A 57,671-nucleotide genomic window follows, 5' to 3' on the forward strand; every position below is an offset into this window, starting at 1 on the left:
CGCGGTGCATGAGCAGTTCATGACCGAGACGGCCCAGATGGCCGACATCGTGCTGCCGGCAACGATGTTCATGGAGCACGACGACCTCTACTATGGCGGCGGCCATCAGCACATCTCGGTCGGCGCGAAGCTGATCGATCCGCCCGGCGAGTGCCGCTCGAACCACGAGGTGCTGCAGGGGCTCGGCCGCAGGCTCAATGCCGTGCATCCTGGCTTCGATATGACGCCGCGCCAACTGATCGATGCGACGCTGAAGAAGAGCGGGCACGGCGATATCGACACGCTTGAGGCCGAGCTGTGGCGCGACCTGCAGCCCGATTTCCGCGCCTCGCACTATCTCGACGGCTTCGCCCATGCCGACAAGAAGTTCCACTTCAAGGTCGATTGGGGCAAGGTCCCGGTCGGCGCGGGCGGGCTGATGGGCGCGTGGGACAAGATGCCCTCACTGCCCGACCACTGGACCATCATCGAGGAGGCGGACGCGCAGCATCCGTTCCGGCTTGCGACGTCGCCGTCGCGCAGCTTCCTCAACACCAGCTTCAACGAAACGCCGTCGTCGCAGGCCCGCGAGGGCGCGCCGACCGTGATGATCCACCCTGATGATGCGGCCGCGCTGTCGATCGCCGACGGGGAGGCCGTGACGCTCGGCAACATGCGTGGCGAGACCACGCTGACCGCAAAACTGTTCGATGGCGTTCGCCGTGGCGTGCTGATCGCCGAGTCGATCCATCCGAACAAGTCTCACATCGGCGGGCGCGGCATCAACATGCTGACCGGGGCGGAGGCCGTCGCACCGCTTGGCGGCGCCGCGTTCCACGACAACAAGGTCTGGATCAGGAAGGCGTCCGCCGCCGCTTAAATCCTGCTTGCAGTCGGCGCCGATCCTGCCGCAAATGTGCGCTGACACCAGCGTACAGGCAAGAAAACAGGCAGGAAACATGACCGACAACAGCGTTCTTCTCGAGAAGCGCGGGCAGGCGTTCTGGATCACCATCAACCGCGCGGACAAGCGCAACGCGCTCAATGCCGGTGTGATCGCGGGCATCGCCAAGGGCTACCGCGAGGCGCATGACGACAAGGACGTGCGCGTCATCGTGCTGACGGGCGCGGGCGACAAGGCGTTCTGCGCCGGCGCCGATCTGCAGAATAGCGGCGCGGCATTCTCGATGGATTTCTCGCGCCCGAATGTCGACTACGCCGATTTGTTGCGGCTGTCGCAGAACGCGACCAAGCCCGCGATCGCGCGGGTCGGCGGCGTCTGCATGGCGGGCGGCATGGGGCTGCTGTGCATGACCGACATGGCGGTCGCCGGCGATCAGGTGATCTTCGGCCTGCCGGAGGTGAAGGTCGGCGTGTTTCCGATGCAGGTGCTGAGCCTGCTGCAATCGATCGCCCCCGCACGCCTCATCAACGAATGGGCGCTGACCGGCGAGCCGTTCGATGCCAAGACCGCGCAGGCCGCTGGTCTTCTCAACTACGTCGTGCCGGCAGCTGAGCTCGACGCCAAGGTCGATTGGCTGATCGGCCGCATCGTCGACAAGTCGCCGACGGCGATCCGTCGCGGCAAATACGCGATGCGGGCGATCGCATCGATGTCGTTCGACGAAAGCATCGCCTACACCGAAAGCCAGATCGCGCTGCTTGCGATGACCGAAGATGCCAAGGAAGGCCTCAAGGCGTTCGGCGAGAAGCGCAAGCCGACCTGGACCGGACGTTGATCGCAGGCTTCACCTCGCCCCGCGTGCGGGGAGAGGTCGGAGCGCATCGTTAGATGCGTTCCGGGTGAGGGGGAGTCTCCGCGAGCGCAGCTGGCACCATATCAGCGGAGGCAGCCCCTCACCCCAACCCTCTCCCCGTAAGAACGGGGCGAGGGAGCGCAGTCCCGTCGCGTTCGCTATTCGACTTGAATTGACTGCACATCAACCCGCGTTGGCCTTCAGGCCGGCGGCTTCGATGCCGGCCACGGCGCAGATCTCGTCATTGTCTGACGTGTCGCCGCTGACGCCGACGGCGCCGAGCAGGATGGCTCCGTCCATGATCAGCACGCCGCCGGGGACCGGCACCAGCCGGCCCTGCGCCAGCGTGTTCACGCTGTCGATGAAATAGGCCTGCTCCTGCGCGCGCTGATACAGCGCCCGCGATCCCATCCCGAGCGCCAGCGCACCATAGGCCTTGCCGTGGGCGATCTCGGCCCGCATCAGGCTGGTGCCGTCCTGCGCCGCCGTGACCTTCACCGCGCCGCGCGCGTCGAGGATGGTGACGACCAGCGGCTTGAACTTCTTCTCGACGCCCTTGGCGAGCGCGGCGTCCAGAATCTTGCGGGCAATGTCGAGAGTGAGCTCAGCCATGGGCCTTTTCCTTTGTCGGTAACAATCTGTCGGAATTCGATTTCGCACACTTCAGGCTCATCGCCAATACGCTGGCGACATGCAGCGGCGTGCGCCCGCTGCCGTCCTTGATCTGATGCCGGCAGGAGGTGCCGTCGGCCACGATCAGCGTGTCCTGATCGGTGCTGCGAACCGCCGGGAGCAGCGACAGCTCGGCCATCTCGATCGAGGCCTGATAGGTCTCCGCGCCATAGCCGAACGCGCCGGCCATGCCGCAGCAGCTCGACTCGATGGTCTTGACCTCAAGGCCCGGCACCAGGCTCAGCACTTTCTCCACCGGCTTGAACGCGCCGAAGGATTTTTGGTGGCAATGACCGTGCACGACGGCCTTGCCGGCGACGGCGCCGAGCGGCAGGGCGAGGCGTCCGGCCTCGGCCTCGCGCACCAAAAATTCCTCGAACAGCAGGGCGTGGGCGCTGACCGACTTCGCGGCTTCATCCGAACGCAACGACAGCAGCTCGTCGCGCAGGGTCAGAAGGCAGCTCGGCTCCAGGCCAATGATCGGCACGCCGCGCGCCGCGAACGGCGCGTAGGTCGCAACCAGCCGGTCGAGCTCGGCACGGGCCTGCTCCACCAGACCTGCCGACAGGAACGTGCGCCCGCAGCACGGCGGGCGGGCGCCATCCGACGGTTTGGGCAGATGCACGCGATAGCCGCCGGCGACCAGCACCTCGATTGCGGCGTCGAGATTTTCGCGTTCATAGCCGCGGTTGAACGTGTCGGCGAACAGCACCACCTCGCGTCCGTCGGACGGACCCAGCACCTCGGCGTCGGGCTGGAAGGTGTCGCGGCGAAACGCCGGCAGCGCTCGCTTCGCGCTGATGCCGGCGAGTGTCTCGAACAGCGCGCGCAACAGCGGGCTGCGATTGCGCCAGTTCGCGATCGGAGCAAAGCGCGAGGCGAGATCGACATAGCGCGGCAGGTAGCCGACCAGCCGGTCGCGCAGCGACAGGCCGTGCGTCACAGCGCGCGCCGCCAGCACCTCGATCTTCATCTTGGCCATGTCGACGCCGGTCGGGCATTCATGGCGGCACGCCTTGCAGGAGACGCAGAGCTTCAGCGTGTCCATCATCTCGTCGGAGGCGAGCGCGTCCGCGCCCAACTGGCCCGAGATCGCGAGCCGCAACGTATTGGCGCGGCCGCGGGTGACGTCCTTCTCGTTGCGCGTCGCCCGATAGGAGGGGCACATCACGCCGCCTTCGAGCTTGCGGCAGGCGCCGTTGTTGTTGCACATCTCGACGGCGCCCTGGAAACCGCCACCGGCGCCGGGATAGGCCGACCAGTCGAGCACCGTCTTCAATTCGCCGACGCGATAGTCCGGCGAGAAGCGAAACAGCGAGCGATCGTCCATCCTGGGCGGATCGACGATCTTGCCCGGGTTGAGCGTGTTGGTGGGATCGAAGCGCTGCTTGACCTCGCGGAAATCGGCCACGATGCGCGCGCCGAACATCGTCTCGTGGAATTCCGAGCGCACCAGGCCGTCGCCGTGTTCGCCGGAATGCGAGCCCTTGTATTCGCGCACCATCGCGAAGGCTTCCTCGGCAATGGCGCGCATTGCCTTGACGTCCTTCTCGAGCTTGAGATTGAGCACCGGGCGCACATGCAGACAGCCTTCGGAGGCATGCGCATACATCGTGCCGCGCGTGCCGTGCCTGGCAAACACAGCGTTGAGTCGCTCGGTGTAGTCGGCAAGATGCGGCAGCGGCACCGCGCAATCCTCGACGAACGAGACCGGCTTGCCCTCCTGCTTCATCGACATCATGACGTTGAGGCCGGCGGCGCGGAAATCGGCGATGCCGGATTGCAGCGCCGGCTCGACGATCTCGACCACGCCGCCCCATTTGCGCTGCGGCTTGTCCCAGCCGAAGCCGAGGTCGCCCATCAGCTCGCCGAGCTGCCTGAGGCGGACGAGGTTGTCGGCCTGATCTTCCTCGGCGAACTCGACCACCAGGATCGCGTCCGGGTCGCCGCGCACTGCCGCGGAAATGATCGGCTGGAACATTGCGATCTCGCGGCCGAGCGCGATCATGGTGCGATCGACCAGCTCGACTGCGATCGGCCGCAGCTTGACCAAGTGCTGGGCCGCGTCCATCGCCTCGTAGAAGCTGCCGAAATGGCAGACGCCGAGCGCCTTGTTGCGGATGACCGGCCACAGTTTCAGCTCGACCTGCGTCGTGAAGGCCAGCGTGCCTTCCGAGCCGACCAAAAGATGCGCCATGTTGTTCGGCGCGTTGCGCGGGACCAGCGCGTCGAGGTTATAGCCGCCGACGCGGCGCTGCACCTTGGGGAATTTGTCCGCGATCTCGGCCGCCTCGCGCTCGCCGAGATCGAGCATGTCGCGGAACAGCTTCGATCCGCTGTCGGCAGCATTGATCCGCGTCAGGTCGCGCGGCACCTCGCCGAAATGCAGCAGCGTACCGTCGGCGAGCGCCGCATCCATCGACAGCGTATTGTCGCGCATGGTGCCGTAGCGCAACGAGCGGCCGCCGCAGGAATTGTTGCCGGCCATGCCGCCGATCGTCGCGCGCGACGCGGTCGAGACGTCGACCGGAAACCACAGCCCATGCTTCTTTAGCTGACGGTTGAGATCGTCGAGCACGATGCCGGGCTCGACCACGCAAGTGCGGTTCTCGACGTCGAGCGAAATGATCCGGTTCAGGTGTTTGGACAGGTCGACCACGATGCCGTCATTGACGGTCTGGCCGCATTGCGAGGTGCCGCCGCCGCGCGGGGTCACGATCCGCCCGTCGTCTCGGACGATCGCCAGCGTCCGCAGCGCCTCGTCGACGGTGCGCGGCACCACCACGCCGGCCGGCATGATCTGGTAGAACGAGGCGTCGGTCGCGTAGCGGCCGCGGTTGAAGGCATCGAAAAACACGTCGCCGGTCAGATCGGACCGCAGGCGCTGTTCGAGCGATGAGGCGTTCTTCATCCCAGATCCGATGTGATCCGCGGCGCAACCCATATTGCCCGGGAATTATTCATTCGATTGAGCCGAGAATTACATTATGAATTCAAAATGAGCAACTAGCTGCCTTGAGGTGGCGCCTCTTGGGCGCTGTCCGGTCCCTCAGCGAGGTGCTCGATGGCGGCGCTCCGCTTGTTGCGCAGATGGGCGAACAGGATATCGCTGAGTTCGCTTCCGGCGCGGCGGCGCAGCGCATCGAGGATCGCCTCGTGCTCGCGCATTGCCTCGGCCCAGCGTTGCCGCTTGCGGGCGAAATTGGCGGAGTAGCGCACGCGGCGGATCCGGCCCGCGAAGTTGGCGTAGGTCGTCGTCAGCGTCTCGTTGCGCGCGGCCGCGACGATGCTCTCGTGGATCTGCTGGTTGGTCTGGAAATAGCCGTGCATGTCGCGGTGCAGATAGTGGCCGTACATTTCGTAGTGCAGCCGCTCGATCGCAGCAATTTCCTCATCCGTGATGGCCTCGCATGCCAGCCGTCCGGCCAGGCTCTCAAGCCCGGCCATGACGTCGAACAGTTCCGCGAGGTCGCGCTGGCTGAGCTGGCGCACCCGCGCGCCGCGGTTGGGCAAGAGTTCGATCAGACCTTCGGCGGCCAGCACCTTGAGCGCCTCGCGCAGCGGCGTCCTGGAGATCCCCAGCATCTCGCACAGCTGGCGTTCGGGAACGCGGGCGCCCTCGGGAATGTTGCCTTCCACCACATAGTCGCGCAGCCGCAGCAGGACCTCGCCGTGAAGCGAGATCTCCTGGCGGTCGCTGCCGTTGCCTGCGGCTGGCTGGGTGATCGGAACCCCGGTCTCGGGAATCGCAGATTTCATATTCTCAACAATAATTTGCCGGCGCGGTCGCGTCGATCTCCACAATCGAATACCAAATTTGGATTGAAAATACAAAAAATGAATGCAAAATAGCCAGCCAAGGAGCCGAAATCCGGCGATTGGGAGGTTCTCATGCATCAAGGACGCCATTTTCTGCAGATTCCGGGGCCGAGCCCCGTTCCGGATCGCATTCTGCGCGCGATGGACATGCCGGTCATCGACCACCGGAGCGCGGAGTTCGCCGAGCTTGGCCGCACCGTGCTCGAGGGAAGCGGCAAGATCTTCCAGACCGCGGGCCCTGTGGTGATCTTCCCGTCGTCGGGCACCGGCGCCTGGGAAGCCGCGATCGTCAACACGTTGTCGCCCGGCGACAAGGTCCTGATGATCGAGACCGGCCACTTCGCCACCCTGTGGCGGCAGCTCGCCGGCCGTTTCGGCATCGAGGTCGACTTCATTGCCGGCGATTGGCGGCGCGGCGCCGACCCCGCGTTGATCGAGGCAAGGCTTGCCGAGGACACTGCGCACGGCATCAAGGCGGTGATGGTCGTCCACAATGAGACCTCGACCGGGGCGACCAGCCGGATCGCCGACATCCGTGCCGCCATCGATCGCACCGCGCATCCGGCGCTCTTGATGGTCGACACCATTTCCTCCCTCGGCTCGGTCGATTACCGGCACGACGAGTGGAAGGTCGATGTCAGTGTCAGCTGCTCGCAGAAGGGTTTTATGCTGCCGCCCGGTCTCGGCTTCAACGGCATTTCGGAAAAGGCCCGCGCCGCGTCGCGCACCAACAAGATGCCGCGCTCCTATTTCGATTGGGAGGAAATGCTGAAGCCGAACGCCAAGGGCTTCTTCCCCTATACACCGGCGACGAACCTGCTTTACGGGCTGCGCGAGGCGATCGCGATGCTGCTGGAAGAGGGGCTCGACAACGTGTTCGCCCGCCATCGGCGGCTCGCTGCCGCCACACGTGCCGCCGTCAATCAATGGGGGCTCGAGAATCTCTGCCAGGAGCCTTCGGAATTCTCGCCGGTGCTGACCGCGGTGATGATGCCGCCCGGCCATGATGCCGATCAGTTCCGCAAGGCCGTGCTCGACAATTTCAACATGTCGCTCGGTGCCGGCCTGTCGAAGGTTGCCGGCAAGGTGTTCCGCATCGGTCATCTCGGCGAGTGCAACGAGCTGACCTTGCTGGGCGCGCTCACCGGCGTCGAGATGGGGCTGTCGGTTGCCGGCGTGCCGCATCGCTCGGGCGGCGTCGAGGCGGCGATGCGGCTGCTCGAGCAGCGCGATCAACGCAACGCGTCGTCGCATCTGAAGGTGATCAGCACATAAGTGCCGACCAACGGCATCCCGCACGCCAACGGCTCAGAAAAATCGCGGATCAGGGAAGGGGAGGGATATGAGGCTTCGGTTCAAGGCCACCCATGTCGTGTTGGCCATGCTCTGCGTGATGTATTTCATCACCTATGTCGACCGCGTCAACATCGGCACCGCGGCCAGCGAGATCCAGCAGGAGCTTGGTCTGTCCAACACCGAGCTCGGTCTGGTGTTCTCGGCCTTCGCCTATCCGTATCTGCTGTTCCAGGTGATCGGCGGCTGGGTCGGCGATCGCTTCGGGCCGCGCCAGACCTTGTTCTGGTGCGGCATGATCTGGGCTGCGGCCACCATCATGACCGGCTTTGTCCATGGTCTCGCAGCGCTGTTCATCGCGCGCTTCGCGCTGGGGTTCGGCGAAGGCGCGACGTTCCCGACCGCGACGCGCGCCATGCAGTACTGGACGCCCGCGAACCGCCGCGGTTTCGCGCAAGGCCTGACACACGCGTTTGCGCGGCTCGGCAACGCGGTGACCCCGCCGGTGGTCGCGCTTTTGATCCTCTGGCTGACATGGCGCGGTGCATTCGTGGTGCTCGGTGTCGTCAGTCTGATCTGGGGTATTGCGTGGGTCTGGTACTTCCGCAACGAGCCGGGCGACCATGGCTCCATCACCGCGGCCGAGCTTGCGACGTTGCCGCCGCGGCCGCAGGGCGAGCGGCCGAAGGTGCCCTGGGGACCGCTGTTGCAGCGGATGTGGCCGGTGACGCTGACATATTTCTGCTACGGTTGGTGCCTGTGGCTCTACCTCAACTGGCTGCCGCTGTTCTTCAAGAACAACTATAGCCTCGATCTGAAGAACTCGGCGCTGTTCGCATCCGGCGTGTTCTTTGCCGGCGTCGTTGGCGACAGCATCGGCGGCGTCATCTCCGATCGCATCCTCGAGCGCACAGGCAATGTGCGGCTGGCGCGGCTCAGCGTGACGATCGTGGGATTCGCCGGCGCGCTGCTCTCGCTGATGCCGATCCTGTTCGTTCACGACATCACGGTGGTCGCGCTCTGCCTGTCGGCCGGCTTCTTCTGCGCCGAGCTCGTGATCGGCCCGATGTGGTCGATCCCGATGGACATCGCGGCGAAATATTCCGGCACCGCCGCTGGGATCATGAACAGCGGTTCGGCGTTCGCGGCCATCGTCTCGCCGCTGGTTGCCGGTTTCGTCATCGACGCCACCGGAAACTGGTACCTGCCTTTCCTGATGTCGATGGGGCTGCTGCTGCTTGGTGGTTTCTCGGCGTTCCTGATGCACCCCGAGCGCCCCTTCGAGGAGGCGAGCGAACTGGCGGTGCAGGGGAAGGTGGTGGCCGCCGAATGAGAGGCTGCCGGCCTCGGGGAGCGCTGTCAGATATGCATGACGGCCCCCCGCCGGGCCTAGGACAAACCCGGCGAATAGTGATATGCGAGCGGCTTACCAAGACCGAGGCAAGACCGGGAAAGACGCTCATGACCGTGCACACTGGAAGGCATTTTCTGCAGATTCCGGGACCGACCAACGTGCCGGACCGGGTGCTGCGGGCGATGGACATGCCGACCATGGACCATCGCGGTGCCGAATTCGCCGAGATCGGCTTTGCCGTGCTTTCTGCGATGCAGCGTGTGTTCCGCACCAAGCAGCCCGTGATCATCTATCCGTCGTCGGGGACCGGCGCCTGGGAAGCCGCGATCGTCAACACGCTGCAGCCGGGCGACAAGGTCCTGATGTGCGAGACCGGCCAGTTCGCGGTGCTGTGGCACGGCATCGCCGACAAGTTCAAGCTCGACGTCGATTTCATTCCGGGCGACTGGCGCCACGGCGCCGACCTTGAACAGATCGAGGCCAGATTGTCTGCCGACAAGGCGCACAAGATCAAGGCCGTCTGCGTGGTCCATAACGAGACCTCGACCGCCTGCGTCACCTATCCGCGCGACGTCCGCAAGATCCTCGACACTTTGAAGCATCCGGCGCTCTTGATGGTCGACACCATCTCCGGCCTCGGCTCGCTGGAATATGAGCATGACGCCTGGGGCATCGACGTCTCGATCGCCGGCTCCCAGAAGGGGCTGATGCTGCCGCCCGGCCTCGGCTTCAACGCCGTGTCGGAGAAGGCGCTTGCCGTGGCCAAGGCCAATCCGGGGATGCGCTCCTATTGGGATTGGCAGGAGGTCATCAACATCAACAAGGCCGGCACCTGGCCGTATACGCCCGCGACCAACCTGCTGTTCGGCCTGCGGGAGGCCGTGAAGATGCTGGGGGAGGAGGGGCTGGACAACGTCTTCGCCCGCCACAAGCGCCACAGCGAAGCGACGCGCGCCGCCATCAAGGTCTGGGGGCTGGAGACGCAGTGCCAGGAGCAGGGCGCGCATTCGCCGGCGCTGACCGCGGTGCGCGTGCCTGACGGCCACGACGCCGATCACTTCCGCAAGGTCGTGCTCGAGAATTTCGACATGTCGCTCGGCACCGGCCTCAACAAGGTCAAGGGTAAGGTGTTCCGGATCGGGCATATCGGTCACTTCAACGACCTGATGCTGATGGGTACGCTGTCCGGCGTCGAGATGGGTCTTGATCTGGCCAAGGTGCCGCATCGCAGCGGCGGAGTGCTGGCGGCGATGGACGTTCTGAAGGGGCGTGACGCCTTGCAGGCATCGAAAGCCGTTGCTTGAGTAGGCCGGCCTGAAACCTTATCGCAAAGAACAGAAAGAGCGAGACATGAACGCGCCTGTCGCACCGACCGAAGACCTGATCTACTCCGTCGCGGACGGGATCGCGCGCATCACCTTCAACCGGCCGCAGGCCCGCAACGCGCTGACCTTTGCGATGTATGAGCAGATGGCCTCGATCTGCGAGAACATCAATCAGGACCACTCCATCAAGGCGCTGATCCTGACCGGTGCGGGCGAGAAGGCGTTCGCCTCGGGCACCGACATCTCGCAGTTCCGGGCGTTCAAGACCGCGCAGGATGCGCTGGATTATGAGGCGCGGATCGACCGCGTGCTGGGTACGCTCGAACAGTGCCGTGTGCCCGTCATCGCGGCGATTGCCGGCGCGTGCACCGGCGGCGGCGCCGGCATCGCCGCATGCTGCGATATCCGCATCGGCACCGAGGCGACCCGGATCGGCTTCCCGATCGCGCGCACGCTCGGCAACTGCCTCTCGATGTCCAACATCTCGCGGCTGGTCTCGTTGATCGGCCCGGCGCGGACCAAGGATCTGATCTTCAAGGCGCGCCTGGTCGAGGCGCCCGAAGCACTGGCGCTCGGGCTGTTGAACGAAGTCGTCCCCGACGTGGAAACCTTGCAGCGCCGCGCCACCGAGACCGCGCAGCTCGTCGCCGGCCATGCGCCGATCACGTTAGAGGTGACCAAGGAAGCGGTGCGCCGCATCCGCCGCACGCTGTCGCGCGACGAAGGCGAAGACCTGATCCTGCGCGCCTACATGAGCGAGGATTTCCGCGAGGGCATGGACGCCTTCCTCAATAAGCGGACGCCGAACTTCAAGGGCAAGTAAAGTGGCGATTGCGGCGACTTAGGACCGCAGGCTGGCTGAACCGAGTTCTCCGTCGTCATTCCGGGGCGTGCGAAGCACGAGCCCGGAATCCATTGGGCCGCATCACGTGTAGTCAAATGGATTCCGGGCTCTCGCTTCGCGAGCCCCGGAATGACGGAGGACTGAGCGGGCGCGCCCCCTACATCTGAGTTGCCCGACGGCGCAAGCCCCCTTTGCAAAAATATTTCGGTTTATCGTAACGGAAACTCAGTGTATGGTTGCCCTGTCTCACCCGACCGAGGGGCGGGTCGCGATCGTCACGAAACGCGGTGTGGGATGCGGTGGACGCTGATGGCGCAACTGACGAGTGCGCATGAGGCGGACGGCGAAGTCGTGTGGTCCTGACGCCCTAGCGGCAGGTGTCCTCTCGCAAGATGCAACGCGTGTTGCGAGGGCGGTGACAAGCAAGCCCAGTCTCACCGGGGAGAGCACGAAGTAAGCCGTAACCCATCGCGCAGGGAAAGCCGGAGTTCCCGGTTACACCTGTGGTCCTACCTCCCGTGCTTCCTGTTGCACGGGACCCATGGGTGCGATCGGCACCCGGCTTTCCCTGCGCCCTCTGTTCGAGAGAGGGCGGAACGAGAAGCAAGGCTCGGGCAAATCATGTCGCGAGAAGGCATATGCGCGACTCGCAGATCGCTCCACAAATTCGGTGTCGTCCCGGGCAAGCGAAGCGCGACCCGGGACCCATTACCACCGAACGTCATTGTTGCATAGCGCTGGAGCCACAACTCGCTTCAACAACGAACGCCTGTGGTTATGGGTCCCTGCTTTCGCAGGGACGACAGCGAACAAGCGGCGCGCCTTTGGCCCCTAACAGAAAATGATGCCGCTACCTCATTCCAAAGTCATAGGTCATGCGGCAGTTCGGCGGCTTGAACTCACCTGCATTCTCGGCACAATGACACGAACCCGCCACCTCGACGGTTTTGCGAAGCCGAACAAATAGATAAGGAAGAAACACGTGGGACTGATTGTGAAAACCACGGCGGCCATCGCGGCGCTGCTGCTGAGCGCGCCGGCGTTCGCCGGCTGGGAGCCGAGCAAGCCGGTCGAGATCGTGGTTGCGGCGGGCGCCGGCGGTGCCTCCGACCAGATGGCGCGCATGATGCAGGCGGCGATCCAGAAGAACAATCTGATGAAGCAGCCGGTGGTGGTGTCGCTGAAGGGCGGCGCGTCGGGTGCGGAAGCGCTGATGTACATGAAGTCCAGCGAGGGCGATCCCAACAAGGTGCTGATCGCCTATTCGCTGATCTACATGCTGCCGCTCTCGGCCAAGATTCCCTTCAACTGGCGCGACCTGACGCCGGTGTCGGTGATCGCGCTCGACCAGTTCGTGTTGTGGGACAATGCGTCGGGCCCCAAGACCGTCAAGGACTTCATTGCGGCCGCGAAGGCGGCGAGCGCGCCGTTCAAGATGGGCGGCACGGGCTCCAAGCGCGAAGATCACGTGCTGACCGTCTTCATGGAGCAGAAGACCGGCGCAAAATTCTCCTACCTGCCGTACAAGTCCGGCGGCGAGGCCGCGACCCAGCTGGTCGGCGGCCATACCGAATCCAACGTCAACAATCCGAGCGAGAACCTCGAGGTCTGGCGCGCCGGACAGGTTCGCGCGCTCTGCGTGTTCGACAAGGAGCGGATCTCCTACAAGACCAAGGTGACCGACACGCAATCCTGGAACGATATCCCGACCTGCAAGGAAGAGGGGCTGGACGTGCAGTATCTGATGCTGCGCGCGATGTTCCTGCCGGGCAAGGTCACGCAGGAGCAGCAGGCATTCTATGCCGACCTGTTCCAGAAGGTGACGCAGACGGCGGAATACAAGGACTATATGGAGAAGCAGGCCTTGAAGCCGATCTTCCTCACCGGCAAGGATATGGTCGAGTTCCTCGAGGATGACGACAAGCTCAATGCCTCGCTGATGAACGCGGCAGGCTTTGTCGCGAAATAGCGGTCGCGGTTTGCTTACCTTCGGGCCGGAATTGGCTTGCAAGCGGCAGCGGCGCAGTGATTATTGCGCCGCAGTATGGCCGAACGTCCGGCGAGCCCCATCGGGCTGGGTCACCCCTCCGTCGCCGTTGCGGGACCGTGAGGAGCGATCATGACCAAAGCCGTTCTCGGCATCATCGGCGGATCCGGCATCTACGATCTGCCGGGCCTGGAAAGCGTCCGCGAGGAAGCCATCGCGAGCCCGTGGGGCGAGCCGTCGGCGCCGCTGCGCCGCGGCGAGATGGCGGGATTGCCGATCGTGTTCCTGCCGCGACACGGCCAGGGACACGCGCTGTCGCCGTCCGACATCAACTATCGCGCCAATATCGATGTGCTGAAGCGGGCAGGGGTCACCGATCTGGTGGCGCTGTCGGCGTGCGGCTCCTTCAAGGAAGAGCTGCCGCCGGGCACCTTTGTGCTGGTCGACCAGTTCGTCGATCGCACCCACAAGCGCGAGAGCTCGTTCTTCGGCAAGGGCTGCGTCGCGCATGTCTCGATGGCGCATCCGGTGTCGCCGCTGCTGGTGAAGCATCTCGCCGCCGCTGCCGAGGCCGAGCGCATCGCGTTCGCGCGCGGCGGCACCTATCTCTGCATGGAGGGGCCGCAATTCTCCTCGCTCGCCGAAAGCCTGACCTACAAGGCGCAGGGCTATTCGGTGATCGGCATGACCAACATGCCGGAAGCCAAGCTCGCCCGCGAGGCCGAGATCTGCTACGCCAGCGTGGCGATGGTCACCGACTTCGACTGCTGGCATCCAGCCCATGATGCCGTGACGGTGCAGGATATCATCCGCGTGCTGAATTCGAACGCCGAGAAGGCCAAGGCGCTGGTCGCGCGTCTGGCGCGGGATTTTCCGCGCGAGCACGAGCCGTGTCCGATCCGTTCGGATCGCGCGCTGGACACCGCGCTGATCACCGCGCCCACCGCGCGTGATCCGCAGCTGCTTGCGAAGCTCGATGCCGTTGCTGGAAGGGTGCTACGCGCATGAAAGTCGACGGACGCCATTTTCGCAGCATTTGGCTCGAGCCTGACGGCTGGTCTGTCGGCGCGATCGATCAGCGTCGGCTGCCGCATGAGTTCATTGTTGCGAGGATCACGAGCGCGGATGACGCCGGCGAGGCCATCAGCTCGATGCTGGTGCGCGGCGCGCCGCTGATCGGCGCGACCGCCGCCTACGGCATGGCGCTTGCGATGCGCGCCGATTCCTCCGATGCGGCGCTCGACCGGGCCGGCAAGATGCTGGCTGCGACCCGGCCGACCGCGATCAATCTGAAGTGGGCGATCGACGAGATGCAACGCGCGCTCGCGCCGCTCGCCGCGTCGACCCGGGCGGAAGCTGCCTATGCGCGCGCCCGCGAGATCGCCGATGAGGACGTCGAGATCAACCGCGAGATCGGCCGCCACGGGCTCGGCCTGATCGAAAAAATCGCCGCGACCAAGAAGCCGGGCGAGCCGGTGAACGTGCTGACGCATTGCAATGCCGGCTGGCTTGCAACTGTCGATTGGGGAACGGCGACGTCACCGATCTACCAGGCGCATGATCGCGGCATTGCGATCCATGTCTGGGTCGACGAGACGCGTCCGCGCAATCAGGGCGCTTCGCTCACCGCGTGGGAACTCGGTCATCACGGTGTGCCGCACACCGTGATTCCCGACAACACCGGCGGCCATCTGATGCAGCACCGCATGGTCGACCTTGCGATCGTCGGGACCGACCGCGTCGCCGCCAATGGCGACGTCTGCAACAAGATCGGGACCTATCTGAAAGCGCTCGCCGCGCATGACAACGACGTGCCGTTCTACGTTGCGCTGCCGTCGCCGACCATCGACTTTAGTATCGACGATGGCGTCAGGCAGATTCCGATCGAGCAGCGCGCTGCCAGCGAGGTGACGCACCTCACCGGGCGCACGGCGGACGGACGGATCGAGACCGTGCGCGTGGTTCCGGACGGCTCTTCCGTCGCCAATTTCGGCTTCGACGTCACGCCGGCGCGGCTGGTGACGGGATTGATCACCGAGCGCGGTGTGCTCGGCGCTGACCGTGCTGCGCTTGCGAGCGCCTTTCCCGAACGTTCCGGTGTTAGCTGAAGGCTGCATTGACGGTGATTGGATCAGCACGCTATCCCAATCGTTGCCCTCGCAACCCAGACCGTCCAGTCCATGTCCAATACCGAACTTGAGATCGTCGTCGACGATCCGACCGCGCCTGAAGAGAATTCGCCCGCCGTCGTCAGCACCGGCGTCGTCGACGTCGTCGTCTCGCTGCTGCTGCTCGCGCTCGCATTGGTGCTCGGCTGGGACAATTGGCGCACCGGCGCATCGTGGGATTCGACCGGGCCGCAGCCCGGCTATTTTCCGTTCTATCTCTCGGTGATTCTCGGCGCCGTCAGCCTCTATGGTCTGGGCGCCGCCTTCGCCTCGCGCCGGGAAGCTGCCGAGACCTTTGTTACTCGCGCCCAGTTTCGCCGGGTGATGGCGGTGTTCGTGCCGACATTCCTGTTCTGCCTCGCCACCCAATATCTCGGCCTCTATGTTGCGAGCTTTCTCTTGATCGCGGGCTTCATGCGCCTCGTCGGCAAGATCGCGCTATGGAAGTCGCTGCTCACCGCCTTCGTCTTCACCGCCGCGATGTTCGTGACCTTCGACATCGCATTCGACGTCATCATGCCGAAGGGCCCGCTCGAAGCGGCTCTCGGCCGCTAGCTAGCCGACAGGATTTCGAACCATGGAAGCCTTCGGTCTCCTGCTGCACGGCTTCGCCGTCCTGCTGACGTGGAAGACGCTGCTGTTGATGATGGTCGGCCTCGTGCTCGGCATCTTCGTCGGCGTGCTGCCCGGGCTTGGCGGTCCGAACGGCGTCGCGATCCTGCTGCCGCTGACCTTCACGATGGATCCGACGTCCGCCATCGTGATGCTGTCCTGTATCTATTGGGGTGCACTGTTCGGCGGCGCCATCACCTCGATCCTGTTCAACATCCCCGGCGAAGCCTGGTCGGTCGCGACCACGTTCGACGGCTATCCGATGGCGCAGCAGGGCAGGGCGGCCGAAGCGCTGACCGCCGCGTTCACCTCGTCCTTCATCGGCTCGCTGGTCGCGGTGCTGCTGATCACCTTCCTGGCGCCGATGATCTCGTCGTTCGCGCTGAAGTTCGGCCCGCCGGAATTCTTCGCCGTCTATCTGCTGACGTTCTGCTCGTTCGTAGGCCTCGGCCGCGAAGCCAAGCACAAGACCGTGATCTCGATGTCGCTCGGGCTGCTGCTTGCCGGCGTCGGCATGGATACGGTGTCCGGGCAGCTGCGCATGACGTTTGGCTCCGCCGAGCTGCTGCGCGGCATCAACTTCCTCGTCGCTGTCATCGGCCTGTTCGGCATCAGCGAGATCCTGCTCACGATGGAGGAGCGCCTGGCGCTGCGTGGGCACGCCGCCAGTATCAGCCTGCGCGTCGTGCTCTCGGTGTGGAAGGACCTGCCGAAATACTGGGTGACGCTGTTGCGTTCGTCCGTGATCGGCTGCTGGCTCGGGATCACGCCGGGCGGTGCGATCGCGGCGTCCTTCATGGGCTACAATCTCGCCAAGCGTTTCGCCAAGGATCAGGAAAGCTTTGGCAAGGGCCGTATCGAGGGCGTGTTCGCGCCGGAGACCGCCGCCCACGCCTCGGGCACGGCGGCGTTGTTGCCGATGCTCGCGCTCGGCATTCCCGGTTCGGGTACCGCGGCGATCCTGCTTGGCGGCCTGATGGTGTGGGGCCTCAACCCCGGGCCGCTGCTGTTCGTCGAGCACAAGGATTTCGTCTGGGGCCTGATCGCCTCGATGTATCTTGGCAACGTCGTGGGCCTGGTGCTGGTGCTGACCACCGTGCCGATCTTCGCCTCGATCCTGCGGGTGCCGTTCGCGGCTGTCGCGCCGATGATCGTGGTGTCCTGCGTGATCGGCGCCTATGCGATCCAGAATGCGATGTTCGATATCTGGCTGATGCTGGGCTTCGGCGTCGTCGGCTACGTCTTCAAGAAGATCGGCATCCCGCTTGCGCCATTCACGCTCGCATTGGTGCTCGGCAGCCGCGCCGAGGACGCGTTCCGGCTCTCGATGATCGGCTCCGGCGGCGACATGAAGGTGTTCTGGTCGAACGGCCTGGTCGGCACCATCACGACATTGGCGATCGTGCTGCTGTTCTGGCCGGTGATCGATCGGGGCTTTGCCGGCGTCGCGCGTCTGGTGCGGCCGGCAAAGGCGTGAAGCGTCAGACGACCTTGCGCTGCCTGAGCTCGGCGATCTCGTCCTTGCCGAAGCCGAACTCGGCCAGCACTTCCTCGGTCTGCTCGCCGAACTCCGGCGGGCGCGCCGCCATCTTGCTCGGTGTCCGCGACAGCGTGACGGGCTGGCTGACCAGCTGGATCTGCCGGTTCTCGTCATTGGGGACGTGCTGGGCCATGCCGAGGTGCTTGACCTGGGCGTCCTCGAACATCTGGTCGATCGAGTAGATCGGCCCGCATGGCACGCCGGCGGCGTTCAGCTCCTGCACCCAGGTCTCGGTCGACTTCTTTTCTGTCAGCGCGTTGATTCGTGCATTCAGCGCGTCGCGGTTCTTCGAGCGCGCCGGTGCGGTCGCGTAGTCGGGGTCGGTGACCAGATCGGGCGCGCCGATCGCCTGGGCGCAGCGCTCCCAGATCCGCCCGCCTGTCGTGGCGATGTTGATGTAGCCGTCGGTGGTCTTGAACACACCGGTCGGGATCGAGGTCGGATGGTTGTTGCCGGCCTGCTTGGCGACTTCCTTTTCCATCAGCCAGCGCGCCGCCTGGAAATCCAGCATGAAGATCTGCGCCTGCAGCAGCGAGGTCTGCACCCATTGGCCTTCGCCGGACACGTCGCGTTCCAGCAGCGCGGTGAGGATGCCGATCGCGCAGAACAGCCCCGCGGTGAGGTCGGCCACGGGAATGCCGACCCGCATCGGGCCGGCGCCGGGCGCGCCGGTCACCGACATCAGGCCGCCCATGCCCTGCGCGATCTGATCGAAGCCCGGCCGCTTGTGATAGGGCCCGTCCTGGCCGAACCCGGAGATGCTGCCGTAGACGATCCGCGGATTGATCTTGCGCACGCTCTCGTAGTCGATGCCGAGCTTGGCCTTCACGTCCGGCCGGAAGTTCTCGACGATGACGTCGGCCTGCTCGGCGAGGCGCTTGAACACTTCGAGCCCCTTGGGGTCTTTCAGGTTCAGCGTCATGGCGCGCTTGTTGCGATGCAGGTTCTGGAAGTCCGACCCGCCGCGGGGGCCGCCCGGCTGCTCGCCGCCGCCGTCTTCCAGCAGCGCGTCGATCTTGATGACGTTGGCACCCCAATCGGCGAGCTGGCGCACGCAGGTCGGCCCCGACCGGACCCGGGTCAAATCCAGCACGGTGAACCGGGACAGGGCTTGGGATGCGCGGGGAAAGGGCATTGAGACACCTCTTGTTTGGCGGGCCGCTCTGGGGCTACTGCCTATCTGCCATAGACAATTTGGCTGACCTTTCCAACTGTTACCCGGACAACAAACCGGGCTGGAAGCAAACAGGCATGGTTCCGTGGAGATCGGCCTCCGCCTCGGCTGTCGTTCAGGTTTCCCCGCACCTGCTTACAGGCCCCGCCATCCGCCAACCCTCGACAATCACTGCGCCGGCTGCTAGCCCGTCGCCATCCGAGTGAGTTTTTGCCCTTATGGAAGAGGCACTTGAGGCGCATCGAGGCGATGGACCGAAAGCGGGCATGGCGGTGAAAAAGGGTCCATCCCATCTGCTCGGTAATTCGGCATGGAACGCGACGGCGTTCGCGGTCGCGGTTCTGCTCAACCTTGCGATTCTCCCGTTCGTGATCTTTCGCCTCGGCCTTGCCGCCTTCGGGGTTGCGGGTCTGGTGACTGCCTGCGTCGCGCCTGCGCTGATGTTCAGCAATGCGCTTGGCCTCTCGACGGCGCGCGAACTCGCGCAAAGGCTGGAACCGTCCGATCGCGACGAGGCACGGCGTTTCTTTGCGACCGCCCTTGCGCTCGCGATCGCCGTGGGCAGCCTGATCTCGGCATTGCTCATCCTTGCCGGACCGCCGCTCGCGCGATTGGGATTTCACCTGGGTGGTCCGGCGTCCGACGATCTCGGGCTTGCCTTTGCATTGGCTGGTGCCGGCTGGCTGTTGCAGTGCCTGTTTGCGGTCTTTCTCTCGCTGTTCACGGCGCGCCAGGATTATCGGCGGATCGCGTCGATCAGCATCACCGGCACGGTGGTGACGACGATGTCGATGCTGCTGCTGATCCCATATGCGCCGCGCGCCTCGACCTTCCTCGGCTGTCAGGCCCTGGGCTTTGCGACGAATCTCCTGATGGCGTCCGCCTGGTCGCGGCATGCGATCAGCGACTGGCTGGCACGGCCTGCGCTCGATCGCAGCGCGCTGCGTGCACTCGTGAAACTTGGCGGCTGGCAGGTTGCGGCGCAAAGCGGCGCGCTGTTTGCCGGTCAGGCGGACCGCTATCTGCTCGGTGCGCTGCTGCAGCCGCAATTCGTCGGCTTCTACAGCGTCGCGCAGCGGCTGGAGGAGGCGGTCTATATCGGCGTGCTGAAGATCGGCGAGATATTGTTCCCGTTCTTCAGCACGCTGCAGAAAGAGGATGACGATCGCAAGGTCGACCTCCTGCTTCGCTCCTCCTGGATCCTCAACGTGCTTGCCGCCAGCGCGCTTGGCGGCCTGATCCCGGTTGCCGGCGCGCTGCTGTATCGATGGACTGGCGCCGAGGTCGCCGCCGAGGCGCAACTGGTGCTGGTGGTGCTTGCGATCAGCGGGATATTGGGGTCGAGCGCCAACGTGTTTGCGTTCTATCTGCTGTCGCAGGGACGCTCCGGCTTCAACGCGTTGATCTCGCTCGTCACCGGCATCTTCACGCTGGCGACCAGCGCCATTGCGTTGCCGTATTTCGGCTGGCAGGCGGCGGGCTGGAGCTCCTGCGTCGGGATGGTTGCCCAGATGGTCGTCACGGTGCTGTTGCTGCGGCGAACCTTCAGGCTCTCAGCCATGTGGTCACGGATGGTGCATTTCGTCCTGATCCCGCTCGGCACGGGCATCGCCGTTGCGCTGGTGCTGCGCGCGCAGCTTGGCCATGTGTCGTTCGACCGCGCGCCGTCATGGTGGTATGTGGTGTCGCTCTACGGCGTGTCGGCGGCGGCGATCTTTGTCGCCGCCATCGCTGTGTCGCAGCTCGGTCCCTATCGCGCCGTCTGCTGGCGGGATCTCCGCGTCATCGTCGCACGTTTTTTGCCCTTCAAGGCCGCCTAGACATGTGTGGTATCGCAGGCATCGTCAATCTGCGCGGCGGCCCCGTGGAGCCGGCCGACATCTCGCGGCTCACCAGCCTGATCGCGCATCGCGGTCCGTTCGGTGAGGGCACCTGGTTCAACGCGAAGCGAAACGTCGCCTTCGGCCATCGCCGGCTTGCCATTATCGATCCCGGCGAGGGCGGCTATCAGCCGATGGCGTCAGGCGACGGTCGTTATGTGATCGTCTACAACGGCGAGATCTACAACTTCCTCGAATTGCGCCGCGAGCTCGAGGCGAAGGGCGTGGTCTTCCGCAGCCAGTCCGACACCGAAGTGATCCTTGCGGCCTGGCAGGCGTGGGGCGAGGACATGCTGCTGCGCTTTAACGGCATGTGGGCGCTGGCGATCTACGACAGCGTCACGGATGATCTGTTCCTCGCGCGCGATCGGTTCGGCATCAAGCCGATGCTGTACGCGCTGTCGGGCGAACGGTTCGTGTTCGCGTCCGAGCAGCGGGCGCTGGCGCGGAGCGGGCTGGTTGAGACGTCGCTCGATGTCGACGTGGCGCGGCGGCTGTTGCTTGACCCGTTCGGGATCGAAGGCAGCGAGCGCTCTCTGTTCGCCCAACTGCGTCGCCTGCAGGGCGGGCACTGCATGTGGTTGCGCCAGGGCCGCGTGCAGGTGCGCCGCTGGTGGCGGACCGTGGATCATCTGCCCGCGATCCCTGATACTGAATCCGAACGCGTAGCGCGCTTTCGCGATCTGTTTCAGGATTCCGTCGCCCTGCGGATGCGCAGCGACGTTCCGATCGGGACCTGCTTGTCCGGCGGCTTCGATTCGTCCGCGGTGATCTGCGCGATGGCGACCCATGAAAAGGCCGGGATGGGACCGCGCGACAGCACGGCCTGGCGGCACGCCTTTGTCGCGACCTTTCCCGGCGCCAGCAATGACGAGCGGCCGATGGCGGAGGAAGCGGCGGCGTGGGCCGATGTGGCGCCGAGCTTTCTCGAGATCGGGCGCTCCGATGCGCTCACCGACCTTGATCGGATCCTTGACGACAACGACGACGTCTATATCGGGCTGCCGAGCGCGCCGTGGCTGATCTATCGCGAACTCCGGCGCCAGAACGTCACCGTGTCGCTTGACGGCCACGGAGCGGACGAATTGATGGGCGCCTACCTGCAGGAGGGGCAGTCGACCGCATTCCGGATCCGGAACGCCGCCGCCGCGCTCACATCACGATCGCAGCTGGCGCAGCGCGGCATCGACTTCCTGCGGGCGCAGATGATCAGGCGCCAGGGGCACTATTTCCTGCGGGGAGGCCTGACGGCGATGCCTGCGGCGCTGCCGCTGGTCGCCGAGGATGACGAGTTGCCGAACGCGTGGGGCGCGCTGAACCGGCGTCTCTATCGCATGTTCCACTCGACCACGCTGCCCACCATTCTGCGCAATTTCGACCGGCTCTCGATGGCGCACGGGATCGAGGTGCGCATGCCGTTCATGGACTGGCGGCTGGTGACCTACACGATGGCGCTGCCGGAAACCAGCAAATCGGCCGACGGCATGACCAAGGTGGTCGCGCGTCAGGCGATGGCGAACCTGATGCCCGAAAGCATCCGCACCGCGCGCCGCAAGGTCGGCTTCAACTCGCCGATGCCGGAATGGCTGAACGGGCCATTGGCGGGCTGGACCAATGAGCTGCTCGATCGCAATGTCCCGGCGTTTGCCGAGTTCGTCGACGAAGCGCCGCTTCGAAAGACGGTCGGCCACTTGACGGCATCGCAGAGCTGGGATTGGGAATCCGTCGGCCGGATCTGGCCATACCTGAACATGAAATGGATGTTGGCAAGGTCCGTATAACCAATGCGTCTGTTCCAGAATAGCGGTCTCTATCCGTCTTATCTGCCGCGGCTGAACCAGCTTGCGGCAAAAGCGTCAAGCTTCGCGGCACGCCGCGACGCGTTCCTGCATGATCGCTTCGGCGCGGCGCATTTCCTCGAGCCCGTGCTCGATGGTGCGCCTGAAGCCTTCTTCACCAATGGCGACGACGAAGTGCTGCAGCGCCAGTGGGCGCGTGAGCAGGACATGAAGGGGACGCCGACGCTCGAAGCCATTCTGCTCGCGCAGATCGAGCATCACCGAACCGACGTGTTCTACAATCTCGATCCGGTGCGTTATCCGAGTGCGTTCATCGCCAAGCTTCCAGGCTGTGTGAAGAAGACATTGTGCTGGCGCGCGGCGCCCTCCGGCAATGCCGACCTGACCGCCTACGGCGCGGTGCTTGGAAACTTCCCCTCGATCCTCGAGGCCTGGCGTAGCAAAGGCTGCCGCGCGGAGCTGTTCTTTCCCGCGATCGATCCTGTCATGGAGCAGTACGGTCACGGCGAACGGCCGATCGACGTGGCGTTCGTCGGTGGATATTCGCGGCATCACAGTGCGCGGGGCAGGACGCTCGAACAGGTCGCGGCTCTGGCCGCTGACCGCAAGATCGTGTTCTGCCTCGATGCGTCGCGGCTGACGCGGCTTGCCGAAAGCGCGGTCGGTCGGTTGCTGCCGCTGCAAAAGCACCGCAGGCCCGACGTCATCGCGCGAATCGCGCGGCTGCCGCTGTTCGGCAGGGACCTCTACGAGCTGTTCGGATCCGCCAAGATCGTGCTCAACGGCGCAATCGACATGGCCGGCAATGACCGCGGCAACATGCGCTGCTTCGAGGCGATGGGCTGCGGGTCGCTGCTCGTGTCGGATTCCGGCAACTATCCGGAGGCGATGCAGGAGGGCGTGACGATGCGCACCTACGACGCTCCTGAACAGGCAGCCGAGGCGATCTCAAGCAGCCTGCAGGATTGGCCGCAATGGGCCGCGGTCGCCGCGTCCGGCCGAAGCCGCGTGCAGCAGACCTACAGCAAGGCCTCGCAATGGGCCCAGTTTACCGATCTCGTCGCGCGGATTGAGCCGTGCTAGTGCGTTTTCGGGCGAAATGGATGCCGGTTCGCGCAAGGAAATCGCGTCAAAACACCAGTCTGGAGCCCCGTTCCGATTCCATCGGAACGGAAAAGGCTCTAGACGGTGCACAGTGCCGGCCAGCGGGCGGGCGATCGGGCCGAGATGATGTTTGCAAGTGACTTGATCCATCAACTGAAATGGGTGGCCGACGGGCTTGCCGTGCCGCTGTTCAGGTTGCGGCCGCGGCCGTTCGGGCCGGGCTATCAGACGGTCAAGCGCGATACGATCACCGCAGCTATCGACGCGGGCCTGCTTCAGGCAGGTAAGGAGCTTCCACCGGGGTATGGCGTCGCCATGGACGAGCGCGTGGTGGAATATCCCTGGGTCTATGGCCGATTGAACAATGTCGGCAAGATGCTGGACGCTGGATCGACCTTCAACCACGACTTCCTGCTGCAGCGTCCGCCGCTGCGCGGCGCGGATCTCACCATCATGACGCTGGCACCCGAGCGGCGGTGCTATTGGCATGACGGCTACTCCTATGTGTTCGGCGATCTCCGGAAGACGATGTTCGGCGATCAGGTTTTCGACACCGTCGCCAGCATTTCGACGATCGAGCACATCGGCCTCGATAATCAGATGCTGTATACGGGCGATCCGCGCGACGCGGAGACCGATCGGGACGGCTTTGTTCCGGCGGTGCAGGAGTTCAAGCGCATCCTCAAGCCCGGCGGCACCTGCCTGATCTCCGTGCCGTTCGGCAAGCGCGAGAATCTCGGTTGGTATCAGGTGTTCGATCTTGCCATGATCGAGCGGATCATCGAGGCATTCGGCGCGGTGTCCCACCATGTCGACTATTTCGGCTACTCGCGACAAGGCTGGTCGCGCCAGAGCGCCGAGGCGCTCGCCGACGCCACCGTTTTCGACATCCACACCGGCAAGGGGCAGGGCAACGACCTTGCGGCGTCGTCGCGCGCCGTTGCGTGCCTGCAGTTGACTGCATGAATCTCGATTATCTGATCCAGCGTCTGCTCGGTCGCGCGACGTGCCGCTTGCAGGCGGACGCGGCGCTCGGCCGCTATGCCAGGATCAGAAACATCCGTGGCGATTCCGACAAGATCGTCGTCGGCCGCAACAGCCGCATCCTGGGCGAGCTCCTGACCTTCGCGCATGGTGGGGAGATCAAAATCGGCGAGTGGTGCTACGTCGGCGAGGGCACCCGGATCTGGTCGGCGGCCTCGATCGAGATCGGCAACCGCGTTCTGATCTCGCATTCGGCAAATGTTTTCGACAATCTCACGCATCCGTTGCGGGCGACGGAGCGGCACCGGCAGGTCCAGCAGATTTTCACGCGCGGACATCCGAACGATATCTCGCTTGACGAGAGCCCGGTGAAGATCTGCGATGATGCCTGGGTCGGCGCGGGCGCGATGGTCTTGCGCGGTGTGACGGTTGGGCAGGGCGCGATCGTCGCGGCCGGCGCGGTCGTGACCCGGGATGTCGCGCCGTTTTCGATCGTGGCGGGCAATCCGGCCGTGCTGGTAAGGGAGCTTGGCCCCGATGAACGGTGAGCGCAAGTTTACCACCTGGGAGGATGCGGTGGTCTGGCTGCGCAATCAGCCGGAGCAGCGCCAGCTTGTGCTCGACGCGTTCTACGACGATCCGCTGGTTGGCGCTGCCGAGCGCTATTTCCAGAGCTCCGAGTGGCAAGCGGTTGCCACGCTGCTCGCCGGCCGGTCAGGTACCGCGCTCGACGTTGGAGCCGGTCGCGGCATCGCGAGCTACGCGCTCGCCCGAACCGGCTTTGCTGTCACGGCGCTCGAACCGGACCCGAGCGCGATCGTGGGAGGGGCGGCGATCCGCGGTCTGGCGCAACAGACGCAATTGCCGATCCAGGTGGTCGAAGAGTTTTCCGAGCGGCTGCCGTTCGCCGAGGCGACGTTCGATCTCGTCTTCGCCCGCGCTGTGCTGCACCATACGCGCCATCTCGAGGGGGCGTGCCGGGAGATGTTTCGCGTACTGCGGCCCGGTGGTATGCTGATCGCGGCGCGCGAACATGTCATCAGCAAGGAGGCGGATCTTCCGCAGTTCCTTGCGCAGCATCCGCTGCATCATCTTTACGGCGGCGAACATGCCTTCCTGCTCGATCGCTACACCGGCGCGCTCACCACCGCCGGGTTTTCCGCGGTCGACACGCTGGCGCCGCTGCAAAGCCCGATCAACCTGTTTCCCTATACGTCGGAGACCCTGAAAGCCGCGATCGTGACCAAGTTGTCGCAAAAGATTCCGGTTGCTCCGCTATGGCGAACTGCGCTTGCCTCAAATTGGCTGTTCGGCTCGCTGCTGTCGATGGCCGAGCGTTTCGATCATCGACCGGGCCGGCTCTACTCCTTTGTCTGTCACAAGGCTTAAGCGATGATCGTCTGGGTTACAGGCGCGAACGGGTTCATCGGCCGCCATCTGGCGCATGCGTTGGCGGGGGCAGGCCATGCGGTGCATGGCGTCGGACACGGCGCGCTTGATGCAACGGAAGCCCGGCGGCTCGGCTTGCAGAGCTGGATCAACGGCGAGATCGATGCGGCGAATCTCAACGCGCTTGCGGCTGCGCACGGGCCGCCGACGCGTGTCTTTCATCTGGCCGGCGGATCGTCCGTCGGCGTCTCCATCGAACGGCCGTTCGAGGATTTTTCGCGCACTGTCGCGAGCACCGCGCGGCTGCTCGAATGGCTGCGCGGATCCGCGCCAGACTGCGCGGTGATCGCTGCGTCGAGTGCGGCCGTCTATGGCGCCGACCATTTCGGCCCGATCGCTGAAAGCGCGATCGTAACTCCGATGTCGCCGTATGGGCAGCACAAGCTGATGATGGAGCAATTGTGCGCGAGTTATGCGCGGTCGTTCGCCTTGCGTTGCACGGTCGTGCGGCTGTTCTCTGTCTATGGGCCCAACCTGCGCAAGCAATTGCTCTGGGACATCTGTTCGCGGCTCGACGCCAAGGAGCAGGTGCTCACGCTCGGTGGGACCGGCAACGAGATACGTGACTGGACCGACGTTCGCGATGTCGCGCGGCTGCTTGCAAGCGTCGCGGAAGCATCGTCGTCACCGGAGGCCTTCCGGGTCGTCAATGGCGGTTCGGGCCGGGGAACGAGCGTTGCCGACATCGCCGCCGGTCTCATCGGACAGTGGGGGAGCAAGACGGTCGTGCGGCACTCGGGCGTCAGCCGCCCCGGTGATCCCATGAACCTCTTGGCCGATGCTGCGATGCTGCGCCAGATCGGCTTCGACTGGCGCATTCCGCTCGATCAGGGCCTCGCCGATTACGTGGCCTGGTTCAAGGGGCAGGCTTCGTGACGTCCGCCGGCCCGGTGCGCTTTGCGTTCAACCACATTTCACGCCCGCTCTGGGCTGGCGGGTATAACTATCAGCGCAATTTGTTTACGGCGCTGGCCCGCTTTCGTACCGGCGAATTCGTTCCGGTCGTTCTCGCCGGGCATCAGGCTGATGCCAGCGAGCTTGCCGAGCTAGCAGCGATCCCCGGCGTCGAGATCGCGCGCTCAGCGGCATTCGACGGACAGCCGGGCCTGACGGCCGCGCTTGCGGGTGGTCTGGATCGTGGCGCCGCGCAGGCGTTTCGAGATGCGCGGGTCGATGCGGTCGTCGAATCGGCGCGCTTTTTTGGCTGGCGGCTTGCGCTGCCGGCGGTGGCCTGGATACCCGATCTGCAACACCGCTCCTTGCCGCAGTTGTTTCCAACCACCGCACGATGGCGCCGTGAGCTCGGCTTCCGCGTGCAGATCGCCTCTGGCCGGACGATCATGCTGAGCAGCGAAAGCGCGCTGCATGATTTCCAGGCCTACTATCCGCGCGTCAGAAACAAGGTCTGTGTCGTTCGCTTCGCGACCCAGCCGCCCGCCGCGCTTCTCAACGAGGATCCGCGCGAGGTTATCGCGACCTATGGCTTGCCGGAGAACTACTTCTATTTGCCAAACCAGTTCTATCGTCACAAGAACCACCGGCTTGTGGTCGACGCGCTGACCATCCTGAAGCGCCGCGGGGTGAACGTGGTCGTTTGTGCGTCTGGTAGCACCGAAGACCGGCGTGAGGCCGGATATTACGAGCTCGTCAAATCGGAGGTCGAGAAGCGCGGCCTGGATTCATATTTCCGCCACGTCGGCATCATTCCGCTGGCTCACGTCTATGCGCTGCTGCGGGCGTCGAGCGCGATGATCAATCCATCGCGTTTCGAAGGCTGGAGCTCGACGGTCGAGGAGGCCAAGTCGTTCGGCGTGCCGATGGTCCTGTCCGATATCGACGTGCATCGGGAACAGACCGAAGGGGCTGCGCGCTATTTCGGCGTCGATGATGCAGCCGCGCTGGCAGATCACCTGGCGCAGCTATCGGGGCAAAGCCACGCACAGGTGGTGCGAAACATCGTTCCGCAGCAAGACGGTCGCGTGCGCGCCTTCGCGGCGAGTTTTGCCGATGCGATGCGGCGAGCGGTTCACCGGGGTGTCGATCAGCCAGGCGCAAAATCGGCGTGAAGGTTGAGCCGAATGCGGATGTTTCGACAAGTCACTAGCAAAATAGGCGGCCGTGGATGGAAAAGCTGCCTCGGCGTCTCGCGACACCGGTCAAGCCTCGGCTAGGGTTTGACCGCTTCGAGATAGTGTTGTGCCTCGGTCGAAGCGGTCCTGGCCACTACCAAACTGCATTCGGCTGACCACTGCTTTAGCTCATCCATTTCATAACGGTACGCGTAGGGCGGGTGGTACCAGTCGAAGTTGACCAGGTCGCAATGTCGTTCAGAGAAGTTCGGGTTGTGCCAGCACTTCATAAAATGCTGATAGATGAACGATTGCACCGGGTAGCGGCCGGCCTTGATGCCGAGGAACGGCAAATCCTCCGCGATCGTGACGACGCCGTCACACGCCTGAAGGTCACGACCGAGCTTGGTGATCTGGTTTGCCACTGCAAAGGCCGCGCCGGTGTCCATGGCGACGATCTCCGATCGCAGAGCGTCGTCGATCGCCTCCCGCATTGGCGTTTTCTTTGCGTAGGCTGTGATCGCGATCGTGCCACCGCTTGCAAGCTGATCGACCAGCGTCCGGTAGGTAGCTGGTGGATTCGGCGTGTGATGGATTGCCGCACGGCACAGGATGAAATCGAACAGGCCTTGATCAGCTGGCTTCGTGATGTCGGCCTGCACCAGCGAAGCGTTAGCCGGGCGTTCGATATCGTCCAGTGAACCGTGGAGGTCCATCCCGAAATAACGAAGGCCGCTGGGATTCGGGGTTGCCGTCAGCGCATTCATGATGTCGCCGTAGCCGCAGGCTGCGTCGTAGACCTTCACCGTGCGCCGGCTGGCTTCGTCTCGGATTTTGTCGAACAGGCTTTGCCATGGTAGTTGACGGGACGGCATGGCCTTGGCTGTGTCGGGGTTCTGCTTGACAAAATCGCCAAATTTTAGGTCTGCGCCCCACTGCTCAGTGTAGTGCGCTGCGGTCTTCGAGACGTATTCGCCATGGTCCATTGTGATGCCCTCGTGGCTCCTCCGCTCTGCTAGACGATCGGGGACGCCAGGACAACTACCAGTGCAGCGGGGGGCTGCCGAATATCCGGGCTCGATGTTGCTTTGAACGACCACGTCGCTCGATCTGCGAGGACTCTATTAGGTCCCACGAACTCGTTGATTTGCCTGGTCTGGCTTGCCAGCAGTTCCCTAGGGAGATGGGCTGCTTCCCAATAGAACCCCTAAGCCTCACCGCGATGGTTCGCAAGCCATCTGCTCCCGCGTAGCCCCGCGGCGCTCGCTCGGTCCGGCGCGCCGCCTGCCACATCTTCCTTGCGCCGTAAGGTTGACGTTCATCGCGTGAACAGGCTAGAGAAGCGCTTTGAGGGCTGCGTGGTGCTTCCTCGCGACAAACGCGAAGCGTTTGCGCGCAGGATGCGGCTGATCAAATGCGCTGTCTGTCGGACTGATCACGAAACCCAAGCGGATTAGGCTCATCAAACCGTGTGCGGCATATTCGGCCTAGTCGCCAAGAACGGGCTCGTCGATGCCGGTCAAGTCGATCGATTGACGGATCTCGTTGCGCACCGCGGTCCTGACGGCCGGGGAGTGAGGATCAATGGCCGTGTCGGGCTGGGGCACCGGCGACTGGCCATCATCGATCTGACTGATGACGGCGCGCAGCCGATGCGCGACAAGCTTCTTCCGATCTGGATCACCTACAACGGTGAAATCTATAACTATCTCGAGCTGCGCGCGGAGCTAGAGACGCTTGGGTATGTCTTCCACACCGCTTCGGACACCGAGGTGTTGCTGGCGGCTTATGTCCATTGGGGCGAGAAATGCCTCGACCGCTTCAACGGCATGTGGTCGTTTGCCATCCACGACGAGCGCGACGATACGCTGTTCTGTGCGCGCGACCGTTTTGGCGTCAAGCCGTTCTACTTCGCAGATACGACGACGCAGTTCGCCTTCGGATCGGAAATTCGCCAGCTGCTGCCGTTGATCGGGCGTTCCATCGCAGACGACGAACTCGTTCGCGACTTTCTCGTCTGCGGCCTGAGTGACCACACCAACCGGACCTTCTTCAGGGGTATCGAGAAGCTGCCTCCCGGACACAAGATGCGCCTCGATGTGACGACAGGTCACATCGCGATCGAGTGTTATTATTCGCTGGCGCCGCGTTCGGCCGTGCCGGGTGACGCGGATGTGCCCAGAGCTCTGGCGGAGCTGCTCGACGATGCGACACGTCTGCGCCTGCGCTCCGACGTTCGCGTCGGGACCTGCCTGTCGGGCGGATTGGACAGTTCCAGCGTCGCGACGCTGGCTGCGAGGCGCTATGCGTCGACCACCAATGATCGCTTCTTTGCCATCACGGCCGTGAGCGAGCAGGCCGCCAACAACGAAGAGGCATATGCCGCCGACGTAGTGGCAAAGGCCGAGCTGAACTGGTTGCGCACCAAGCCGGGATATGAGGATTTCGCATCGACTGCGGAAGCCTTGCTTGACGTTCAGGAGGAGCCGTTCGGAGGCCCCTCGATCATGATGCAATACGAGGTGATGAAGACGGCACGCTCGAATGGCGTGATCGTGCTGCTCGATGGTCAGGGTGGCGACGAGACGCTGCTGGGCTATCACCGTTATTATGCGGCCTGGCTGCGTGACCAGCTTCAGCACTCAGGCGTTGGCGGATTTTTCTCCGCCTTCCGCGCGGCGACACACGCTGGCGTTTCAGCCAGGCGCTTGCTGATGTATCTGTTTGGAGCGAGCTCCGCCGGGCTGCGCGCGGCGTTCTATCGCTGGCAATATTCCTTCCTGAAGAGCCCGGAGCTGCCGGAATGCCTTCGGCGTTTTGCGCGGAAGACGGAGGATGCGCAGGACATGCAGGTCCTGGAGATCACCGAAACCAACCTGCCGATGCTGCTGCGTTTCGAGGACAAGAACTCGATGCGGTTCGGCATCGAGACGCGATTGCCATTCCTGGACTACCGGTTCGTCGAGTTTGCGCTGAGCCTGCGACGCGCGTCAAGCTGAACCATGGGTGGACGAAATGGCCGCTTCGTGCAGCGATGCAGGACCTGCTTCCGACCAACATCACCTGGCGCAAGGACAAGATCGGGTTTGCAGCGCCGGATCAGCTGTGGCTCAACCGGCATTCGCCAGCGATGTATGAGAAGGTCGTCGGCAGCACGCTGCTTGCGCGTTACGTCGACATGGCCGCGGTGAAGAAGAAATTCCACCGGCTCGACCTCGGAATGCGCTGGCGGCTCTATTGTGTGGCACTTTGGGGCGAACGCTTCCGGGTGGGAGCCCCATGAAGATTTGCATGTTGTCGAGTGTCCATTCAGCCAACGACATTCGAATTGTTGAGAAGGAAGCGCGAAGCCTGTCCGAGGCAGGTCACGAGGTCACGGTTGTGGCGCGGCCGCCGCGCCCGGGGGACGCGGGACGCATCGAGTTCAAATTGGTCGAACTGCCGCCGGTTGCCCGGTGGAAGCGCCCGTGGGTGATGGGACACGCTGCGACCGCGCTTGCCCGCGCGGCCAAGGCGGATGTCGTGCAATTTCACGATCCTGAGCTGATCCCGTTCGCATTGCTGCTGAAGCGGCAGCGCTGCAAGGTGATCTACGATGTTCATGAGGACGTGCCGGCCGATATCCATTCCAAGCGGTGGATCTGGCCCTGGATGCGCCCCCTTGTCTCACGCGGGATGGAACTGGCGGAGCGAGCGGCCGCGCGGCGTTTCGATGCGATCGTGGCGGCGACGCCGGCGATCGCCGAACGCTTTCACGCCTATGGTGCTGATGTCACGTTGGTGAGGAACACGGTTCGGCTGGATGAATTCATCGAGCCGACGGCAACGACAAAGCGGCGACGCCAGGCGGTCTATGTCGGGCGCACCAGTTTTGATCGCGGTTTGGTCGAAATGGTGGAGGCGTGTTCTGCCGTCCGGCTGCCGCTGGTGCTCGCCGGGACCATTGGCCGCGAAGAACAAGCCTGGCTTGAGACGTCGTCGGCTGATGTGTCATACCGGGGCCTGTTGGGCCGGGGTGACATCGCGACGTTGCTGAACGAAAGTCTGATCGGCCTCAATCTGCTGTTGCCCGAACCGAACTATTTGCTCTCATTGCCAACGAAGTTGTTTGAATACATGGCCGCCGGGCTGCCCGTCGTTACCAGTGATTTGCCGAAGTCGAGGGAGATCGTCGAGGCGGCCGGGTGCGGCGTTGTGGTCTCGCTGAGAGATCGCAAGTCTTTGCTGGACTGCCTGTCCGCGCTTGCGGACGATCCCGGACAGGCGATCGGATTGGGGCTGGCGGGACGCGCCGCGGTTGCCCGGTATTTCAATTGGCAGCATGACGCGGCGGAGCTCAACCGGCTTTACGCCGGTCTGGCGTCGCCCGAGGCGGACCGATGAACATCTGGCTCGTGCATCCGTTCGCCGGGGGGCCAGGCCTCGGCCGCCACTATCGTCCGTTCTGGCTGGCGGACGCGTGGGGAAAGATGGGGCATCGGGTGGTGGTGGTCAGCGCCGGCTTCCATCATCTGCACAGGGAGCCGCGCGCTCCGGGGCCGCAGCGGATCAATGACGTCGACTTCTGGTTTCTCGATACGCCCCGCTATGGCCGCGGCAGCCTAGGGCGGCTTCGCAACAATCTGAGCTTTGGGCCGGCACTTCGCGTGGGGGCGTCTGCAATTGCTGCGCAGTTCGGCGAGCCGGACCTAATGATCGCGTCAAGCCCACATCTGTTCTTCATTTCGGCGGCACGTCGGGTCGCACGGCGTTTCGGTGCCCGGTTTTGGCTAGAGGTCCGTGACCTCTGGCCAGAGAGCATCATCGCGCTTGGAATGACCCCGGCATGGCATCCCCTTATGAAGATGCTGGGCTGGAAGGAGCGCGCCGCCTATCGTGCGGCGGGTCGTTTGATCTGTCTGCTGGCTGGCGCAGAACCCCATATGCGCGCGCGTGGCCTGCCGGCAGGCCGGTTCCTGTGGATCCCCAACGGAGTGTCCGACGGAGAAATCGAGAGCGCGCTGACGATCGAACGTCTTGCTCATCCCCTGATCGACCGCATCAATCAGCTGAGGCATCAGGGCAGGCGGGTCGTCCTCTACGCGGGCGGCATGGGGCCGCCGAACGCCGTGGAGGTCATTCTCGACACAGCTTCCGTCCTCGGCCGGACGAGGCCCGAGATATTTTTCGTGCTGATCGGCTCGGGCACCTCGCACGGAGCACTGAAGCAGCGCGCGGCCGCGCTTGCCAATGTCGAATTTCAGGACGAGGTCGATCGATCGATCGTGCACGGCATGCTGCATGCGTCCGATTGCGCGGTCGTGGCCTTCCATAAGAATGCACTCTATCACCACGGCATCAGTCCCAACAAGTTGTTCGATTACTGCCTGTTCGCGCCGCGCAGCGTCATCGCCTGCGAAGAGCCGGCGCTCGCCGGGCTCGGAGACCTGGTGACCGCGCGGTGCGCGCCGGATGATCCCGCTGTGCTCGCCGCATCGCTGAGCGCGGCGCTGGACGGTCGGGCACGTGCGCGGGATGATCGCGTTGCCATCGCGCAGCGATACAGCTATTCGACGCTGGCTGCGCGGTATCTGGCTGAGCCCGGTGATCGCGGCTAGGTGTGGCGCTAACGACACATCAGGTAGGACAAATTTCCTTTATTATCAATGACTTGGTTTGTTCATCATGTGAACGAATTCGCTTGACGTTCATCCGGTGAACGCGCTATCAGCCTCCTCCAGTGGGGATAGGCGTGATGGCGGGCATTCTACCGACAGATGAGAATGACAGCGACCGGCTGGTGCTCGGTCTGCTCACCTCGCTTGAAGCCGATGGTGCGCAGTCGCAGCGGCGGATCGCGGCCGATCTCGGCGTCGCGCTCGGCCTGGTCAACGCCTATCTGAAGCGGGCGATCAAGAAGGGCTTCGTCAAGGTTGGGCAGGCGCCGGCGCGGCGTTATGCCTACTACCTCACGCCGCAAGGCTTCTCCGAGAAATCGCGACTGACCGTCCAATTCCTGTCGGACTCCTTTTCGCTGTTCCGCAAGGCGAAGGAGGAATATGGCAGGCTGTTCGAGCGCGCCCAGGCGCGTGGCTTCAGGCGGGTTGTGCTCGCCGGGCAATCGGATCTTTGCGAAATTGCGATCCTCTGCGCGGTCGACGGGCCAATATCGGTCCTTGCGGTCGTCGATCCCGATGCAACCGCCGCCCGGTTCATTGGGGTCAAGGTGGTTTCCTCCTATGCGTTGGTGGACGAGCCGTTTGATGCGGTCGTTGTGACCAATTTGACGGCAGCGCGAAGCGTATTCGACCAGGCGGTCAGCAATTTCGGGGCAGAGAAAGTGCTTGCGCCGGACCTGCTGGGCCTGCGTCCAAAGCAGCGGCAGGGGGCGTGATGGCAATGGAGCCCGGTTCCCGCTGGTGTGTCGTGCAGACACAGGTCAATGCCGAAGCAAAAGCGGCGGCTGGCCTCGTGCGGCAGGGCTTCTCCACCTACTTTCCTCGCTATCAGAAACGCCGCAGCCATGCGCGGAAGATCGAGCTCGTGCCGCGACCGCTGTTCCCGCGTTACCTCTTCGTTGCGATCGATGTTGCAGCCCAACGGTGGCGCGCCATCCAATCGACGCTCGGTGTTTCACATCTCGTGTGCGTCGGCGATCGGCCGGCCGCGGTGGAAAACGGCATCATCGATGCCTTGAAGTCGCGTGAGGACGAAGCTGGATTCGTTGCGCTTGCGCGCAGGCCGGCTTTCTCGCCCGGCGACAAGGTGCGAATTGTCGAGGGTGCATTCGTCGATAGTATTGCGCTCGTGGAGGATGCAAGCGATCACCATCGCGTGGCTGTTCTCTTGAACTTGCTCGGGCGCCAGGTCCGCGTTTTCGTTGGGACGGGTCTGATCGCTGCGGCTTGAGTACGCCTGCACTTGGCAGGCGTGACGGAAGTTTTTTGGCTTGGGTGTGACGCTCGATTCACCCCGAGTGCGGTAGCTTGCCTGAAGCAAGCTGAACGTTCGAAGAGAGGGTTTTCATGACGAGCTACGCACTGATCGGTGCCGCCGGCTATATCGCGCCGCGACACATGCGGGCGATGGCCGATACCGGCGGCGAGCTCGCCGTGGCCTACGATCCAAACGACTCCGTGGGAATCATAGACAGCCATTTTCCCGATGCCGAGTTCTTTACGGAGTTCGAGCTGTTCGATCGTTACGTCGGCGCGTTGCAGCGCGACGGCAAGAAGATCGACTACATGACGATCTGCTCGCCGAACTACCTTCACGACGCGCACTGCCGATTTGCACTTCGCTCCGGGGTCGATGCCATCTGCGAGAAGCCGCTGGTCCTCAATCCGGGCGACATCGACGGGTTGGCGGCCATTGAGCGAGATACTGGCCGGCGCATCTCCACCATCCTGCAATTGCGCCTGCACCCGGCGATCATCGCGCTTCGGGATCGCTTCGCGAATTCGCAGAAGCGCCACAAGGTCGAGCTCACCTACATCACCTCGCGCGGGCGCTGGTATCACACCTCCTGGAAGGGCGCCGAGGAAAGGTCAGGCGGTGTAGCTACCAATATCGGGGTGCACTTCTTCGATATGTTGAGCTTCGTGTTTGGACCCGCCAGCCGCAATGAGGCGCACCTGCGTGAGGCAGAGAGGGCGGCCGGCTCGCTGGAATGCGAGCGCGCGGACGTAAGCTGGTTCCTGTCTCTGGACCGCAGCGATTTGCCGAACAGCGTGAAAGGCAAGAAGACGACCTATCGCTCCATCACCGTGGACGGCGAAGCGGTCGAGTTTTCCGACGGTTTCACCGATCTCCATACACGAAGCTACGAGGAGATCATCGCCGGCCGCGGATTCAGGCTGGACGAAGTTCGTCCGTCGATCGATATCGTTTCCACGTTTCGCCATGCGCCGCTCGTCCGGAGCAACGGCGTTCACGCCTTTGCCCAGAGGGCGATGCACAAATGAGCGAGATGCGCGAAGATCCGCGCTTCCCCGGCGTTTTGATCCATCAGTCGAGCTACGTCGACGACGGTGCCGTGCTCGGGCGCGGCACCAAGGTCTGGCATTTCTGCCATATTCTGTCGCGCACGATCATCGGCGAGAATTGCTCGATCGGCCAAAACGTGATGATCGGTCCCAATGTCAGGATCGGAAGCGGCTGCAAGATCCAGAACAACGTCTCGATCTACGACGGCGTCGAGCTTGCGGACGGCGTGTTTTGCGGTCCGAGCTGCGTCTTCACCAACGTGAACAATCCGCGTGCCGACGTTTCTCGGAAGGACGAGTTTCGCAGGACGCCGATCGGGCGCGGCGTAAGCATCGGTGCCAATGCGACCGTCGTCTGCGGGCATTCGCTGGGCGAATACTGCTTTATCGGGGCTGGTTCGGTGATCACAAAGGACGTCCCCGCGTTTGCGCTGATGGCAGGAAATCCCGCCAGAAGGATCGGCTGGATGAGTAGAGCCGGCGAGCGGCTCGGTAAGGATCTGGTGTGTCCGCGGTCGGGCGAACGGTACAGCGAAACGGCCACCGGCTTCCTGTCGCCAGATTGTTGATGGTGCGGAACGAGTGCAATCGCGACGTAGAATGCGGACTTGGAGTTGCATCCTTGCGCGACGGCTGTCGTTCGCGTGGCGTGCCTGCACAAGCAAAGGTTCGTTTGCACAGCGTCGAGTTGCAGTCTTCCTCGCCAAGTCGCGGGTGAACGGCGGACTCGTGCAGCCTCCGAATTGTCTGAAGAGAATCTAAACATGCGGACTAAGCGCATCTTGGTGGCATACTCCGCCGCCTCGACATTCGTCTCAACGACCCTTCAGCACCTGTTGGCGTTGAAGGACTTCACTGATTATGACGTGAAGTACGTGCATTCGACGCATCAGGCGCAAATGAATTTCGACTTCAACGATTTCGACGTTCTGATTCATAACTATTGCGCAAGGCTATGCTTCGACGGTTACGTGAGCGCCGACTATGAACGTGCCGTCACCGCCTTTCGAGGCTTGAAGATTGCTGTTGTCCAGGACGACTACGATCGGACGATTGCGCTTCATCGTGCCATCCGCCGACTCGGATTTCATGTCGTGCTGACAAGCATTCAGAGTGACTTTTGGCACTTGGTCTACCCGAAGTGGCAAGTCCCGGGCGTCAGGCTCGTTCAGGCGCTCACCGGCTATGTGCCGGCGAATAGGCCGGTGCCGGATAAGGAGATCCTGCCGCTTCGCGAGCGCCCTCATCTGATCGCTTACCGCGGAAGGGATATTGGAGCGAAGTATGGCCGGCTCGGATTTGAGAAATACGAGATTGGCCGACGCATGATCGAGATCTGCGAGGAGCAGAATATCCCTCATGATATCGGAATGGACGATGCCAGCCGGATCTACGGTGACGATTGGTACAGCTTCTTGGGTAGCAGTCGGACAATGCTCGGCAGCGAGAGCGGGTCCAACGCGTTTGACTTCGATGAGGTGATCGAAAATCGACTAAGCGAGTTCGCTGCAGTTCAGGGGCGTCCGGCAACCTATCCAGAGCTAGCGGAGTTTCTCGAGCCGCTGGAACGTCCATTTGATGTCGGTCAGATCTCCCCTCGCGTTTTTGAGTGTGCGGTGATGCGAACTCCGATGATCTTGTTTCGGGGGCAGTACTCAGGAGCCATTGAGCCGGGCATTCACTACATTCCCCTCGAGAAGGACTTCTCGAATGCGACGGACGTCTTATCGCGGCTCCGAGATCTCGATTTTCTCCAGGGTTTCGCTGATCGAGCCTATGATCACCTGATAGCGTCTGGTCGGTACAGCTATGCGAGATACGCGGATCTAGTTTCCGATGTGATCGAAGAGCAGTATCCGCAGATGGAAGTCGATTCGTTTGTTCGGCATCGCAACAGCATTGCGGCGCGGGCGAATCCGGTCCAGAAACCGGACGTCGTCACGAGCCCAGAGGACGCGGTACAGGTTGCCTTGGGCGAACGGCCAACTGAGCATCCGCAGAGCTTGGCTGAGTTTGCGGCAAAGCAGGACGCTTACGTCGAGCTCCTGCGCGCATTGAGCGCGCCGGAGCAGTCCGCATATTTGAGTGAGCCGGAGCAGTCCGCAAGTTTGAGCGAGCCTGAGCAGTCCGCAAGTCAGTCGAAGCCTCATGTCGGGTCCAACAAGTTTGGTATGGTGCTTCAACTCTGGCGGATTCTGCCAAACGGGACGCGCAAGAGAATCTCCCCTGCGTTACGACGACTCGCGGATGAGACGGACAACGCTAGCAATTAAGTCGGTTGGTCATGTCCAATAGAATTGGTGTCATCGCGCTTTCGCGGTTCCTCGACGATCCCAGGGTGCGCCGTCAATGTGACTTGCTTCACTCCAACGGATTTAAGGTCTTCGCGATCGGGGAGGACGACGAGCGGAACCACTCGCTGGGATGGACGGTCGTGCGGTGTGCGGAAAGCGAAGTCGGCGCGTGCGTGGGCTCATCTAATCCTGTCAGCGTGGAGGTGAAAACGAATCCTGTCAGTGCAGAGATGAAAACGAATAGTTCTGTCAGGGCGAGGGTGAAAGCAAAATACCCGGTGGCATGGAGCCTACTTCGCACGGCCTGGCGCAGCTCGAAACGGGTAGCGGCCGGGGTAGTGCGCGTCACGGCGCAGCAGAAGGCCAAGGCTAATCTACTCGCGACGAGGCTCCTCGGGCGGTCGCCGGCTCGATTTGCACAGCGGTTGGTCATTACGGCTCGCGCCCAGCGGTGTAAATTCCAGCCGAGCTACGCGGACCAGATCTTCTGGTCCTGGAACAGCAAGCTCAACGACCTGTACGCCAAGGCGCGGCCGTTGAAGTGCGACATCTGGCTCGCGAATGACTGGATCACGCTGCCCATTGCTGCCCGGCTCGCTGCCGAGAACGGCGGCATTTATGTGTACGATACCCACGAGTTTGCGATTCAGGAGTACCAGGAGCGCTGGATTTGGCGTGTTGCGCAGAAGCCGATCGTTGCAGCGCTTGAGAAGAAATATATTGGGGGCGCCAAGCTGGTCACTGCCGTTTCCTCCGGCATTGCGGAGCGAATTTCCGATATCTATCAACTTCCGCGTCCGGCTCTGACAATTCGGAACACACCGAACTATGTTGAATCGTCGTTTCGGCCGACGGGAGATACAGTTCGGGTGCTCTACCACGGCATCGTCTCGCCGGGACGCGGGCTTGAAGCGGCGATCGACAGCGTGCCAAAGTGGGCGTCGGATCGGGAGTTTTACATTCGCGGTCCCGGCTCGGAGGCCTATCTTGACTCGCTCCGACGGCGGATCGCGAGCTCTGGCCTGCAGTCCCGCGTCTTTCTGCTTCCTCCGGTCCCAATGAGGGAGCTGGTGCGCGAGGCGACAGCATTCGATATCGGCTTTTTTGCCTTGCCGGGACATTCGCTTCACAACGAGTTCGCTCTTCCGAACAAATTCTTTGAGTACGCGATGGCCGGACTCGCTCTGTGCGTGAGCAATCTGTCTGAGATGGCGGGATTGATCTCAAAGTACCAGATCGGCTCCACCTTCGCTGAGATTTCATCGGAGCCGATCGCTGATGCAATCAACCAGCTCACCCGGGATCGGATCGATCGCTACAAGCGCAACGCACTGGTCGCTGCGCGCGAACTCTGTTGGGAGCAAGAGAGCATCAATTTTGTCACTGCATTGAACGCGCTCGTTGCGAGGACCTAGGATCGTGTGTGGCATCTTTGCGTCTCTAGGCTTCCTGCCCGACAAGGCCAACATCGATATCGTCAGCCATCGCGGTCCTGACGGATCCGGCTGGAAGGTTTTTGAAACCTCTCGGGGGCCGCTCGCGCTGGGCCATCGTCGCCTTGCGATCATCGATCTGACGGAAGCGGGCCATCAGCCCATGGGGTATGCCGATGGCCGTTACTGGATGGTCTACAACGGGGAAATTTACAACTATCTCGAGCTGAAGAGCGGGTTGGAGGCGCTCGGCTGGGTATTCACGAGCCACAGCGACAGCGAGGTGCTGATGGCGGCGTATGCTCAGTGGGGCGAGGATGCCTTGCAGCGCTTGATGGGCATGTTCGCTCTTGTCATTTGGGATGCTCGAGAACAGCGGCTGTTTATGGCCCGCGATCGGTTCGGTATCAAGCCGCTCTACCTCGCCTCGTCCCCGCGAGGAATCGCCGCTGGCTCTGAAATCAAGCAGCTTCTGAACTTGCCGGGCATTTCGCGGCGGATGAACGTCCCGCGAATTCGAGACTTTCTAGCTTCAGGTATCAGCGAGCATACTGCTGAGACAATGTTTGCCGACGTTCAACAGTTGCGCGGCGGCGAGTGTGTGACACTTGACCTCGCGAAATGGAGGCCCGGCGAAGCTCTTCCAATCCGAAGATGGTATGGAATTCTCAAGTCCGGCGGGCTCGAGCTTTCCGAGCAGGAGGCCGGTGCGAGATTTCGCGACCTGCTGACCACTAGCGTGCAGATGCATCTCCGATCAGATGTGCCCGTGGGGTCCTGCCTGTCCGGCGGCCTAGACAGCTCGTCCATCGTTTGCCTGATGGACCGCCTGTTGCGCGAGCAGAACGTGACTGCGCCTATCAACACGATCAGCGCGTGTTACAAGGAAAAGGAAGTTGACGAGCGGCCGTTCATGGAAGCCGTCGTAGCTTCCGTTCATAGCAAGCCGCACTACGTCTATCCGACCGTCAACGATGCGATAGAGCAAGCCGAAAAGATCACGTGGCACCAGGACGAGCCGTACGGGAGCACAAGTATCTTTGCGCAATGGAGCGTCTTTTCCGCAGCCAGACAGGCCGGGGTCAAGGTGATGCTCGATGGCCAGGGGGCAGACGAGCAGCTGGCCGGTTATCACAGCGGATTTTACTACTATATGGCCGACCTAGTCCGGCGGCAAAAATGGTTGGCATTGGCACGTGCTGTGGAGCAGCGTCGAGCATTTCATGGATTATCCTACCTCGATCAGCTTCGAGGGCTGTCGGTCCCTTTCGTTCCGCGAAGGTTCCTCGGGCGCGGGAAGCAGATGCTGGGTATGCCCGATTGGCTGGCATCGGATGCGTTCAGAACGCTTCTGAACAGCGATGCCTTTTCAACAGCGCTGGCCGCGATCGGTGTTGGCCCCGTTCAGTCGATTGGCGACCTTTGCGTTGCGATGACGCAAGGGTCGAACCTCACTATGTTGTTGCACTGGGAAGATCGGAACAGCATGGCCCACGGAATTGAAGCTCGCGTTCCGTTCCTCGATCATAGCCTGGTGGAGTTTTCGATTGGGCTCGGAGAGTCCCACAAGATCGTGTACGGCGATACCAAGCGTGTGCTCCGACGAGCCATGGCTGGAGTGCTTCCGTCCGAGGTCGCAAATCGTCGCGACAAGCTCGGGTTCGCGACGCCGGAGCAGACCTGGTTTCGCGGGCCGCTTCGGCAGGCCATCGAGGCCGGTGTAGAGGACACGCTGGCGCGGTTTCCCGGGCTCTTGCACCCCGACAACACTCGCCGCCTAACGCAGCAGATGCTCACCGGCGACCGACCATTGGACTTCACGGTTTGGCGAATTGTCAACGTGGGCATCTGGGGGCGGGTCTTCAACGTAACCATGTAATAGCATCCTATTCTCCGGATTTCCGATCGAGCCTGGTCTAACTGAAAGCAATATCATCGATGTGTGGAATCGGCGGTCTCTTGTCACTGCAAGGCGTTCCTGTTAGATCTGCCCAGCGCGCACTCGAAGCGATTGGAACGCTGATCGCGCATCGGGGACCCGACGGCTACGGCTTGTGGACCGATCCGACTCTCCGCGTTGGTCTCGTCCACCGACGCCTTGCGATCATTGATCTCACGCCTGCTGGCGCCCAGCCGATGGAGGCGGTGAATGGGACGGTGATTTCCTACAACGGAGAGATCTACAATTATCTCGAGCTGAAGGAGCAACTCTCTGACAGCTGGACATTCCAGTCCACTTCGGACACCGAGGTAATCCTCGCCGCCTACAGCAAATGGGGCGAGCGCTGCGTCGATCACCTGCGCGGGATGTTTGCCTTTGCGATCTGGGACAATCGAAACAAAAAACTGTTTGCCGCTCGCGACCGCTGCGGGATCAAGCCGCTCTACTACACGGTGCAGCAAGGGGTCTTGTACTTCGCGTCGGAGGCCAAGGCGCTTCTGCCGTTCCTCGGCGATATCGAGACCGACTCCGAAGCACTGAGTGAGTATCTCACATTTCAGTACACGATCGGCGAGAAGACCCTTTTTAAGGAGATATCCGCCTTGCTCCCCGGGCATCTGCTTCGGGTCGAAGGCGGGAACGTCGCGACGTCCCGGTATTGGGATGTGCAATACGATGTCGATTTTGATCGTAGTCCAGTCTACTTCGAGCGGCGTTTCGCTGAACTGCTGTCCGACTCGATGCGAGTGCATTTGCGCTCCGACGTTCCGGTCGGCGGTTATGTGTCGGGAGGTCTCGACTCCAGCCTTGTTGCGCTCTTGGCCGCGAAGCTCGACCACCGCAGCCGCGACGCGTTCCATGGCCGCTTTCTCGAATTCCCCGGCTATGACGAGAGCGAGTATGCAAAGACGGTGACGGACCTGGCGGACATGTCGCTCCACATGGCCGACATCACCGCCGCCGACTTTAGGAACAGCATCGGGGATGTGATCTATCATCTGGATTTTCCCGTCGCTGGACCGGGGGCGTTTCCGCAGTACATGGTATCCGCGCTCGCGGCGAAGAATGTCAAAGTCGTCCTGGGCGGGCAGGGTGGCGACGAGCTGCTCGGCGGCTATGCGCGGTATCTGGTCGCCTATTTCGAGCAATGCATCAAGGCGGCGGTCGACGGCACCTATCAGAGTGGCCACTACGTGGTCACGATCGAGTCCATCGTACCCAATCTCGGCCTGCTGCGGGAATACAAGCCGATGATCAAGGAGTTCTGGCGCGATGGTCTCTTCGAGGACCTCGATCGAAGATACTTCCGGTTGGTTGATCGTTCGACCGATATGGTCGGCGAGGTGGATCAACGCGCACTGCACAAGGAGGCGGTCTTCGAGGCTTTCCGCGCCATCTTCAACAACCAGGACAACGTGCGGAAGGAAGCCTACTTCGACAAGATGACGCACTTTGATTTCAAGTGCTTGTTGCCGGCGCTGCTTCACGTCGAGGACCGAATGAGCATGGCGCATGGCCTGGAAAGCCGCGTGCCGTTGCTCGATCATCCGCTCGTGGAGTTTCTCGCAACCGTGCCGGCCGACGTGAAGTTCATGGGGGGGCAGATGAAGCAACTCATGAAGACAGCCTATCGCGATACCCTTCCGAAGGCGCTGTTGGAACGGCGTGACAAGATGGGCTTTCCGGTGCCACTGAAGGAATGGTTCGACGGAGAACTCAAGGACTTTGTCCTCGATATCTTCGGGGAACAACGCTCGAAGCGTCGCCCGTTGTTCAACAGCGATGTCGTGCTTTCCAGTTTGGGCGGGCAATCCCGCTTCTCTCGAAAGACGTGGGGCCTTCTCAGTCTAGAGCTCTGGCACCAACGCTTTCACGACCGAGCGACCGAGTTTCGCGCGATGGTCAGAACATAAACGTCTCAATCTGGATGGTGTGCATGAATATTTTTGTAACTGGCGGAGCCGGGCAGGTCGGATCAACCGTCATCGACATGCTCCTGTCGCGCGGCGACAAGGTTGTTGCGATCGACAATTATGCGACCGGTCGGGGCGACAATCTGACCAAGCACGACAACCTGACGCTGGTCGAAGACTCGATTGCGAACGCCGGGGTGATCGATCGGTTGTTTTCCGATTTCCGGCCGGAGGTCGTCGTTCATACGGCGGCGTCCTACAAGGATCCGGAAGACTGGAGCAGCGACGCATTGGTAAACGCGGTCGGGACTGCCAACGTTGCGAAGGCCTGCAAGACCTTCGGCGTATCTCGCCTGATCTACTTCCAGACGGCGCTGTGCTATGGCACGAAGCCGCTGCAGTCGCCGATCCCGCTTGACCATCCGATCAATCCCGTCAATTCGAGCTACGCCATCTCGAAGACGGCTGGCGAGAATTACGTGCAGTTCTCCGGGGTCGATTGGGTGACGTTCCGGCTTGCCAACGTGATCGGGCCGCGAAACGTGTCCGGCCCGTTGCCGATCTTCTACGGCCGGTTGGTCAAGGGACAGAAGTGCTTTGTCACTCCCGCGCGTCGCGACTTCTGCTTCGCGGGTGACCTTGCCCGTGTCGTCGTCAAGGCCGCCGACGGCGTCGGCCACGGCACCTATCACTTCTCGTCTGGCAAGGATGTCGCCATCAAGGAACTCTACGATTCTGTGGTGCGGGCCATGAAGATCAATGATTATCCGGAGCCGGAAGTGAAGCCGCTCGGCCCGGACGATGCGCCGTCGATTCTTCTCGACCCCTCGCGTACCTTCAAGGACTTCGGTGCCGTCGAGTTTACCTCGCTCGATGAGATCGCCGGCCTGTCGGTTGAACGCTGGGAGAAGGACGGCGTCGTCGGCGGCTACACGCATCTGAAGGAAGCGCGTGCGGAAATCCGCACCTGATCGGAACCACGACATGCGCATCATCATCACCGGTGGCGCCGGTTGCCTCGGCTCGAATCTCATCGAGCACTGGCTGCCGCAGGGCCACGAGATCCTCGTCATCGACAACTTCGCCACCGGCAAGCGCGAGGTTCTGCCGGCGCTGCTTGGCTTGACCCTGATTGAAGGTTCGATCGCCGATCGGGATCTCGTTGCTTCGGTATTTGACGGGTTTCGCCCCACGCATGTCGTCCATTCGGCCGCTTCCTACAAGGATCCGGCGGACTGGCGCGAAGACGCGGCAACGAACGTCGACGGCACCGTCAACGTGATCGAGGCGGCGCGTGCCGTCGGCGCGCGCCGGATTCTGAACTTCCAGACCGTGCTGTGTTATGGCCGGCCGGAAAGCACGCCGATTCCGGTCGAGCACCCGCTGCGGCCGTTCACCAGCTATGGCATCTCAAAGGTCGCCGGCGAGCAATACCTGGCGATGAGCGGCCTGCCTTACATGTCGTTGCGACTTGCGAACGTGACGGGGCCTCGGCTGGCAATCGGGCCGATCCCGACCTTCTACAAGCGCCTGAAGGCCGGGCAGGGTTGCTTCTGCAGTGATGCGCGTCGCGATTTCCTCGACATGTCCGACTTCCTGGCTGCGGTCGATCTCGCAATGGCGGAACAGGCGCCGACCGGCGTCTTCAACGTATCGAGCGGGATCGGCCACTCGATCAAGGAAATTTACGACCTCGTGCGCTTCCATCTTGGGCTGCCGGCAGATCCCGACGTAAAGGTGGTGCCGGTGGGTGATGACGACGTGCCGTCCGTCGTTCCGGATCCAAGCCGGACCCGTGCGCTTCTCGGATGGCAGGCCAAGGTGTCGTTCGACGAGACCATTCGACGCCTCCTTGCGTGGTACGATGCGCATGGCGTGAGCGATGTCTATAGCCATCTGGCGGCACCCAAGAGCTGATCATCAAGGGCTGATCATGAAGTCATTTAACGGATCGACCATACTCGTCGTCGGCGGAGCCGGATTCGTCGGCTCAAACCTCGTGCGGCTGCTGCTCGAGCAGGCGCCGGCGCGCGTTGTGGTCGTCGACAATCTGCTGTCGGCCGACGCCTCGAACGTGCCGGCTGATCCCCGGGTCCAGTTCGTGCCGCGCCCCATCACCGAGGACGCCGTGCTCGCTGCATTGCCTGATAACCTCGACTTTGCCTTTCATCTTGCGTGCTACCACGGCAACCAGTCGTCGATTGCCGATCCGCTTGCGGATCATGAAAACAACACGCTGACGAGCCTGAAGCTTTTCGAGAGGCTCAAGGACATCCGCTCGCTGCAAAAGGTGGTCTATGCCGCGGCCGGCTGTGCGGTAGCCGAAAAAACCTTTGAGGGCGCCTCGGCGACGACGGAGGATGCGCCTGTCTCGCTGTTTCACGACAGCCCCTATTCGATCTCCAAGCTCATCGGGGAAATGTACGGCAACTACTATTTCTCCCGGTACAAGCTGCCCTTCGTGAAGGCACGATTCCAGAACGTTTACGGGCCGGGTGAAATACTGGGCGCCGGCCGCTGGCGCGGCACCGTTCATACGGTTTGGCGGAACGTCACCCCGACTTTCATCTGGAAGGCCCTTCATGACGAAGCGCTTCCAGTCGAAAATGGCGGGATCGCATCGCGCGACTTCATCTACGTGGAAGACATGGCGCGGGGATTAACGGCATGTGCTCTCGGGGGGGACCCAGGCGAGATCTACAATCTGGCGTCGGGCGTCGAGACCAGCATCCTCGATCTGGCGAAGCGGGTGAATTCGATCACCGGTAACCAGACCCCGATCGCGCTCACGCCGGCTCGGGATTGGGACAGATCAGGGCAGCGCTTCGGCGATCCGGCGAAGGCGCGCGAGAAGCTCGGGTTCGTCGCGAGCTTCGCGCATGAGGAAGGTCTCAGGCGTACCATCGAGTGGACGCGAGAAAATCGCGGCCGTATCCTCGGCTGCATGCGCAATCATGTCGCGCATGTGCTGGACGTTGCGAAGTATTCCTGATGTCCATCAAGATCCTCACTGTTGTCGGCGCGCGCCCGCAGTTCATCAAGGCCGCAGCGGTCAGCCGGGCTATCCGTGAAACGGATGGCTTGGCAGAAGTGATGGTTCACACTGGTCAGCATTTCGACGCAAACATGTCTGACCTGTTCTTCGACGAATTGGCCATCCCGAAACCGAAGCATCATCTCGACATCAATGGCGGTGGTCACGGCGACATGACCGGGCGAATGCTGATGGCAATCGAGCCGATCCTGCTTGCCGAAAAACCGGACTGGGTTGTCGTATACGGAGACACCAATTCGACGCTGGCCGGTTCGCTGGCCGCCGCCAAGCTCCACATTCCGGTGGCCCATGTCGAAGCAGGGCTCCGTTCCTTCAACCGGCGCATGCCGGAGGAGCTGAACCGGATCGTGACCGATCATCTCTCGACGCTTCATCTGTGTCCCACTGCGACAGCGATTGCGAACCTCGCGGCAGAGGGCGTGGTTAAGGGCGTACATCACGTCGGCGACGTGATGTACGATGCCACCGTGTTTGCTCTCGAGAAGGCCGAGATAAGTTCAACGATCCTCGCCGAGCTGCAGCTGCAACCCAAGCAATATGCGCTCGCAACCGTGCACCGCGCGGAGAATACGGATAATCCGGAGCGGCTCCGTGAGGTCGTTCAGTTCCTGCTGGAGCGGTCGCACGGGCGCACCGTGGTCCTGCCGTTGCATCCGCGCACCCGAAGCGCGGCCGCGCGGCTGGGCGTCAGCCTGGAAGGGCTGCGTGTCATTGATCCGGTCGGTTATCTCGACATGGCGAAGCTGCTGCACCACGCCGCCGAAGTGTACACGGACTCAGGCGGCCTCCAGAAGGAGGCTTACTTTCATAGGGTGCCATGCGTTACGCTGCGCGACGAAACCGAGTGGACCGAGACGGTCACAAACGGCTGGAATCGGCTCTGGAAGGGGCCGCCGCACGTGGTGCGGAACGAAATCACCGACTACGGGCGAGGACGCGCAGCTTTCGAGGTCGCGGAGCTGCTGAAAGACCAAGCCCCGTTGCCTGCAGTAGGTTGAGATCCTTGCCGGCGGGATTTGTACCCGTCGGCGGCCTGCCGGTTGCCCGGCATCTCCAGCGACCATCATTGTCTTTCCGCGAGCTTGAATTTGTCTGCTCGTGGTGAAGCGTAACTCCAGTCCAAGAGGTCAACCTTGGAAGTCAACGGCAAGAAGTTCCTCGTCATCGGCGGAGCGGGATTGATTGGCTCGCATGCGGTCGAGCAGCTCGCGAAGCACGACGTCGGCGAGATCGTGATCTTCGATAATTTCGCACGCGGTTCCGTCGAGAATATCGAGCGGGCCATCAGGGATCCGCGGGTCAAGATATTCGAGGCCGGTGGTGATGTCTGCCAACCCGATATCCTTGATGCCGCGATGAAGGGCAAGGATGGCGTGTTCCACTTTGCCGCGCTGTGGTTGCTGCAGTGCCATGAGTTTCCTCGGGCTGCCTTCGACACCAATATTCGAGGTACGTTCAACGTGCTCGAAGCCTGCGTCGCGAACCGGGTCAAGCGTCTCGTGTATTCATCTTCGGCCTCGGTTTACGGCGACGCTGTGGAAGAGCCGATGACCGAAGATCATCCGTTCAACAACAAGAACTTCTACGGGGCGACCAAGATTGCTGGGGAGGCAATGGCGACGGCGTTCTGTCACCGTTACGGCTTGCCTGCGGTCGGCTTGCGCTATATGAACGTCTACGGGCCGCGTCAGGATTATCAGGGCGCCTACATCGCGGTCATCATGAAGATGCTCGACGCCATCGACCGCGGCGAAGGGCCGACCATTCTGGGTGACGGTTCGGAAGCGTTCGACTTTGTGTCAGTGCTTGACTGCGCGCGGGCAAACATCTGCGCGATGTCGGCCGATACGATCGCCCGGTACTACAATGTGGGGACGGGCGAGCGGACTTCGCTCAAGCAGCTTGCCGAACTCCTCCTGCAACTGACAGGATCGAACCAGCCTATCCAGTATGCGCCGCGCAGCAACGCAACCTTCGTGCGCAATCGGGTTGGTTCCACGAAACGAGCAGCCCAGGAAATCGGATTCACGGCTGAAGTCGATTTGCGTGAGGGCCTGCAGATGCTGATCGAATGGCGCTCCAAGCATCGGGCTGGCCTCGAGCGGCGGCGCGCGAAGGCCGGCCTTGAATAAGGCTCAGCGGTCAGGGATCGGACGGATTTAGGCATGTGCGGCGTCGCAGGTATTCTTAACCTCGATCAGCGGCCGGTGTTCTTGCACGATGTGCGTGCGATGACCGAGGCGATCGCTCATCGTGGTCCGGACGGCGAGGGCCAATGGATCGAAGGGGCGATTGGTCTCGGACATCGCCGGTTGGCGATCATCGATCTGAGCCCGACCGGTGAGCAGCCGATGCAAACGGCCGATGGCCGGTTTGTGATTTCCTACAATGGCGAAATCTACAATTACCGGGAACTTCGCGCCGAACTCGAAGCGCAGGGGCATCGTTTCAGGTCGACCAGCGATACCGAAGTCCTGCTGCAAGCGATCGCTGCGTGGGGACTGGGCGCCCTACAGCGCCTCAACGGCATGTTCGCCTTTGCCCTATGGGATCGCAAGGAACGCAGGCTTACGCTTGCGAGAGATCGCTACGGCATCAAGCCGCTGTATTATTGGTCCGGCGGCAACCAGTTGCTGTTTGCCTCGGAGTCGAAGGCCTTTCGTGCTGTTCCGAACTTCAGCTCACAGCTCGATTTCGAAGGCTTGTTCGAGTACTTCACGTTCCAGAACTTCTTTACCGATCGCACCTTACTCAAGGGCGTCCGCATCCTGCCTGCGGGCTGCTACCTGACCATATCGCCCGAGGCTGGGTCCGGAACGCAGCCAAGACTGACTCGATACTGGGACTATACCTTTCAAGAGCCGGAAACGGCCCGGTCTGAAGCCGAATACCAGGACGAACTCGACCATCTGATTCAGCAGGCTGTGAAGAGACAGCTCGTGTCGGATGTCGATATCGGGGCGTATCTCTCGGGAGGGCTGGACTCGGGAACGGTCACTGCCATCGCGGCGCGGTCGCTCAGCTACATGAGGACCTTCACTTGCGGCTTCGACCTCAGCTCGGTGTCCGGCATGGAGCTCCAGTACGACGAGCGCGCGGCCTCGGAGAGAATGTCGTATCTGTTTCGTACCGAACACTACGAAATGGTGCTGAAGTCGGGCGATATGGAGCGCGTGCTTCCCAAGCTGACCTGGCATCTGGAAGAGCCGCGCGTCGGACAAAGCTATCCAAACTATTACGTCGCGCAGCTCGCCAGCAAGTTCAACAAGGTCGTCCTCGCGGGAACGGGCGGCGACGAGATCTTCGGTGGTTATCCGTGGCGTTACTACCGTGCCGTCGTAAACCAGAGCTTCGAGGAGTATATCGATAAGTACTACGACTACTGGCAGCGGCTCATTCCCAACAGCGTGCTAAAGCGTGTCTTCGCGCCGATATGGAGCGAGGTGCAGGGTGTTTGGACGCGCGATATCTTCCGGGACATGTTCAGCCAGCACGCCGAGCGCCTGACCCGTCCGGAGGACTACGTTAATCATTCGCTTTATCTGGAGGCCAAAACGTTTCTGCACGGGTTGCTGACTGTGGAAGACAAGCTGTCGATGGCACATTCGCTGGAAACGCGCGTCCCGTTCCTCGACAACGATCTCGTCGATTTCGCCATGAAGCTGCCGGTCCGGATGAAGCTCGGAAAGCTCGATGAGGTCGTCGCATTGGACGAGAACGCACTGGGCAGGAAGACGGCGGCATATTTCCAGAAAGCGCATGACGGCAAGATGCTGCTGCGAAACGTGATGCTTCGCCATATCCCCCAGGAAGTCGCTGAGCGGGACAAGCAGGGCTTCTCTGGTCCCGACGCGAGCTGGTTCAAGGGCCAAAGCATTGATTTCGTGCGCAACATCTTGTTCGACGATCAATCGGAGATCTATCGCTACCTCGATCCCAAGCCGTTGCGTGCATTGGTCGGCGACCATCTTGACGGCCGCGAGAACCGCCGCCTGCTCATCTGGTCGCTGATCAACGTCGAATATGCGTTGCGCCAGCAATCTTCAGACTACTAGGGGCCATCAACGGCGACGCGTTCGCTGCATTGACACGAGCTGTGGTGCGAACAGGCTGAACGAACTGGTCCTCATTCAAACTCCCGACCAACTGAGCAAACTCATGCACGATATTGACAAGGAAAAGATCCTGGCGCGTTACGCGAGCCGCATCGGTGAGGTCGGGCACGGCGCTGCCGCGCTTGGGGAGCCCAAGCATCGGCAAGCGTTCTTCTTCGACATACTGCGTCAGGTTGACGGCTTGCAGGCAACGGATTCGATCGTCGATATCGGCTGCGGCTACGGGGACCTCTTCGGTTTTCTTCGTTCCGCGGGGTGGCAAGGCGCCTACACCGGGATCGATATCAACGCGCAATTGATTGAAGAAGGAAAACGAATCTATCCGGACGCCGAGTTGGTCGTTGTCGATATCCAGACAACACCGCCGGATCGCGGTTGGGATTGGTGCTTCTGCTGTCAGGCGCTCAGTAGTGCAACTGAGGCCGTGCCTTTCATGGATCATTTTGAAAGCATGTTGGGGATCATGTGGGGACTTTGCCGAAAAGGCCTCGTCTTCAATCTGCTGAGCCCGCTCGTCGACTACACCCACCCGGTTCATGCCAGGCCGGCATTCGCAGACGTGTTCCGGGTCGTGACCGGGCTGACAAACAGATTTGCGGTCAGGCATGACTACATGCCGTACGAGTACGCCATCTACGCATACAAGGAAAATGAGATCAACAAGGACAATTTCATCTTTGCCGCCCAACAGGATCGCTTTAACGAATTGACCCGTCAATGGCGCGGCACGGGCCGCTAACTCGTCGTCACGAACGGGAAGCTTCTGGAGCGAGAACCCGATGAAGGCTGTTGTATTGCTCGGTGGAAATCAGATGGCCTGTCCGGCTATCACGCGAATCCAGCAGCATGGTTTTCATGTCGTTGCGGTCGACGGCAGCGCCGAGGCTCCTGCGCGCCACATCGCCGATCGATTTGTCCAGCAGAATTTTTCCGACGTTGCTGCAACGTCTGCCGCACTGGCGGGTATCGAATTCGACGGAATTATTCCGCTGAATGACTTTGCCGTGAGGGCCGCGTCCACAATCGCAAGCGAGCGCGGTCTGCCGGGCTGGAACGAGTTCGCCGAATTTTGCTTCACCAGCAAGGTTGCGATGAAGCGCTGCTGGGTGGAGAGCGGATTACCGACTCCGCGCTGCGTGTTCAGCACGGTGGCACAATTGGTGGCCGGACAGTTCCCGCAATGGGAAAGCTGGCCCGCCGTTGTCAAGCCGGCGTTCTCGGGAGGAGGTAGCCGGGGCGTGTTTGTTGCGCACGGCTGGGATGAGGTCCAGGGCCGTCTGAGCGAAGTCGCGAACACTTATCTCGACGGCGACGTGGTGATCGAGGAGTTCGTAAAGGGAACGGAACACACCCTCGAGGTGCTGGTTTGCCGGGGAAGCCCGACCCTGCTGTCGATCTCGGACAAGGAGAACTATCCGGGGAACGACACGGTGGTGCAGAAGCTGCATTTCCCTGGACCGATCGGTCATTCCTACCGGGCAACGCTGGAGCGTCTGGTGTTCGCCGCGTGTGCAGCGATGCGCCTGACCGACGGCACCACGCATTTTGAAGTCCTGATCCGCAATGGAGAGCCCGTTCTGCTGGAGGTCGGTGGACGTCCCGGCGGTGGTCTCAATTTTCATCCGATCTGCGAGATTTCGACCGGTTACGACTATCCGGGTCTGCTCGCGGCGACATTGACCGGTGGCGTGCCGGACTTCACGCGGCAGCCGGCCGAGCACCTGGTGTGGCACTATTTTCCGCGAGGAGAAGGCGTGCTGCGGGCCATCAATGGCTTCAGCGCGATCAAGGGGCAGCCCGACGTCGTCGATGCCGAGATGTACGAGCAAGTCGGCAAGGCCCGGCTCGACCTTCGTAACGACCTCGCGCGCCCGGGCTATGTGCTGGTGCGATCGAAATCGGCAGCCGAGGCGCGTGACCGTGCCGAGAGACTGGTCGACTCTGTGCAGTTCGTCACTGCTGACAAAGAAGGTGACAAGCCATGAACCTCTCGCATCATCCGTTCCTTGCTGCGACCGATCCGGCGGCCAGCCGCCTGGTCCGCGTTTCCGCACCATTTCCGGAGTGGCTCAATCCCTTCCACGACGATGGCGTAACCATTCGCGCGGCGTCGATTCCGGGCGAGGTCGAGCACAGCAAATCATATATGGCGCGCGAGTTGCTGCTTGGACCGATCTCCGAAGGTCTGATCTCGCAACGGACCGTCGTGAAGGAGGCGACGAGCGGCAATACGGGGCACGGCATCGCCAAGATCTGCAAGGCGCTCGGCATCCGCTGCCAGCTCATCATGCCGGCCGGTACGGCGCGTGGCAAAATCAATGCGATCTCCGTGATGGGTGGCGGCGTGGAGGTCGTTTTGCACAGCGACCCCGCGGAAACGCCGGTCGAGCGTGCCCGGCGGGAGGGAGCCCAGGAGGGCGGTTACACCCTCGACCAGTACAGCAACTGGAGAAATCCATGGGCGCACAAGACTCACCTTGCGCCACAGCTGTTTTCCGCGACCGGAGAAGTGTCGCTCGTGGCCGTGGCGTCGGGTACGATGGGGACGTGCATGGGGCTGAGGCAATATGTCGACGAGCACGGCCTCGGCACGCGTATTCTTCCGGTTCTGCTGGAAGAGCATCACGAAGTCCCGGGCGCGCGGCCACTGTCGAAGGTCCAGAAGGATATCCGGTTGCCGTGGCAAATGCTTTTTGCGTCTGACGACCTCGAATTTGGAACGCGGCATCCCTCGTTCCTGCTGGCCTACTACTCCTGGCGGGTTCTGCCGCAAATGCTCGGTCCGAGTTTCGGCCTTGCCTTTCAAGGGGCATTGCGGAGACTGCACCGGGAGAAGCATGCCGGCAGGCTTGACGATCTCCGAACGCGCGGAAAGATAGAGGTTGTTCTGGTCGGGGCGGACTCATATCTTCCCTACCTCGATCTCTTCCTCGGGGAAACCCAGTCCGACGAACGCCACACCTATGAGAGCCCCGATCTGTTGTCGTTCGTTCTCTGACTTCATAATCCCCTCTCTCTGGCATGGTCATGCAGCTTACAGCGCCGAAATTTGATGAAGCCGAAATCGAGCAGTTGCGCGCCTGTCTGGGCTCGGGCTGGGTCACGCAAGGTCCAATGACCCAGAGGTTTGAGGGGCTCATCGCCGAACGGCACGGCGTGAAACATGCGCTGGCCACGACGTCTTGTACCGCCGCCTTGCACCTTGCAACCATGGCCCTGGGGCTGAAGGCGGGAGACGAAGTTGTCGTTCCGGCCTTCACATGGGTGACGAGTGCGCACTGCGCCGAATATGTCGGGGCGAAGGCAGTATTCGCGGACATCGATCTCGCCACATACAATCTCAATCCTGCCGCATTTGCGGCAGCCATCACACCGAGAACCCGGGCGGTCGTTGCAGTGCATCTGTTCGGGTTGGCCGCGCCGATGAATGAGATCCGTGCGCACGCATCGCGCCATGGGATCGCGATCATCGAAGATGCGGCTTGCGCGATAGGTACCTCCTATGACGGCAAGCCGGTCGGCGGGCTTGGCGATATTGGCTGTTTCTCGTTTCATCCGCGGAAGGTCGTGACTACGGGTGAGGGCGGAGCGGTGACGACCAACAGCGACTCGATTGCCGCGATCGTCGGTTCTGTGCGCAATCACGGTGCTGGCGGACAGCATGTCATCGAGGACGAAGGCGTTGGACCGTGGACTATGGCGAATTACGATCGCATCGGATACAATCTGCGCCTGTCCGACATTCAGGCAGCCGTTGGCGTCGCGCAGATGGCCAAGCTCGACGCGCTTTTGGCGGAGCGTCGCGGTCTTGCGGCTTCCTACAGACAGCGCCTGGCCGGCATCCCGGGCATCGTACTGCCGGTCGAAGACGTGGGTCACAGCTATCAGTCGTTCGTCATCCGGCTTTCTCATGGTGGTCGCCAGCGCCGCAATGCGGTGATGGCGGCTTTCGCCGAGCAGCGTATTCAGACCCGCCCCGGAACGCACGCTGTACCCGCGCTCGGATACTATCGGGACAAGTATGGCATCCATCCCAATCAATTCCCCAACGCCATGATGGCCGAGAACACGACGATCACGCTGCCGCTGTTTCCGGGAATGAAGCTCTCGGATATCGACGTCGTTGTGGACGCATTGAGCCGAGAGCTCGCGGCCGCTTGACCGTCAGCGACCAGCCTGCTCGAAGGAATCCAGCAAGAATGCGCCGCGCCGTTGCCATCACCTGTGAGGGTGTCTCGAAGAGTTTTGCACTGATCGATCGCGGCAACGCGTGGCGGATAGCGCTCGGGCTCGACGCATCGGTGGCCCGCTACAAGGCCCTTCAGGACGTGACATTCGACGTACCCAAGGGGCAGTTTGTCGGCATCCTTGGCCGCAATGGGGCAGGCAAGTCGACGCTGCTGCGAATCATCGGTGGTGCCTATGCGCCGGACATCGGACGAGTCTCCGTGACCGGGGCAATGTCAGCGCTCTACGAGCTCGGCGTTGTGGCGAGCCGAGAACTCACGGGCCGCCAGTATGCGGATCGTCTGCTGATGGTGCACGGTTTCGGGCCCCGCGAGCGGTCCGACATGATCGCCGATATCCACGGTTTCTCGGAGCTCGGAGACCGGTTCGACGACCCCGTGCAGACCTATTCGGCTGGCATGGGAGCTCGGCTTTTTTTTGCGACGGCAACGGCTGGCCAGTACGATATCTATCTGCTCGACGAGATATTGTCGGTCGGAGATCAGCACTTCCAATCGAAGTGCTGGCGACGGTTGCGCGACAGGCTGTCCAGGGGCGCGACGGGAATCCTTGTGACCCACGACTGGGCCGCGATCCTGCGTTTGTGCGAAACCGCGCACATTCTGGAGGGCGGCAAGGTGATTTTCTCCGGGCCGGCCGACCGAGCCGTGCGGCAGTACCTCTATGGCGATCAGGCGGGTGACGAATACGTTGCTGGCATTGCGAAATTCAAGGCGCCACCATCCTATCCACCAACGATAAGACAGGGTGAAGATTTCATCATTCGTGCTGAAGCCGAGATTCTTCAGCCGTCCGAGGTATTCTCGACATTCACAATCGAGCGTCTGCAACCCGGCTTCGGTTGGGAGACGTCGGTGATGTCGCGCGCCCCCGTCCTGATAGGTCATGCGCCAGGACGCTATGTGGTTGAAGCTTCGGTGCCCGCGTTTCCGCTAGAACCAGGCCATTATCAATGCCGGCTGGGCCTCATGCTGGTCGACGAGACTGGCAAGCGCATCGGTCTTGACGGCTACAGCTGGCTGGACGGCACCGGACTGGCTCTCGAGGTCGTTGGGCAAGCAACAGGAAGTTTGGTGCTTCCGGCGCGATGGACATTGCAATGAGCCATGCAGCGATAAAAGTCCTCGGTTTGACCAAGACATTCGCACTCACCGAGCACGGCGGTGGTCCAGTCTCGTTGCTGGCGGCGCTGCGCACGGGCAAAAGCGAAGGTCGTGTGCGCGAGGTGCGGGCACTCGAACAGATTTCGCTCGACATCGTTCAGGGCGAACGGGTCGGCATCATCGGCCCGAACGGTGCCGGCAAGACGACGCTGCTATCCATCCTGACTGGACTGATGCCGGCCACATCGGGGACCGTTGACGTGGTCGGCGATGTTCACGCAATGCTCTCAATCGGAGCGGTGTTGCGCGACGACCTTACCGGGCGAGAGAATATCGATCTCGATGGGGCGATCCATGGCCGCAGCCGCGCTGAAATCGACGCGGTTCGCCAGGAGATCATCGACTTCACCGAGCTTGGAGAATTCATCGACCGCCCCGTGCGAACCTATTCATCGGGAATGAAGGCTCGCCTCGCGTTCTCGATGGGCGCTTTCATTGAACCTGACATCCTGATCATCGATGAGACGCTCTCCGTCGGCGACTACTTCTTCAGCCAAAAGGCCTCGAAGAAGATGGCCGAAGTAGCTGCCGGAGGACGCATCGTCATCGTGGTTGCACACGGACTCAAGGCCATCGTGCAGATGTGCTCGCGCTGTCTATGGATGGACCACGGTCGCATCATGATGGATGACGATCCAAAGACAGTCGTTGCGGCCTATGAGCAGTCGATACGTGAAGCGGACGAAAAGACATTGATGAAGAAGTTCGGGCAGTCGGCTTCTACTCGGAGCGATCGCGGGGATGGAGGAGAGGTGACAGGGGTAAGTCTGATCCAGGATGACAAGGATCAAGGTGCGGCATTGGCTGCGATGCATCCACTTGAGGTGCGGGTCGCGGGGACGTTGCGCAAACCCGTTGGGCGCTGCCGGATATTGCTTTCCATCGTGAGAGTGGACGGCCGGTCTGTCTGGCGACAGGATTCGAGAGAGGCTGGCCTCGACTTGCCTGCTTCGGGATCATTCGAGGCACGTGTTGCCATGGACCCCTTCATTCTTGGAGCCGATCTTTATCAACTGGATGTTGATCTGAGCGATGAAAGAGGACGATTGGACAGCACGACGCGGGTGTTCGAAGTCGTGGATGTCGAAGGGCAGAACGGTGGCAAGCCGCTGTTGCTGTATTCGCCGGAAATCAGGGGGCGCGTAATCACGGCGGCAAGCACATGAACATTGCCGGATTTGATCGCCGAGATTTCGGCATGCTGGTGAGCTTGTTCAAGCTCACTGTGTCTGACCGGTATCTCGGTTCTGGTCTCGGACTGATCTGGGCTGTGCTTTCACCACTGCTGCTGATGGGAATCTTCACGTTCGTCTTTACGTTTGTCTTTCCTGCACGGTTGCCGGGTCGGGAGGGCGCAATTCCCTACGTGGTCTGGCTTCTGAGCGGCTATGGCCCGTGGCTCGCGATCAGCGAGGGACTTTCTGTGGCGACGTCTTCGGTCGTCGGGAACTCCGGAATCGTCAAGAACGTTGCCTTCAAGTCCGAACTCCTGCCGGTGGTCGGCGCGTTGACGGGGCTCTTCCCGCTCCTGGTATCACTCGCCGTCGTTGTCGTTCTCCTTGCCGTATCAGGTGAAGCACCCAGTCTAGCATTGCTGGTTCTGCCGGTATCGCTCTTCCTAGGGACGTTGTTCGTCTCTGGACTGGGGCTTTTCCTCGCCGCACTGAATGTCTTTGTGCGGGACACTGCTCTGGCCCTGCCGAATGTGCTGACGCTGCTATTGTTTGCATCTCCG

At 62.3% G+C, this 57,671-nt stretch carries 47 protein-coding genes and 1 pseudogene (2 of these 48 cut by a window edge); 43 read left to right on the forward strand and 5 right to left on the reverse strand.

Annotated elements, in window-relative coordinates; genetic code table 11:
* Positions 1-859 carry the 3' end of a molybdopterin oxidoreductase family protein gene (locus H8B02_RS00820; RefSeq protein WP_229164109.1) on the forward strand. The gene continues 1,241 nt to the left of window position 1, outside the view, so 859 of the gene's 2,100 nt are visible here — the last part of the coding sequence; the start codon falls outside the window, past its left edge; the stop codon is at positions 857-859.
* Between the two features lie 79 nt (positions 860-938).
* Positions 939-1,718: an enoyl-CoA hydratase/isomerase family protein gene (locus H8B02_RS00825; protein ID WP_229164110.1), complete on the forward strand. Its 780-nt coding sequence runs from the start codon at positions 939-941 to the stop codon at positions 1,716-1,718.
* Between the two features lie 201 nt (positions 1,719-1,919).
* Here H8B02_RS00825 and H8B02_RS00830 read toward each other — a convergent pair whose 3' ends face one another.
* The 3 genes from H8B02_RS00830 to H8B02_RS00840 form a co-directional block, all read right to left on the reverse strand.
* Complete coding sequence (locus tag H8B02_RS00830) at positions 1,920-2,348, reverse strand: GlcG/HbpS family heme-binding protein (RefSeq protein WP_229164112.1); 429 nt, start codon at positions 2,346-2,348, stop codon at positions 1,920-1,922.
* On the reverse strand, positions 2,341-5,319 hold the full coding sequence (locus tag H8B02_RS00835; RefSeq protein ID WP_229164114.1) for an FAD-binding and (Fe-S)-binding domain-containing protein: 2,979 nt from the start codon (positions 5,317-5,319) through the stop codon (positions 2,341-2,343). The genes H8B02_RS00830 and H8B02_RS00835 overlap by 8 nt, the downstream gene beginning before the upstream one ends.
* Positions 5,320-5,414: 95 nt before the next feature.
* Positions 5,415-6,167, reverse strand: a complete 753-nt coding sequence (locus tag H8B02_RS00840) for a GntR family transcriptional regulator (RefSeq protein WP_229164116.1) — start codon at positions 6,165-6,167, stop codon at positions 5,415-5,417.
* 132 nt (positions 6,168-6,299) lie between these two features.
* Here H8B02_RS00840 and H8B02_RS00845 point away from each other — a divergent pair, with 132 nt between their 5' ends.
* The 9 genes from H8B02_RS00845 to H8B02_RS00885 all read left to right on the forward strand — a co-directional run bounded on the left by H8B02_RS00845 (position 6,300) and on the right by H8B02_RS00885 (position 17,287).
* Positions 6,300-7,502 (forward strand): pyridoxal-phosphate-dependent aminotransferase family protein, encoded by a 1,203-nt coding sequence (locus tag H8B02_RS00845; RefSeq protein ID WP_229164118.1) that lies wholly within the window; start codon positions 6,300-6,302, stop codon positions 7,500-7,502.
* A gap of 67 nt (positions 7,503-7,569) precedes the next feature.
* A complete protein-coding gene (locus H8B02_RS00850; protein ID WP_229164119.1) occupies positions 7,570-8,853 on the forward strand; it encodes an MFS transporter in 1,284 nt (427 codons plus the stop codon).
* Between the two features lie 128 nt (positions 8,854-8,981).
* Positions 8,982-10,178: a pyridoxal-phosphate-dependent aminotransferase family protein gene (locus tag H8B02_RS00855; RefSeq protein ID WP_229164120.1), complete on the forward strand. Its 1,197-nt coding sequence runs from the start codon at positions 8,982-8,984 to the stop codon at positions 10,176-10,178.
* A gap of 46 nt (positions 10,179-10,224) precedes the next feature.
* The gene (locus tag H8B02_RS00860; protein ID WP_229164122.1) at positions 10,225-11,022 is read left to right on the forward strand and encodes an enoyl-CoA hydratase/isomerase family protein; all 798 of its coding nucleotides are present in this window, start codon (positions 10,225-10,227) and stop codon (positions 11,020-11,022) included.
* Positions 11,023-12,034: 1,012 nt separating this feature from the next.
* Positions 12,035-13,012 carry a tripartite tricarboxylate transporter substrate binding protein gene (locus H8B02_RS00865; RefSeq protein WP_376711582.1) on the forward strand — a complete coding sequence of 326 codons (978 nt, stop codon included), beginning with the start codon at positions 12,035-12,037 and terminating at the stop codon, positions 13,010-13,012.
* Positions 13,013-13,162: 150 nt separating this feature from the next.
* Positions 13,163-14,038 carry an S-methyl-5'-thioadenosine phosphorylase gene (locus H8B02_RS00870; protein ID WP_229164124.1) on the forward strand — a complete coding sequence of 292 codons (876 nt, stop codon included), beginning with the start codon at positions 13,163-13,165 and terminating at the stop codon, positions 14,036-14,038.
* Positions 14,035-15,138: an S-methyl-5-thioribose-1-phosphate isomerase gene (mtnA, locus tag H8B02_RS00875; RefSeq protein WP_229164126.1), complete on the forward strand. Its 1,104-nt coding sequence runs from the start codon at positions 14,035-14,037 to the stop codon at positions 15,136-15,138. The genes H8B02_RS00870 and mtnA overlap by 4 nt, the downstream gene beginning before the upstream one ends.
* 72 nt (positions 15,139-15,210) lie before the next feature.
* Positions 15,211-15,753 carry a tripartite tricarboxylate transporter TctB family protein gene (locus H8B02_RS00880; protein ID WP_229164128.1) on the forward strand — a complete coding sequence of 181 codons (543 nt, stop codon included), beginning with the start codon at positions 15,211-15,213 and terminating at the stop codon, positions 15,751-15,753.
* A 22-nt stretch (positions 15,754-15,775) separates the two neighbouring features.
* A complete protein-coding gene (locus tag H8B02_RS00885; protein ID WP_229164129.1) occupies positions 15,776-17,287 on the forward strand; it encodes a tripartite tricarboxylate transporter permease in 1,512 nt (503 codons plus the stop codon).
* A 4-nt stretch (positions 17,288-17,291) separates the two neighbouring features.
* Here H8B02_RS00885 and H8B02_RS00890 read toward each other — a convergent pair whose 3' ends face one another.
* A complete protein-coding gene (locus tag H8B02_RS00890) occupies positions 17,292-18,485 on the reverse strand; it encodes a CaiB/BaiF CoA transferase family protein (protein ID WP_229164130.1) in 1,194 nt (397 codons plus the stop codon).
* 305 nt (positions 18,486-18,790) lie between these two features.
* Here H8B02_RS00890 and H8B02_RS00895 point away from each other — a divergent pair, with 305 nt between their 5' ends.
* The 8 genes from H8B02_RS00895 to H8B02_RS48335 all read left to right on the forward strand — a co-directional run bounded on the left by H8B02_RS00895 (position 18,791) and on the right by H8B02_RS48335 (position 27,806).
* Positions 18,791-20,344 (forward strand): lipopolysaccharide biosynthesis protein, encoded by a 1,554-nt coding sequence (locus H8B02_RS00895; protein ID WP_229164131.1) that lies wholly within the window; start codon positions 18,791-18,793, stop codon positions 20,342-20,344.
* Between the two features lie 2 nt (positions 20,345-20,346).
* Positions 20,347-22,185, forward strand: coding sequence for an asparagine synthase (glutamine-hydrolyzing) (gene asnB / locus H8B02_RS00900; RefSeq protein ID WP_229164133.1), 1,839 nt, complete (start codon positions 20,347-20,349; stop codon positions 22,183-22,185).
* 3 nt (positions 22,186-22,188) lie between these two features.
* Positions 22,189-23,286, forward strand: coding sequence for a glycosyltransferase family protein (locus H8B02_RS00905; protein ID WP_229164134.1), 1,098 nt, complete (start codon positions 22,189-22,191; stop codon positions 23,284-23,286).
* Between the two features lie 144 nt (positions 23,287-23,430).
* Positions 23,431-24,273, forward strand: a complete 843-nt coding sequence (locus H8B02_RS00910; protein WP_229164135.1) for a methyltransferase domain-containing protein — start codon at positions 23,431-23,433, stop codon at positions 24,271-24,273.
* Positions 24,270-24,839, forward strand: a complete 570-nt coding sequence (locus tag H8B02_RS00915) for an acyltransferase (RefSeq protein ID WP_229164136.1) — start codon at positions 24,270-24,272, stop codon at positions 24,837-24,839. The genes H8B02_RS00910 and H8B02_RS00915 overlap by 4 nt, the downstream gene beginning before the upstream one ends.
* Positions 24,829-25,680: a class I SAM-dependent methyltransferase gene (locus H8B02_RS00920; RefSeq protein WP_229164138.1), complete on the forward strand. Its 852-nt coding sequence runs from the start codon at positions 24,829-24,831 to the stop codon at positions 25,678-25,680. The genes H8B02_RS00915 and H8B02_RS00920 overlap by 11 nt, the downstream gene beginning before the upstream one ends.
* Before the next feature lie 3 nt (positions 25,681-25,683).
* The gene (locus H8B02_RS00925) at positions 25,684-26,616 is read left to right on the forward strand and encodes an NAD-dependent epimerase/dehydratase family protein (RefSeq protein WP_229164140.1); all 933 of its coding nucleotides are present in this window, start codon (positions 25,684-25,686) and stop codon (positions 26,614-26,616) included.
* Positions 26,613-27,806 (forward strand): glycosyltransferase, encoded by a 1,194-nt coding sequence (locus H8B02_RS48335; protein ID WP_229164143.1) that lies wholly within the window; start codon positions 26,613-26,615, stop codon positions 27,804-27,806. Before H8B02_RS00925 ends, H8B02_RS48335 begins: the two co-directional genes overlap by 4 nt.
* Before the next feature lie 101 nt (positions 27,807-27,907).
* On the opposite strand, the gene H8B02_RS00935 is transcribed toward H8B02_RS48335, so the two are convergent.
* Positions 27,908-28,795: a class I SAM-dependent methyltransferase gene (locus H8B02_RS00935; protein WP_229164145.1), complete on the reverse strand. Its 888-nt coding sequence runs from the start codon at positions 28,793-28,795 to the stop codon at positions 27,908-27,910.
* 483 nt (positions 28,796-29,278) lie between these two features.
* Here H8B02_RS00935 and asnB (H8B02_RS00940) point away from each other — a divergent pair.
* The 24 genes and pseudogenes from asnB (H8B02_RS00940) to H8B02_RS01055 all read left to right on the forward strand — a co-directional run.
* Positions 29,279-31,092 (forward strand): annotated as a pseudogene (gene asnB, locus H8B02_RS00940) (asparagine synthase (glutamine-hydrolyzing)).
* 8 nt (positions 31,093-31,100) lie between these two features.
* Positions 31,101-32,192, forward strand: a complete 1,092-nt coding sequence (locus H8B02_RS00945) for a glycosyltransferase family 4 protein (protein WP_229164147.1) — start codon at positions 31,101-31,103, stop codon at positions 32,190-32,192.
* Positions 32,189-33,406, forward strand: a complete 1,218-nt coding sequence (locus tag H8B02_RS00950) for a glycosyltransferase family 4 protein (RefSeq protein ID WP_229164149.1) — start codon at positions 32,189-32,191, stop codon at positions 33,404-33,406. The genes H8B02_RS00945 and H8B02_RS00950 overlap by 4 nt, the downstream gene beginning before the upstream one ends.
* A gap of 137 nt (positions 33,407-33,543) precedes the next feature.
* A complete protein-coding gene (locus H8B02_RS00955; protein WP_229164151.1) occupies positions 33,544-34,182 on the forward strand; it encodes a winged helix-turn-helix transcriptional regulator in 639 nt (212 codons plus the stop codon).
* On the forward strand, positions 34,182-34,697 hold the full coding sequence (nusG, locus tag H8B02_RS00960) for a transcription termination/antitermination protein NusG (RefSeq protein ID WP_229164159.1): 516 nt from the start codon (positions 34,182-34,184) through the stop codon (positions 34,695-34,697). Before H8B02_RS00955 ends, nusG begins: the two co-directional genes overlap by 1 nt.
* 116 nt (positions 34,698-34,813) lie before the next feature.
* Positions 34,814-35,752, forward strand: a complete 939-nt coding sequence (locus H8B02_RS00965) for a Gfo/Idh/MocA family oxidoreductase (RefSeq protein WP_229164161.1) — start codon at positions 34,814-34,816, stop codon at positions 35,750-35,752.
* Positions 35,749-36,342, forward strand: a complete 594-nt coding sequence (locus H8B02_RS00970; protein ID WP_229164163.1) for an acyltransferase — start codon at positions 35,749-35,751, stop codon at positions 36,340-36,342. Before H8B02_RS00965 ends, H8B02_RS00970 begins: the two co-directional genes overlap by 4 nt.
* 195 nt (positions 36,343-36,537) lie before the next feature.
* Positions 36,538-38,046 carry a hypothetical protein gene (locus H8B02_RS00975; protein ID WP_229164165.1) on the forward strand — a complete coding sequence of 503 codons (1,509 nt, stop codon included), beginning with the start codon at positions 36,538-36,540 and terminating at the stop codon, positions 38,044-38,046.
* 11 nt (positions 38,047-38,057) lie between these two features.
* Positions 38,058-39,482: a glycosyltransferase gene (locus tag H8B02_RS00980; protein ID WP_229164168.1), complete on the forward strand. Its 1,425-nt coding sequence runs from the start codon at positions 38,058-38,060 to the stop codon at positions 39,480-39,482.
* Positions 39,483-39,486: 4 nt separating this feature from the next.
* Positions 39,487-41,379 carry an asparagine synthase (glutamine-hydrolyzing) gene (gene asnB / locus H8B02_RS00985; protein WP_229164169.1) on the forward strand — a complete coding sequence of 631 codons (1,893 nt, stop codon included), beginning with the start codon at positions 39,487-39,489 and terminating at the stop codon, positions 41,377-41,379.
* A gap of 59 nt (positions 41,380-41,438) precedes the next feature.
* Positions 41,439-43,355, forward strand: a complete 1,917-nt coding sequence (gene asnB, locus H8B02_RS00990) for an asparagine synthase (glutamine-hydrolyzing) (protein ID WP_283842114.1) — start codon at positions 41,439-41,441, stop codon at positions 43,353-43,355.
* A 23-nt stretch (positions 43,356-43,378) separates the two neighbouring features.
* On the forward strand, positions 43,379-44,326 hold the full coding sequence (locus tag H8B02_RS00995) for an NAD-dependent epimerase/dehydratase family protein (RefSeq protein WP_229164173.1): 948 nt from the start codon (positions 43,379-43,381) through the stop codon (positions 44,324-44,326).
* 13 nt (positions 44,327-44,339) lie between these two features.
* Complete coding sequence (locus H8B02_RS01000; RefSeq protein ID WP_229164175.1) at positions 44,340-45,272, forward strand: NAD-dependent epimerase/dehydratase family protein; 933 nt, start codon at positions 44,340-44,342, stop codon at positions 45,270-45,272.
* A gap of 16 nt (positions 45,273-45,288) precedes the next feature.
* Positions 45,289-46,347, forward strand: coding sequence for an NAD-dependent epimerase/dehydratase family protein (locus H8B02_RS01005; RefSeq protein ID WP_229164181.1), 1,059 nt, complete (start codon positions 45,289-45,291; stop codon positions 46,345-46,347).
* Positions 46,347-47,408 carry a non-hydrolyzing UDP-N-acetylglucosamine 2-epimerase gene (gene wecB, locus H8B02_RS01010; RefSeq protein WP_229164189.1) on the forward strand — a complete coding sequence of 354 codons (1,062 nt, stop codon included), beginning with the start codon at positions 46,347-46,349 and terminating at the stop codon, positions 47,406-47,408. The genes H8B02_RS01005 and wecB overlap by 1 nt, the downstream gene beginning before the upstream one ends.
* Before the next feature lie 135 nt (positions 47,409-47,543).
* Complete coding sequence (locus H8B02_RS01015; protein WP_229164191.1) at positions 47,544-48,542, forward strand: NAD-dependent epimerase/dehydratase family protein; 999 nt, start codon at positions 47,544-47,546, stop codon at positions 48,540-48,542.
* Between the two features lie 33 nt (positions 48,543-48,575).
* Positions 48,576-50,465 carry an asparagine synthase (glutamine-hydrolyzing) gene (asnB, locus tag H8B02_RS01020; RefSeq protein ID WP_229164196.1) on the forward strand — a complete coding sequence of 630 codons (1,890 nt, stop codon included), beginning with the start codon at positions 48,576-48,578 and terminating at the stop codon, positions 50,463-50,465.
* A gap of 103 nt (positions 50,466-50,568) precedes the next feature.
* Positions 50,569-51,264: a class I SAM-dependent methyltransferase gene (locus H8B02_RS01025; RefSeq protein WP_229164198.1), complete on the forward strand. Its 696-nt coding sequence runs from the start codon at positions 50,569-50,571 to the stop codon at positions 51,262-51,264.
* A gap of 40 nt (positions 51,265-51,304) precedes the next feature.
* The gene (locus tag H8B02_RS01030; RefSeq protein WP_229164200.1) at positions 51,305-52,510 is read left to right on the forward strand and encodes an ATP-grasp domain-containing protein; all 1,206 of its coding nucleotides are present in this window, start codon (positions 51,305-51,307) and stop codon (positions 52,508-52,510) included.
* Complete coding sequence (locus H8B02_RS01035; RefSeq protein ID WP_229164202.1) at positions 52,507-53,523, forward strand: pyridoxal-phosphate dependent enzyme; 1,017 nt, start codon at positions 52,507-52,509, stop codon at positions 53,521-53,523. The genes H8B02_RS01030 and H8B02_RS01035 overlap by 4 nt, the downstream gene beginning before the upstream one ends.
* 29 nt (positions 53,524-53,552) lie before the next feature.
* On the forward strand, positions 53,553-54,686 hold the full coding sequence (locus H8B02_RS01040; protein ID WP_229164203.1) for a DegT/DnrJ/EryC1/StrS family aminotransferase: 1,134 nt from the start codon (positions 53,553-53,555) through the stop codon (positions 54,684-54,686).
* A 38-nt stretch (positions 54,687-54,724) separates the two neighbouring features.
* Entirely contained in the window at positions 54,725-55,876 is a 1,152-nt protein-coding gene (locus H8B02_RS01045) for an ABC transporter ATP-binding protein (protein WP_229164204.1), read from the forward strand.
* Complete coding sequence (locus tag H8B02_RS01050) at positions 55,873-57,102, forward strand: ABC transporter ATP-binding protein (protein WP_229164206.1); 1,230 nt, start codon at positions 55,873-55,875, stop codon at positions 57,100-57,102. The genes H8B02_RS01045 and H8B02_RS01050 overlap by 4 nt, the downstream gene beginning before the upstream one ends.
* Positions 57,099-57,671, forward strand: partial view of an ABC transporter permease gene (locus H8B02_RS01055; protein WP_229164207.1) — the 5' portion only. It continues 219 nt past the right edge of the window; only the first 573 of its 792 coding nucleotides appear in the window; its start codon is at positions 57,099-57,101; its stop codon lies beyond the right edge, outside the window. The genes H8B02_RS01050 and H8B02_RS01055 overlap by 4 nt, the downstream gene beginning before the upstream one ends.

Origin of the sequence: Bradyrhizobium altum, from assembly GCF_020889705.1 — a bacterium.
GTDB classification, from domain to species: Bacteria; Pseudomonadota; Alphaproteobacteria; order Rhizobiales; family Xanthobacteraceae; genus Bradyrhizobium; species Bradyrhizobium altum.

Excerpts from the sequence above, each read along its gene's own strand:
- H8B02_RS00825 (WP_229164110.1), top strand. The coding sequence starts at position 939 with ATGACCGACAACAGCGTTCTTCTCGAGAAGCGCGGGCAGGCGTTCTGG.
- H8B02_RS00830 (WP_229164112.1), bottom strand. The coding sequence starts at position 2,348 with ATGGCTGAGCTCACTCTCGACATTGCCCGCAAGATTCTGGACGCCGCG.
- H8B02_RS00835 (WP_229164114.1), bottom strand. The coding sequence starts at position 5,319 with ATGAAGAACGCCTCATCGCTCGAACAGCGCCTGCGGTCCGATCTGACC.
- H8B02_RS00840 (WP_229164116.1), bottom strand. The coding sequence starts at position 6,167 with ATGAAATCTGCGATTCCCGAGACCGGGGTTCCGATCACCCAGCCAGCC.
- H8B02_RS00845 (WP_229164118.1), top strand. The coding sequence starts at position 6,300 with ATGCATCAAGGACGCCATTTTCTGCAGATTCCGGGGCCGAGCCCCGTT.
- H8B02_RS00850 (WP_229164119.1), top strand. The coding sequence starts at position 7,570 with ATGAGGCTTCGGTTCAAGGCCACCCATGTCGTGTTGGCCATGCTCTGC.
- H8B02_RS00855 (WP_229164120.1), top strand. The coding sequence starts at position 8,982 with ATGACCGTGCACACTGGAAGGCATTTTCTGCAGATTCCGGGACCGACC.
- H8B02_RS00860 (WP_229164122.1), top strand. The coding sequence starts at position 10,225 with ATGAACGCGCCTGTCGCACCGACCGAAGACCTGATCTACTCCGTCGCG.
- H8B02_RS00870 (WP_229164124.1), top strand. The coding sequence starts at position 13,163 with ATGACCAAAGCCGTTCTCGGCATCATCGGCGGATCCGGCATCTACGAT.
- mtnA (WP_229164126.1), top strand. The coding sequence starts at position 14,035 with ATGAAAGTCGACGGACGCCATTTTCGCAGCATTTGGCTCGAGCCTGAC.
- H8B02_RS00880 (WP_229164128.1), top strand. The coding sequence starts at position 15,211 with ATGTCCAATACCGAACTTGAGATCGTCGTCGACGATCCGACCGCGCCT.
- H8B02_RS00885 (WP_229164129.1), top strand. The coding sequence starts at position 15,776 with ATGGAAGCCTTCGGTCTCCTGCTGCACGGCTTCGCCGTCCTGCTGACG.
- H8B02_RS00890 (WP_229164130.1), bottom strand. The coding sequence starts at position 18,485 with ATGCCCTTTCCCCGCGCATCCCAAGCCCTGTCCCGGTTCACCGTGCTG.
- H8B02_RS00895 (WP_229164131.1), top strand. The coding sequence starts at position 18,791 with ATGGCGGTGAAAAAGGGTCCATCCCATCTGCTCGGTAATTCGGCATGG.
- asnB (WP_229164133.1), top strand. The coding sequence starts at position 20,347 with ATGTGTGGTATCGCAGGCATCGTCAATCTGCGCGGCGGCCCCGTGGAG.
- H8B02_RS00905 (WP_229164134.1), top strand. The coding sequence starts at position 22,189 with ATGCGTCTGTTCCAGAATAGCGGTCTCTATCCGTCTTATCTGCCGCGG.
- H8B02_RS00910 (WP_229164135.1), top strand. The coding sequence starts at position 23,431 with ATGATGTTTGCAAGTGACTTGATCCATCAACTGAAATGGGTGGCCGAC.
- H8B02_RS00915 (WP_229164136.1), top strand. The coding sequence starts at position 24,270 with ATGAATCTCGATTATCTGATCCAGCGTCTGCTCGGTCGCGCGACGTGC.
- H8B02_RS00920 (WP_229164138.1), top strand. The coding sequence starts at position 24,829 with ATGAACGGTGAGCGCAAGTTTACCACCTGGGAGGATGCGGTGGTCTGG.
- H8B02_RS00925 (WP_229164140.1), top strand. The coding sequence starts at position 25,684 with ATGATCGTCTGGGTTACAGGCGCGAACGGGTTCATCGGCCGCCATCTG.
- H8B02_RS00935 (WP_229164145.1), bottom strand. The coding sequence starts at position 28,795 with ATGGACCATGGCGAATACGTCTCGAAGACCGCAGCGCACTACACTGAG.
- H8B02_RS00945 (WP_229164147.1), top strand. The coding sequence starts at position 31,101 with ATGTTGTCGAGTGTCCATTCAGCCAACGACATTCGAATTGTTGAGAAG.
- H8B02_RS00950 (WP_229164149.1), top strand. The coding sequence starts at position 32,189 with ATGAACATCTGGCTCGTGCATCCGTTCGCCGGGGGGCCAGGCCTCGGC.
- H8B02_RS00955 (WP_229164151.1), top strand. The coding sequence starts at position 33,544 with ATGGCGGGCATTCTACCGACAGATGAGAATGACAGCGACCGGCTGGTG.
- nusG (WP_229164159.1), top strand. The coding sequence starts at position 34,182 with ATGGCAATGGAGCCCGGTTCCCGCTGGTGTGTCGTGCAGACACAGGTC.
- H8B02_RS00965 (WP_229164161.1), top strand. The coding sequence starts at position 34,814 with ATGACGAGCTACGCACTGATCGGTGCCGCCGGCTATATCGCGCCGCGA.
- H8B02_RS00970 (WP_229164163.1), top strand. The coding sequence starts at position 35,749 with ATGAGCGAGATGCGCGAAGATCCGCGCTTCCCCGGCGTTTTGATCCAT.
- H8B02_RS00975 (WP_229164165.1), top strand. The coding sequence starts at position 36,538 with ATGCGGACTAAGCGCATCTTGGTGGCATACTCCGCCGCCTCGACATTC.
- H8B02_RS00980 (WP_229164168.1), top strand. The coding sequence starts at position 38,058 with ATGTCCAATAGAATTGGTGTCATCGCGCTTTCGCGGTTCCTCGACGAT.
- asnB (WP_283842114.1), top strand. The coding sequence starts at position 41,439 with ATGTGTGGAATCGGCGGTCTCTTGTCACTGCAAGGCGTTCCTGTTAGA.
- H8B02_RS00995 (WP_229164173.1), top strand. The coding sequence starts at position 43,379 with ATGAATATTTTTGTAACTGGCGGAGCCGGGCAGGTCGGATCAACCGTC.
- H8B02_RS01000 (WP_229164175.1), top strand. The coding sequence starts at position 44,340 with ATGCGCATCATCATCACCGGTGGCGCCGGTTGCCTCGGCTCGAATCTC.
- H8B02_RS01005 (WP_229164181.1), top strand. The coding sequence starts at position 45,289 with ATGAAGTCATTTAACGGATCGACCATACTCGTCGTCGGCGGAGCCGGA.
- wecB (WP_229164189.1), top strand. The coding sequence starts at position 46,347 with ATGTCCATCAAGATCCTCACTGTTGTCGGCGCGCGCCCGCAGTTCATC.
- asnB (WP_229164196.1), top strand. The coding sequence starts at position 48,576 with ATGTGCGGCGTCGCAGGTATTCTTAACCTCGATCAGCGGCCGGTGTTC.
- H8B02_RS01025 (WP_229164198.1), top strand. The coding sequence starts at position 50,569 with ATGCACGATATTGACAAGGAAAAGATCCTGGCGCGTTACGCGAGCCGC.
- H8B02_RS01030 (WP_229164200.1), top strand. The coding sequence starts at position 51,305 with ATGAAGGCTGTTGTATTGCTCGGTGGAAATCAGATGGCCTGTCCGGCT.
- H8B02_RS01035 (WP_229164202.1), top strand. The coding sequence starts at position 52,507 with ATGAACCTCTCGCATCATCCGTTCCTTGCTGCGACCGATCCGGCGGCC.
- H8B02_RS01040 (WP_229164203.1), top strand. The coding sequence starts at position 53,553 with ATGCAGCTTACAGCGCCGAAATTTGATGAAGCCGAAATCGAGCAGTTG.
- H8B02_RS01045 (WP_229164204.1), top strand. The coding sequence starts at position 54,725 with ATGCGCCGCGCCGTTGCCATCACCTGTGAGGGTGTCTCGAAGAGTTTT.
- H8B02_RS01050 (WP_229164206.1), top strand. The coding sequence starts at position 55,873 with ATGAGCCATGCAGCGATAAAAGTCCTCGGTTTGACCAAGACATTCGCA.